This window comes from Actinomycetes bacterium, from assembly GCA_036000965.1.
Taxonomy (GTDB): Bacteria; Actinomycetota; CALGFH01; order CALGFH01; family CALGFH01; genus DASYUT01.
The window spans coordinates 1-53766 of the sequence record DASYUT010000197.1 but is presented as its reverse complement, the minus strand read 5'-3'; the positions used below and the strand labels follow the sequence as shown (position 1 = coordinate 53766).

Here is a 53766-nt window from a genome sequence, read left to right as displayed (position 1 = left end):
AGGGCCTACAGGCTGACCGGGGCCGAGGACTTGACAGGCTAACAGCGTTCGCCTACGGTCTGGCTAACATAGTTAGCCTCCCGAGGAGGGGCCCGATGGCCAAGCAGCTCCACGCCCAGGTCGACATCCAGGCCACCCCCGAACGGGTCTGGCACGTCCTCACCGACTTCGCCGCCTACCCCGAGTGGAACCCGTTCCTGGCCAAGGCCAGCGGCACCGCCCGCCGCGGTGAGCGCCTGACCATCCGGATGCAGCCCGTCGGCAGCCGCGGCATGACCATGCGGCCCACCGTGCTGGAGGCCGACCCCGGCCGGCAGCTGCGCTGGATCGGCCATCTGCTGGTGTCCGGGGTCTTCGACGGCGAGCACCGCTTCACCATCGAGCCGCTCGGCCAGGGCCGGGTCCGCCTGGTCCAGCAGGAGCAGTTCCGCGGGCTGCTCGTGCCCCTCATGGCCAGGTCCTTGGACCGCCATACTCTGCCCGCCTTCGAGCAGATGAACCAGGCTCTCAAGCGCCGCGCCGAGCAACCCCGGTCATGAGGCCCATACCCGCGACCCGCCAGCACGCACTCCGCAGGGGTTCAAGCGTGGCTGAGCCGCTCACCCCGCGCGCCCGCCAGGTCGTCGCGGCCGCCCGGGAGCTGCTCGAACAGGAGGGGGCGGCGGCCCTGACGATGCGCCGGCTCGCCGACCGGCTCGGCATCCGCGCCCCCTCCCTGTACAAGCACCTGCCCGACAAGGCCGCGCTCGAGGCCGCCATCATCGCGACCGGGCTTGAGGACGTGGCCGCCACCCTTGAGGCGGCCCTCGACGCGGCCCTGGGCGCCGAGGCCGAGCCGCTGGCCGCCCTGGCCGCCGCCTACCGCGCCTTCGCGCTCGCCCACCCCCACCTGTACCGGTTGATGACCGACCAGCCGCTCCCCCGCGACCGCCTGCCCGCGGGTGTCGAGGACCGCGCCGCCGCGCCGCTGCTCCGGGCCGCCGGGAGCTTGGCGCGCGCGCGGGCTGTCTGGGCGTTCGCCCACGGCATGGTCATGCTCGAGCTGACCGACCGCTTCCCGCCTGGTGCGGACCTCGACGCCGCCTGGCAGGAGGGGATCACCGCCTTCCAGGCCCGCGCGAGGGCGCACTCCCGCGAGCCGCTGGCCGCCACGCGGCCTCGCTGACGACTCCGCCACGGGCCAGGCCGACCACTCGCGACGAGGCCTCGCTGACCACTCGCGACGCACCTTCCCGACCACTCGCGACGCGGACCACTCGCGACGGGCCCGCTGACCATTCGCGCGACGCGGACCACCCGCGACGGGGCCTCGCTGACGACTCAGCCGACGATCAGGACCTCGAGGGTGCGGGGGCCGTGCACGCCCTCGACCCGGTTGAGCTCGATGTCGGAGGTTGCCGACGGGCCGGACACGAAGGTGATCGGGCGGTGCTCTGTGGCTGCGGACCCGCCCAGGGCGGCGACCGCCTCGGGCACCGAGCCCACGATCTGCCCCTCCTCGACCACGCACAGGTGGTAGTCGGGCAGCAGGGTGATCGCACGCCGGCCCTGCCGGGGGCCGCCGTCGAGCACGATCGTGCCGGTGTCGGCGATGCCGAGCACGCAGCCGGTCAGCACGCCGTCGGCGGCGTCCAGCACCTCGTTGGCGAGCTGCCCGTCCACCAGCAGCTCGGCGTCGGCCGGCCGCCATGCCTCGGGCAGGTCCTCGGGCACCACCAGCCGCCGCACCTGCCTGGCCTGGCAGGCGCGGGCGAGCGCCCCGGGCAGCTCGGCCGCGGCGACCCGGTGCACGGTGGCCTTGTAGTCGGCCACCCGCTCGGCGAAGCGGGCCACCCGCTCCCCCGGCTCCCCCGCGCCGCCGGTGCGGTAGCCGCGCTCCACCGGCACGTCCTCGGGACGCTCGTCGTCGGGGACGTCGGCCAGGGCCGACCGTACGCGCTGCAGGATCTCCTCCCGCGCAGTGGTCACCAGGAACGCCTTTCCGTGTGCAGGGGTGGGGTCATCGGCGGCTGCGCCACCAGTCCCGGAACGTCTGGGCGGGGATCGCGGGCGCGTCGCGCATCTCGGTCCAGCCCGACAGGGCCGCGGGCAGGCGCCGGATCCGGCCCGAGCGGGCCAGGGGGAGCTGCCCGACCCGGGCCAGCTTCTGGGCCAGCTCGTACCGGCGCCGGTCGGCGAAGACCCACGCCATCGCCTCCATCGCCGCCGCCTCCGGGCCAGGCAGCCGGCGGGCCGCACGCTTGTGCTCGACGACCGCGGCGCGCAGGTGGACCAGGACCTCGGGGATGTCGATCTTGACCGGGCAGACCTCGTAGCACGCGCCGCACAGGGTGGAGGCGTACGGCAGCGTGCCGGCCCGGTCCAGCCCCTCGAGCTGCGGGGTGAGGATCGCGCCGATCGGCCCCGGGTACACCGAGCCGTAGGCGTGGCCACCGGTGCGCTCGTACACCGGGCAGACGTTCAGGCAGGCCGAGCAGCGGATGCAGTTGAGCGTCTGGCGGCCGACCGGGTCGGCCAGCACCCGGGAGCGGCCGTTGTCGAGCAGCACGAGGTGGAACTCGCCCGGCCCGTCGCCGCGGTGGACGCCGGTCCAGAACGAGGTGTACGGGTTCATCCGCTCACCGGTCGAGGAGCGCGGCAGGAGCTGGAGGAACACCTCGAAGTCGCGCCAGGTGGGGATGAGCTTCTCGATGCCCATCACGCTGACCAGCACCTCGGGCAGGGTCAGGCACATGCGGCCGTTGCCCTCGGACTCTACCACGCACACGGTGCCGGTCTCGGCCACCGCGAAGTTGACCCCGCTGATCCCGACCTTGGCGCCCAGGAACCGCTTGCGCAGGTGGAGCCGGGCCGCCTCGGCCAGCGCGGCGGGCTCGTCGGTGAGCCCGCTGGTGTCGACGTCGAGGGTGCGCTGGAACAGCTCGCGGATCTCGGCCCGGTTCTTGTGGATGGCGGGCACCAGGATGTGGGAGGACGCGTCCTCGCCGAGCTGCACGATCAGCTCGGCCAGGTCGGTCTCCCAGGCGTCGATGCCCTCGGCCGCGAGCGCCTCGTTGAGCTTGGTCTCGTCGGTGGTGAGCGACTTGACCTTGACCACCTCGGTCTGGCCGTGCGCCTTGACCACGTCGGCCACGACACGGTTGCACTCCTCGGCGTCCCGCGCCCAGTGCACCACCCCGCCGGCGCGCCGCACGCTCGCCTCGAGCTCCTCGAGGTAGGTGTCGAGGTGGCGCAGCACCCGCTCCTTGATCGCGCGCCCTGCCTCGCGCAGCTCCTGCCAGTCGGGCAGCTCGCCGACGACCGCGGCGCGCTTGCGCCGGATGGTGGCGGTGGCGTGCCCGAGGTTGCGGCGGAGCTGGGTGTCGGCGAGCGCCAGCCGGGCCGCCTCCGGGAACTTCCAGGGCCGGCCCTGGTGGGCGTCCCCGGGGTGGGCGCGCCGGTCGGCCGGGGACGGGGACGCGCCCGGGGACGGGGACGCGGTCACGTGCGCGGGTCCTCCTCGGTGGCGGCCAGGATCTCGGCCAGGTGGACGGCGCGGACCCCGGTGCGCTGGCGGGACAGGGCCCCGCCGATGTGCATGAGGCAGGAGTTGTCGCCCGCGGTGCACACCTCGGCCCGGGTGTCGAGCACGTGGCGGAGCTTGTCGGAGAGCATCGCCATGGAGGTGTCGGCGTTCTTGACCGCGAACGTGCCACCGAAGCCGCAGCACTCCTGGCTCTCCGCAAGCTCGACGAGGTCGATGCCGCGGACCGCGCGCAGCAGCCGCAGGGGCGCGTCCCCCACCCGGAGCACGCGCAGGGAGTGGCAGGTTGGGTGGTAGGTGACCCGGTGGGGGTAGTAGGCGCCTACGTCGGTGATGCCGAGCCGGCGGACCAGGAACTCCGACAGCTCGAAGACCCGGGGGGCGAGGTCGGCCGCCCGCCCGGCCAGGACGCGGTCCCCGGTGTCCTCGGCGAGCTTGGGGTACAGCTCCCGGACCATGCCGGCGCAGGAGCCGGACGGGGTCACCACCGCCTCGTAGCCGGCGAACACGTCGACGAAGCGGCGCGCCAGCGGCGCGGCCTCACGCTGGTAGCCGGTGTTGTAGTGCATCTGGCCGCAGCAGGTCTGCTCGTCCGGGAACTCGACCTGGTGGCCGAGGCGCTCGAGCAGCCGGACGACCGCCTTCCCGGTCTCGGGAAACATCGTGTCGTTGAAGCATGTGACGAACAGGGCGACACGCACGCCGGGCGACTCCTCGCGGCCGGGGGCTGCGGGCAGGGTCCTGCGAGTCTTCGCCACCGGGCAGCCGCCGTCAACCCGGCCGGGCGCCGGCTGCGTGCGCTCCAGGCGGTGCGGTGCCCGGGGTCCACCTCGTCCAGCACGTGCATTGTTCCCGTGGCGCCGGCGTGGCAGCGCGGCGCCTGCCACTACGCCCGGGTCAGGCCACGCTGACCAGCAGCCACACCAGGGCGTAGTGGCAGGCGCCGGCGGCGATGGTGAAGGCGTGCCAGACCTCGTGGTAGCCGAAGACCTTGGGGTTGGGGTCCGGGCGCTGCCTGCCCAGCACCACCGCGCCCACGGTGTAGAAGATGCCGCCCGCGACCAGCAGCGTCAGCTTGGCGATGCCGAGCCTGCCGGCCAGCCACGGCAGGGTCACCAGCCCCAGCCAGCCGAGGGTCAGGTACAGCGTGATCCCGACGATGCGGATGCGGTGCCACAGGATCACCACGACGATCCCGCCGATGGCAGCTGCCCACACCCCGACGAGGACGGTCAGCCCCCACGGCCCGCCCAGCGCGAGCACCGCGAACGGCGTCCAGCTCCCGGCGATCAGCACGTAGATCATGGCGTGGTCGGCCTGGTCCATGCGCCGGTGCACCGCGTCCGACCAGCGCCCCAGGTGGAACGCGGCGCTGGTGCCGTACAGGCCGGCCAGGCTGAGCGCGTAGACCGCGGCAGCGAGCCGGGCCGGGCCGGTCCGGGCGGCCAGCACGAGCGCGAGCCCGGCCGGGACCGACGCGACGAACGCGACCTGGTGCAGCCGGCCGCGCAGCAACGGCTTGGCCGGCGCCCCCCGTGAGTCGGTCATGCCACCAGTATGGGGCGCCGCCCGCCGTCCGTCACCAGTCTTGGCGCCTGGGTCGCCGAGGCCTACCGCGTGGGCGAGCAGCGCCACCTCGGCAGCGGCTCGGGCCGACCGTAGACGCCACCCGGTCACCCCGGTCACCCTGGGAGCCCGGCGGTGAACCAGCGCCGGGCGGGGCGGGTGTGGATTCCGGATGCGGGAGCTGCCATGTTCGTCCGTGCCCAGCGGCGTGCGCGTTGGTCTGCGGCTGCCGGCCAGGCGCGATGGGTACCGGCTCGGCACTGGTCGAGGAGCGACATGGCTGCTGACCCATTGGCTGACCGTCAGGCCTTGGTCGACGTGATCAACGTGGGGCTGCTGTGGCATTGCGTCTGCGCGATCACTCGGCTCGAGGTTCCCGAGCGGCTGGCGGCCGGGCCACTGCCGGTGTCGGAGCTGGCCGCAGCCGTCGGCGCCCACGAGGAAGCGCTGCACCGGGTGCTGCGGCTGCTCGGCGACCATCAGATCGTGGCCGTCGAGCAAGACCGGGTCGGCCTCACCGGCCGAGGACGGCTGCTGTGCCGGGACCATCCGTTGTCGCTGCAGGCCGCCTTCGCCACGGTCGGGCCCCCAGACGTCGCCCATGCACTGACCGACACGCTGCGGACCGGCCAGCCGGCCGCGCCGACGGTGCTCGGCGCGCCGTACTGGGAGTACCTGGCCGCGCACCCAGAGCAGCAAGCGCTGTTCGACGAGGGGATGCAGCAGCGGGCACCGCTGCTGTCGCTTGCCTGCGTGCCGGTGCTGGACTGGCCCTCAACAGGCACGGTCGCCGACATCGCCGGCGGTGTCGGCACCCTGATGGCTGCCGTGCTCCAGGCCGCGCCGGGCGCCCAGGGGATCGTTGTGGACCAGCCGCATGTGCTCGAGCGCGCGCGGCTGTTCCTGGAGCGCCAGGGAGTCGGCGACCGCTGCGTGCTGCACCCCGGGGACCTGTTCGCACCCCCACCCCCGGCCGACCTGTACCTGCTGGCCAGCGTGCTGCACGACTGGGACGACGACAGCGCGGCACAGATCCTTGCCGCGCTCGGCCGCGGCGCCACCCGGTCCACTCGCCTGCGGGTGTTCGAGATGCTGCTGCCAGACGACGCCACACCGCACCGTGCCAAGATGAGCGACGTCTTGATGCTGCTGCTGTTCGACGGCGGCCGCGAGCGCACCGCCGGCGAGTTCCGGCGCCTGTTGGAGCGCACCGGCTGGCGGTTCGAGCGGGTGGTGCCCAGTCCCGGGCCGATGAGCGTCATCGAGGCGAGCCGTCCAGCTACCGGTCAGGGGTCCCCTTAGGGGTCTCCGTTTGGACCACATGACAGCCGGCACGCCTCCTGGCTGATGCGCGGCTGCGCCGGCGCACCGCCGACCCCGGTCTGGTCGACCATCCGGGGGATCCAGGTCAGCGCCAGGCGGCTACCAGAGGCGGGAAGGTCCCGGCGAGCTGGGCGCTACGATCGAGTCTGACGCTCCGCGACGGATGCCAGGCGTGCGATAGTCCGCACAGCGTCATTGGTCGCCACGGCAGCGCGGGGACCGGTCGTCGCGGTGGACCGTCTGCCCTCAGAGCGAGGAGGCCAGCGTGACCGAGGAGCAGCCGCGAGCCGGGCCAACGGCTCGCCGGATGCTGCTTGGCGCCCAGCTCCGCCGGCTCCGGACCGAGGCCGGCATCTCCCGCGAGGACGCCGGCGAGGCGATCCGGGCGTCGGAGTGGAAGATCCAACGGCTGGAGAACGGCCAGGTCGGCTACAAGGAACGCGATGTCACCGACCTGGTCACCCTCTACGGCGTGACCGACCCGGTCGAGATCGCCACGTTCATCACCATGGCCCGCGAGGCCAACATGCCCGGCTGGTGGAACGCCTACAGCGACGTGCTGCCGCAGTGGTTCCGGGCTTATGTGGACCTGGAGGCCGTCGCGGCGCAGATTCGTACCTACGAGGGCCAGTTCGTCCCCGGCCTGCTGCAGACCGAGGACTACATGCGCGCGGTGATGCGGGGCGCGCAGCTGGGCGACTCGCCAGAGGAGCTGGAACGGCGGGTCAGGCTGCGGCTGACCCGGCAGCGGCTGCTCGCCCAGGACGACGGCCCGCGGCTGTGGGCGGTGGTGGACGAGGCGGCGCTGCGCCGGCCGGTCGGCGGCCGGAAGGTGCTGTGCGCCCAGATCGAGCGGCTCGTCGACGCGAGCAGACTGCCGAGCGTCACCCTGCAGGTCCTGCCGTTCAGCGCCGGCGCCCACGCGGCCATGGTGGGCGCGTTCAGCATCCTGCGATTTGCTGACCAGGAGCTCCCAGATGTGGTGTACCTCGAGCATGCCACCAACGCCCTGTACCTGGACAAGCCCGAGGACGTCGCGCAGTACGCGCACATCATGTCGAGCATCGGTGTGTATGGCGCACCACCCGAGCAGACCGCGGAGATCCTCAGCGAGCTTCTGCACGACCAGGACTACTCTCGGTGAGCAGCCGCACGACGCAGTCCCCACGCCTGGGTCCGGATCGCGAGTGCAGGTCGACGGCTCAAGCCTGCGGGGCCGACCCGGGCCAGGACAGGGTGACGAGCGAGCGTGCACCCCGGTCGGCGCGCACGCCGAGCCCGGTCTCGGCCCGGAACGGCGCCAGCGCCTCGGCCACCTCCGGCTCGCGCTCGGCGGGCAGGCAGAGGCGGCGGCGGGTGAAGGCGACCAGGTCCTCCCAGCGCTCGAAGCCGGTCCGGGGGGCGCCCGGCCCGTCCTCGCGCTGGACCTCGAGCCCGAGGGCACGCAGGGCGGCCTCGGCGTCGCCGGCGGTCGGCCCGGCCGGGCGGTCCAGGCCGTGGAAGCGACGCCACAAGGGCCCGATCTCGACCAGCGGGTGCCGGTCGGTCAGCTCCACCACCACCCGGTGGCGCGCGTGGCCGGTCAGGGCGGCCACGAACGGCGCCAGGTCGGCCACGTTGTACAGGACGTGGTGGCAGACCACCACGTCGGCCGGAGTCACCTGGCCGGCCACGTCGGGCCAGCGTCCCTCCACGGTCGCGGCCGGCACCCCGGCGGCACTGGCCGCAGCCAGGAACGCCTCGAGCATCGGGGCCGACTCGTCCACGGCCACGATCCGGCCGGCGGCCCGGGCCAGGGGCAGGCTGGCCGCTCCCCCGCCCGCGCCCACGTCGAGCACGGTCCCGCCGGCCGGCAGCCAGCGGGCCGCCTCCCGGTCCGAGGTGGTCGGCTCCCGGGCGCCCGCCTGCTCGGCCCGTGCCCGGAACAGCCCGACCGGGAACCCCCAAGGCGACTCCGGAGCGCGGGCCAGGATCTCATCCGGGATCGCCCAGGCCTCGAGCTGGGCCCGCCAGGCTTGGACCGGGTCGGCCGGGCCGGATGCGGCCGCGCCGGAGGAGGCCGGGCCGGATGCGGCCGGGCCGGGGGGTTGAGGCTGCATGCCGGCATTCTCTGCCACGAGGCGGCCCGCTGTCGCGGGCCCGTAGGATGCTCGGGTCCGGCGCGCGCCGCCTTAGGTCGGCGCCCGCTCGTGGTCCGCGCCGGCCGTAGGTCAGCGTCCGGCCGTAGGTCAGCGTCCGGCCGGCTCGTCGAACAGGGCCAGGCGGTGGGCGACCGCGGCCGCCTCGACCCGGCTCGCCACGCCCAGCTTGGCCAGGATGTTGGACACGTGGACGCTGGCCGTCTTGGCGCTGATGAACAGCGCCTCGGCGATCTGGCTGTTGCTGCGGCCGTCGGCGACCAGCTGGAGCACCTCCAGCTCGCGCGGGGTCAGGCCGAGCTCGCCGGCCAGGCCCGTGGTGTCGGGCTCGGCGGCGGCGGCCTGGTCCGGTCGGGCGGGCCTGGGCGCCAGGTCGATCCGGCTGCGCCGGGCGAGCCGCTCGACCTCGGTGCGGAGCGGCGCGGCACCGAGCCGGGCAGCGGTGGCGTGGGCCTCCCGGACCGCCCGCTCGGCCTGCTCGCGGTCCAGCCGCGCGCCGAGGAACGCCTCGGCCAGCCGCCAGCGGGCGTACGCACCCGGGTAGGGCTGCATGGCCTTGTCCCAGGCGTCGGCAACGGCCTGCCAGCGGCCCGGGTCGGAGGTGCCCTCGACCCGGGTCCACTCCGCCTCGCAGGTGGCCAGCAGCGCGTCGGCCTCCGCGCTGGTCCCGCCGGGCAGCGTGCGGGCGCCCTCCAGCAGGCCGGCGGCGACCCGGCGGGCGTCCTCGGCCTCGGCGGCGGCCCGCCGGGCCCGGGCCCGGTCGGCCCGGTCCGCCTCGGCCGCCAGGCCGACCGGGTAGAGCGGGCGCGCGTGCCGCCACCCGTCCACGGCCAGGGTGAGCGACAGGCCCTCGGCCACCGCCGCCCGCGCGTCGTCGTGGCGCCCCTGCCAGACCGCGGTCTCGGCCAGCCCCTGGAAGATCGGGCCGGTGATCTGGGCGCCCGCGTGGGTGCGGCCGAACAGGCGCCGGGCGGTGCCGAGGTGCTCGAGGGCGGGCTCGAAGTGCCCCCGGCGCAGCTCCAGCGCGGCCCGGGTGAGGTGGAGCAGGCTCGCGTTGTGCCCGGAGACGTTGACGTCCAGGCTGGCCCGCAGGTGGCGGTCGGCCTCGTCCCAGCGGCCGAGCTTGGCCAGCGCGCTGGCGGCGTCGGCGACCAGGTGGGCGCAGATGGCGCGCTCGAGGCCGTGCTCGCGGGCGACCTCGACGCCTTCCAGGGCGGTCGCCGCCGCCTGCTCGAGGTCACCGACCAGGTCGAGGACGTCGGTGAGGTTGGCGTAGGCGCGCACGGCCTCGTCGACCGGGTGCTGCTCGTCGTCGTGGAGCGACATGGCGACCCGCCGCGCCTCCCGGAGGTGGGCGAGGCCGGTCTGGGTGTCGCCGAGGTGGGCGAGCACCACCCCGAGGGTGTCCATGGCATGGACCTCGACGGCCCGGTCGCCCACCGAGCGCGCGATCGCGATCGCCTCCTCGCAGACGGCCCGGGACTCCTCCCAGAGCGGCTTGAGCATGAGCGCCTGGCCCAGGGCTGCCAGCACCTGGGCCCGCTCGGGCGTGGGCGGGTCGGGCGGGACGAGCCGGACCGCCTCTTTGAGGGTCGCGAACGCGCCTTCCTTGCCGGCGTTGCGCAGGAAGTGGCCCAGGCGGGAGGTGATCACACCGGCCCGGAGCGGGTCGGCGGCCGGGTCGGCGGCGTCGATCGCGGCCCGCAGCAGCGCGATGGCCCGGTCCTGCTCGCCGGTCCGGTAGGCCGCCTCGCCGGCGTGCCAGAGCAGCTTGGCCCGGTCGAGCGCGAGCGTGCCGTGCACGGCGGGCACCCGCTCCCACAGCTCCAGGGCACGCTCGAACTGGCGCCTGGCCTCGGCGTTGGCGTGGACGCGCTCGGCGGCCAGGCCCGCGGTGACCGCGGCGGGCAGGGCCCGCTCCAGGTCGTGGGCGGCGTACCAGTGGTGGGCGAGCTCGGCCGCGATGGTGGCGTCGTGGCAGCTGTCGCCGCGGCTCGGCAGCGCGTCGAGCCGGGCCGCGAAGGCGGCGTGCAGCCGGCTCCGCTCGCCCGGCAGCAGGTCGCCGTAGACCGCCTCCTGCACCAGCGCGTGCCGGAAGGCGTAGGTCTCGTCGGCGTTGTCGACCACCAGCACGTGGGAGGAGACCGCCTCGCGGAGCGCCTCGAACAGCTCCGGCTCGGCCAGGCCGGCCACCGCGGCCAGCAGCCGGTGCTCGACCTCCCGGGCGGCGGCGGACGCGACCCGCAGCACGTGCTGGGTGCGGTCGGGCAGCAGCTCGATGCGGGCCATCAGGGTGTCGCGCAGCGTCGGCGGCAGCTCCCCGGCCACGCCGCAGGCGGCGGCGAGCAGCTCCTCGGTGAAGAAGGCGTTGCCCTGGCCGCGGGCGAACAGCTCGTCGACCAGCTCGGCCTCTGGCTGCCGGCCGAGGATCCCGGCCACCTGGGCGACCAGCTCGGACCGCTCGAACCGTTGCAGCTCCAGCCGCTCGACCCACCAGCTCCGGTCCAGCTCGGCCAGGAACGGCCGCAGCGGGTGGCGGCGGTGCAGCTCGTCGGTCCGGTAGGTGAGCACCAGCAGCAGCCGCCCCTGGCGCAGGTTGCGGATCAGGAACGCCAGCAGGGCTCGGGTGGAGTGGTCGGCCCAGTGCAGGTCCTCGACGACCAGCACGGCCGGCCGCTGGGCGGCGAGCCGCTCGAGCACGCCGAGCAGCAGCTCGAACAGGCGGCCCTGGCCGCTGGCGAGGTCGAGCTCGCGCGGGTCGTCGACCGGACGGGCGGGGCCCAGCTCAGGCAGCAGCCGGGCCAGCTCGACCCGGGCGTGGGCGAACCAGCGCTCGACCGCGTCGGGCTCGGTGGTCCGCAGCATGGTGCGCAGCGCCTCCACCACCGGGGCGAAGGGCACGCCTTCCTCCCCGAGACCGATGCAGCCGCCGGTGAGCACGGCCGCGCCGGCCCTCCTGGCCCGGCCGACCAGCTCGTCCACCAGGCGGGTCTTGCCGACGCCGGCCTCGCCGCCGACCGCCAGCACGACCGGGATCCCCGCGCCCGCCCGCTCGAGCGCCTCGTCGAGGTGGGCGAGCTCGCGCGTGCGCCCGATGAACGTCGGGCAGGAGAAGCGGCCGCTCATGCCGTCCAGTATGGCCTCCCCGGACATGGGTGGGCACGAGCCGGCGGGGGTGGGATCCGCCGGCTCGTGCCGGTTGGTCGCGCTGCCGGTGCCGGGCACGGTCAGGCCACGGCGCGTCCGGCTGGGTGTCGCGGCGCGACCTGAACGCGCCCGCTGGCCGAAGCGTAGCGCCGGGCCCTCCTGGCCCTGCGCCGCACGATCTTGGCAAGACCGGCCTGCTCGGCGTCCCGGCGGTACTCCGCCACCCGCTCCTGGCCCAGGAGCTCCAGCATCATGCTCTGCATCTTGGTCACCTCGTCCTGGCTCGGGTCTCGTCTGCTTCCGTGACCAGACTAGGTCTGAGGTGCCTGGGTCCGAATCGGGCGGTCGCCTTAGGTTGCCCACCCCGCCCACCTCATTGTCGGACCGGGCAGGTCCTAGCCACCTTAGGCTCGCCGTCGGCGGCCTTGGCTGTGGTCTTGGCGCGCGCTGGGCGGCCTTGGCTGTCGTCATGGGCGTTGCCGTCGACGGCGTTCGCTGTCGTTTCGGGGCGTTGCCGTCGGCGGCCTTGGCTATGTCTTGGGCGCCGTCGGCGGCCTCGCTGTCGATTCGCCCGGCGGGACGCTCCGTCGCCGTCAGCGCTGCCCGGTGAGCATCCCGACGGCGGCGGTGCCGATGGCGGCGAAGGCCAGGTCGGCCGGGAGGGGCCGGCCCACGTGGAAGCCCTGGACGGTGCCGCAACCGAGCCGGCGAAGGCCCCGGCGGCGGTCGATGCTGGCCGGCCCAGCTTGCACCGGTGACAGAACGGCGCGAGAATCTCGAAGCGTGCAGGACAGACAAGCGTGATTGGGACCACAGTGGTGCGCCGGCGAAAGGATCCGGGCATGTCCTTGGTGGATGCGGAGCTCTCCGCCGTCCGGCGGGGCTACGACCGTGGCGTCGTGACCTGGGAGGAGGTGTGCCAGCGGTTCGACGAGCTGGAGCGGCTGCTCTGGTGCACGGTGTTCCACCGGTTGCGCGGGGTGGAGCCGTGCGAGGGGCGTGTCCCCGCCAGCGGGCCAGCCGGGCGTGTCCCCGCCAGCGGGCCAGCCGTCCCGGCGACCTGAGCCGCGGTCCCGGGCGGCGAGGAGGCGGCCCGCGGTGCGCGCGGGCCGCCTCCTCCGCACTCCGCATCCCGTGCCGTGCCGGCACGGGCGCCTACGGGGCGATGAGCAGGCGGCGCAGCACCTTGCCGGAGGATGTCCTCGGCACCCGCTCGACCAGGACGAGCTGGCGGGGTGCCTTGGCCGCGGCCACGCGGTCCAGGGCGAACCCGCGCAGGTCGTCGAGGGTCGGCGGGCGGTCCGGGTCGGCCGGGACGACGAACGCGACCACGCGCTGGCCCCACTCGGGGTCGGGCAGGCCGCGCACGGCCGCGTCGGCCACCGCCGGATGGGCCGACAGGGCCCCCTCAACCTCCACCGGGTGCACGTTCACGCCGCCGCTGACGATCAGGTCGTCGCGCCGCCCCAGCACGACCAGGCGGCCGTCCGGCTCCAGCCGGCCCAGGTCGCCGGTGTGGAGCACGCCCCCGCGCAGGGCGGCCGCGGTCGCCTCAGGATCGTCCCGGTAGCGTCGCAGCACCATCTCCCCGCGCACGCCGATCTCGCCGTCGGCGGCGACCGACAGCTCCACCCCGGCCAGGGCGTGGCCGTCGTGGGCGACACCCCCGAACGTCTCGGTGAGCCCGTAGGTGCGCGTCAGCGGCACACCGGCCCCGGTCGCTGCGGCGAGCAGCCCGGCCGGGGCTGCGGCGCCGCCGAGCAGGACTCGGCGGAAGCGGCGCAGGTCGCAGCCGTCCTCGAGCAGTCGCCGGAGCATGGTCGGGACCAGCGACACCAGGGTGGCGTCAGCGGCGGCCCCGTCGACCAGGGCGACGTCGAAGCGGTCGTGGACCTCGACCGGGACCCCGGTGTGCCAGCCCCGGGCGACGATGGCGAGCCCGGCCACGCCGTGCATGGGCACGCAGGCGAGCCAGCGGTCCCCTGGGCCGGCGCCGACCGCCGCCGACACCGCCAGCGCCGACGCGCGGATCCCGGCGGCGGTCAGCTCGACCAGCTTCGGGGTCCCGGCCGTTCCCGAGGTGGCGACGACCGCGGCCACGTCGGCCTCGGCCGGGCGCCCGCCGGGCCGCCGGGCCCGGCCGTCGCCGTCGACCAGATGCGTGGGACGGGCCGCGTCGAGCAGGCGCCGGACCTCGGGGCCTGGCGCCCCGGGGTCGAGCGGCAGCACCGCCTCCCCCGCCTCCCAGGCGCTCATCACGGCCGTGGCAGCCGCCGCCCGGGGCAGGGCGACCGCCACCAGCGGGGTGTGGAGGGAGCCGGACACGAGGGCTACCCTAGCAGCCGCATCCCGACCGAGCCGACGAAGGAGCGCGAGCGCCCGTGGAGTGGCACCAGCATGGCGAGTGGAGCGACATCCGGTACGAGACCGCCGACGGCATCGCCAAGATCACCATCTGCCGTCCCGAGGTGCGCAACGCGTTCCGCCCCAGGACCCTGTTCGAGCTCTCGGCAGCGTTCGAGCTGGCCCGCAACGACCCCGGGGTCGGCGTGGTGGTGCTCACCGGCGAGGGCACCGAGGCGTTCTGCTCCGGCGGCGACCAGCGCATCCGCGGTGAGGACGGCTACGTCGGCGACGACGGCGTCGGCCGCCTCAACGTCCTGGACCTGCAGGTGCAGATCCGGCGCCTGCCCAAGCCGGTGATCGCGATGGTGGCCGGCTACGCGATCGGCGGTGGGCACGTGCTGCACCTGGTCTGCGACCTCACCGTCGCGGCCGACAACGCCCGCTTCGGCCAGACCGGCCCCAAGGTCGGGTCGTTCGACGGCGGCTACGGGGCCGGGCTGCTGGCCCGGACGGTCGGCCGCAAGAAGGCGGCCGAGATCTGGTTCCTCTGCGAGCAGTACGACGCCGAGGCGGCCCTGGCCATGGGCCTGGTCAACACCGTGGTGCCCGTGGACCGGCTCGAGGAGACCACCGTCGCCTGGTGCCGGAAGATCCTCGACAAGAGCCCGCTGTCGCTGCGGCTGCTCAAGGCGGGCCTGAACGCCGACTCCGACGGGCTCGCGGGCATCCAGCAGCTCGCCGGGGACGCCACCCTGCTCTACTACATGACCGAGGAGGCCCAGGAGGGCCGCAACGCCTTCCGCGAGAAGCGCCCGCCCGACTTCTCCAAGTTCCCCCGCCGGCCCTGACCGGCATGGACGTCTGGCTGCGGGGCGCCCGCCCGAGGACCCTGGTCGCCGCGGTGGTGCCGGTGCTGGTGGGCACGGCCGCGGCCGCCGCCGAGCGGCCGGCGGTCGCCTGGCGGGCGTTGGCCGCCCTGGTCGTCGCGCTCGGCATGCAGGTCGGGGCCAACTACGCCAACGACTACTCCGACGGCGTGCGGGGTGCCGACAGCCCGGCACGCCTGGGCCCGGCCCGGCTGGTCGCCACCGGCCTGGCAACCCCCGGCCAGGTGAAGCGGGCCGCCGGCCTGGCCTTCGCGGTGGCCATGGCGGCCGGGCTCGCCCTGGCCGTCGCGGTCGACCTGCGCCTGCTCGCGGTCGGGGTGGCCGCCGTCGCAGCCGCGGTGCTGTACACCGGCGGCCCGCGGCCCTACGGGTACGCCGGGTTCGGCGAGCTTTCGGTGCTGGTCTTCTTCGGTGTGGTGGCCACCTGCGGCTCGGCCTACGTCCAGCTCGGGCGGGTCCCGCCCGCTGCGCTGGCCGCCTCGGTGCCGGTCGGGCTGGCCGCGGTCGCCCTCCTGATCGCCAACAACATCCGCGACATCGAGGGCGACCGGCGCGCCGGCAAGCGCACCCTGGCCGTCCGCCTGGGCCGGTCCCGCTCGCGGGCGCTGTTCGTCCTGGTCGTGGCCGCGGTGTTCGTGGCCGTCGCGCTGCTCGGCCTGTCCCGCCCGCCGGTGCTGCTGGCGCTGGCCGCAGCGCCCCTGGCCCTCTCCCCTGTCCACCTGGTGCGGCGGCGCGAGGACGGCCCCGGCCTGATCGCCGCCCTGGCCGGCACCGCCCGGCTCCAGCTGGCCCTCGGCGTGCTGCTGGCCGCGGGCCTGTGGCTGTCGTGAGCCAAGGCTCCCGCCAGCCGGACTGCGGATCCCCGACCATGGCACAGGCGCTGTTGGGGGGCCGCGGCGGCGGGATCCACCCGGCCATGGCGCAGGCGCTCTTGGGGGGCCGCGGGGGGAGCGAGCTCCCCCCACATCGAACAAGGACTACGGTCAGGGGCACGCTACACCAGAGCGAGTTCCCCCACATCGAGCGAGACTACACGCCACGCCAGAGCGAGCTCCCCCACACTGACCGAGGACTACCGGTCGATGTGCTCGCCCATGAACCTCTCGACCAGCTCGCCGACCTTGTCGGGGCGCTCGAGGTGGGCGGCGTGACCGGCCCCGGGAACCAGGGCGGTGCGGGCGCGCGGGCCGATCGCGGCCGCTATCTGCCCGGCCAGGGCGGCGAACTTGGCGTCCAGGGCCCCGGCGAGAAGCAGGGCCGGCGGGCGGAGGGTGGCCAGCCGGTCCCAGAGCGGCTCCTGGCTGCCGGTGCCGAGCAGGCGCAGGGCGGCGGCCAGGCCCTCGGCGGTGTTGGCCAGCCGGGCGGCCCGCCCGGCCCGCTCCGCGGGCAGGGTGGCGAACAGCGGCCCAGCCAGCCAGCGGTCGAGGAACGCCTCGACCCCGTCGCGCTCGATCCGGGCGGCCAGGGTCTCGTCGGCGGCCCGGCGCTCGGCCCGGGCGGCAGGGTCCTGGATGCCGGGCGAGGCGCCCACCAGGACCAGCGCCCGGACCAGGTCGGGCCGGTCCAGGGCCAGGCGCAGGCAGACGCGCCCCCCGAGCGAGTAGCCGGCGTAGGCGGCCCGCCCTCCGGCCTGGCCGAGCAGGCGGGCGGCGCCGGTCAGGTCGGCCCGGGCCGCGCCCGAGCCGCCGTGGCCGGGCAGGTCGGCGCGGACCACCTGCCAGCGCGGGCGCAGGCGCGCGGCCAGCGGCTCCCAGGAGGCAAGGGTCTGGGTGAAGCCGTGGGCGAGGACGACCCGCGGGCCCGTCCCCTCGACGGTGCGGTGCAGCACCTGGGGATGGTAGCCCGCCCCGGGCCCGGGCCGTGAGCGACGCGGGGCGGACGTTCGCGCTCACCTTGGTGGACGAGCTGGTCCGGGGTGGGGTGGCCGACGCCTGCCTGGCCCCCGGGTCGCGGTCGGCCCCCCTCGCCCTCGCCCTCGCCGAGCACCCCGGGGTGCGCGTGCACGTGCACGTCGACGAGCGGTCGGCCGGGTTCTTCGCGCTGGGCGCGGCCAAGCGGTCAGGGCGGCCGGCGGCGGTGGTGTGCACCTCGGGGACGGCGGCGGCCAACTTCCACCCGGCCGTGCTCGAGGCGCATCACGCCAGGGTGCCGCTGCTGGTGCTGACCGCGGACCGGCCCCCGGAGCTCCGCGACACCGGCGCCAACCAGAGCGTCGACCAGCTGAGGCTGTACGGGGACGCGGTGCGCTGGTTCTGCGAGGTGAGCCTGCCGGTGGACGGTCCGGGTGCCGGCCGGTACTGGCGCTCGCTCGCCGCCCGGGCGGTGGCCGCCGCGGCCGGCCCGCCCGCCGGCCCCGTCCATCTCAATCTCGCCTTTGCCGAGCCGCTGGTCCCGGGCGAGCTGGGCGGTGAGCCCGCGCCCGGCCGTCCCGGCGGGGCGCCTTGGACGGTGTCGGCTGCGTTCCCCCGGCGGCCAGCTCCGGCCGAGGTGGACGCCCTGGCCGAGCGGGTCCGGGCCGCCTCGCGCGGCCTGCTCGTCGTGGGCTGGGGCTCGGGGCTGGGCTTGGAGGCTGCCGACGCGTTCGCCCGGGCGGCTGGCTGGCCGGTGCTGGCCGACCCGCTGTCGGGCCACCGCCGCGGACCGCACGCCGTGGCCGCTTACGACGCCCTGCTCCGGGTGCCTGGGTTCGCCGCCGCCCACCGGCCAGAGCTGGTGGTCCGGGTGGGTGCCGGCCCGACCAGCAAGGCGCTCGGCACCTGGCTGGACGCGAGCGTGCCCCAGGTGCTCGTCGACCCGGACGGGGCCTGGCCCGACCCGGGCCGGGCCGCCGCCACCCGCCTCGTGGCCGATGCGTCCGCGCTGCTCGGCGCGGTCGCGGCCGCGCTCGGCCCGGGGTGCCGCGGGCCAGGGGACTCGGCATCGGCCTGCCGGGGGGCGGGGGACTCGGTCCCGGCGCACTGCCTGGGAGCTGGCCGGTCCCCGGATCTGACCGGACCCGAGCGGGCCGCGGGAGCCGCGGCCTGGCTGCACGCCTGGACCTCCGCGGACGCGCTGGCCGGGTCGGCCATGGACGCCCTGCTCGACGGCTGGGAGGAGCCGTTCGAGGGCCGGGTCGCCCGCGACCTGGTGGCTGGCCTGCCCGGCGGGGCGACCCTGGTGGTCGGGTCGAGCATGCCAGTGCGCGACGTGGACACCTTCGCCCGCGCCCGCGACGGCCTGGCGTTCGTGGCCAACCGGGGCGCGAGCGGCATCGACGGGTTCGTCGCGACCGCCCTGGGCGTCGCCGCGGCCGGCGGCGGGCCGGTCGCCGCGCTCTGCGGCGACCTGACCTTCCTCCACGACGCGAGCAGCGTCCTCGGCGCCGGGCGCCGGGCCGAGCCGGTGGTATTCGTCGTCTGCGACAACGACGGTGGCGGGATCTTCTCGTTCCTGCCTCAGGCCGAGCTTCCCGAGCGGTACTTCGAGCCCCTGTTCGGCACCCCGCACGGCCTCGACCTGGGCGCCCTGGCCGCCGCCGCCGGCCTGGCCTGCCACCGGGTGACCCGCGCCGGCGACCTGGTCCCGGCTGTCGCCGAGGCGCTCGCCGCGCACCGCACGACCGTGCTGCTGGTCCCGGGCGACCGCGCGGTCAACCTGGCCAGGCACCGCGCGGCCGCCCGCGCCGTGGCCGAGGCCCTGGGCGAGCGCGACCGGTCAGGGCGACCGTAGGCGTTCGGCCCCGCCCTGCGGCTACGGGTCTCTGCCGCCGGGTCCGGAGGCCGCCGCCTGCGGAGCCGCTCGGCGGCGGGCCCGGCGCCGCACCGCCGCGACCAGGGGGTCGACCACCCGGGCCAGGAGCGGGCCGAGCACGGCGAGGATCAGCACGTAGGTGGCGGCCAGCGGGCCGAGGGCCGGCTCCGGGCCGGCGGACACGGCCAGCCCGGCGATCACGATCGAGAACTCGCCGCGGGCGACCAGCACGGCCCCGGCGCGCCAGCGTCCCCTGGTGCCGACGCCGGCCCGGCGGGCCGCCCACCAGCCGGTGGCCACCTTGGTCGCCGTGGTGGCCAGGGCGAGGCCGATTGCGGCCGGGGCGACGGCCGGGATGGAGCCGGGGTCGGTGCGCAGGCCGAAGAACACGAAGAACACCGCTGCGAACAGGTCGCGCAGCGGGGTGAGCAGGGGGCGGGCGGCGTCCGCGGCCGGGCCCGACAGCGCGATGCCGACCAGGAACGCCCCGACCGCGGCCGAGACCTGCAGCCGCTGGGCGAGTCCGGCCACGACCAGGGCGAGGCCGAGGATCAGCAGGAGCAGGACCTCGTCGTTGGGGCTGAACACCAGGCGGCTGAGGGCGGTGCCGTAGCGGACGGCGAGCACGATCACGGCCACGACGGTGGCCAGCGCCAGCCCCAGGGGTCCCGCGGCGGCCAGCAGGCTCCCGCCGACCAGCAGCCCGGAGACCAGCGGCAGGTAGACGGCCATGGCGAGGTCCTCGATGACCAGGATCGACAGCACCATCGGGGTCTCGCGGTTGCCCAGCCGCCCGAGGTCGCTGAGGACCTTGGCGACGATGCCCGAGGAGGTCACGTAGGTCACCCCGCCGAGCACGACCGCGGTCAGCGGGGACCAGCCCAGCAGCAGTCCGGCCAGCACGCCGGGAGTGAAGTTGAGGGCGAGGTCGACCAGGCCGGCCGGTGCGGCGGCGCGCAGGCTGCCGACCAGCTCGTCGGCGGAGTACTCGAGGCCGAGGAGCAGCAGCAGCAGGATGACGCCGATCTCGGCGCCCACCTCGATGAACTCCTGGGCGGTGACCAGCGGCAGCAGTCCGCCCTCTCCGAACGCCAGGCCGGCCAGGAGGTACAGGGGGATGGCCGACAGCCCGAGCCGGCCGGCCAGCCGGCCGAGGATCCCGAGCCCGAGGATGACCCCGCCAAGCTCCAGCAGCAGGGTCGCGCCGTGCATGGCGGTCAGCTCCCCAGGATGCCGGCCAGCGACCTGACGCCGGGGGCGGTCCCGACCACGACCAGGGTGTCGCCCGGCTGGAGCTGGAAGTCCGGGGCGGGCGCGGGCACGGCGCTGCCGTTCCGGAGGACCGCGACGATCGACACCCCGGTGCGGGTGCGGGCCTGGGTGTCGGCGATCGTCCGGCCGCCGTAGGGGGAGCCGGGCCGGATCGGCAGCCAGTCGATGGCCAGGCCCTCGACCTGCTGCTGCAGGTCGGCCAGGCGCTCGACGATCCGGGCGGCGCCCAGCAGCTCGGCCAGCGCGTCGGCCTCCTCGTCGGTGAGCTGGACGACCTCCTGGCAGGCGTCCGGGTCGGCCCGGTCGTAGAGCAGCAGGTCGCGCCGGCCGCTGCGGTGGGTGACCACGCCGAGCTGGCGCCCGGCGCGGGTGGTGAAGTCGTGGCGCAGCCCCACCCCGGGCAGGGCCGTCTCCTGGATGTCCATGTCGCGGTTTGCTCCCTTCGACAGGTGGCGGGCGTGCCGGGCTGGACCCGGTCAGGCGCTGGTGAGCACCCGCAGCATCGCCTCGAGCTTGTAGCCGGACTCGGCCCACTCGGCCTCGGGGTCGGAGCCGGCCACGATCCCGGCGCCAGCCACCAGCCGCGCGACCGGGCCGTCGAGCGTCGCGCAGCGCAGGGCGACCGCCCACTCGCCGTCGCCGCGGTGGTCGACCCAGCCCACCGGCCCGCCATAGGCGCCCCGGTGGAACGGCTCCAGCCAGGCGAGCACCTCGAGGGCCGCTTCCCGGGGCGCTCCGGCCACGGCCGGGGTCGGGTGCAGCAGGCCGGCAAGCTCGAGCGCGGACGGCAGCGGCTCGGTCAGCGCGGCCGACACCCGGGTGGCGAGGTGGGCGACGGTCGGCAGGCGCACCACCTCGACCGGCGCGACCGCGACGTCGTCGGCCACCTTGGCGAGCGTCTCGGCCACCATGTCGACCACCAGGCGGTGCTCGACGGCCTCCTTGCCGGAGGAGCGCAGCCAGGCCACCCGGCGGGCCTCCTCGTGGGCCGTGCCGCCGCGGGCGACCGTGCCGGCCATCGGCCGGGAGGTGGCCACCCTCCCCCTCCTCGCGACCAGCAGCTCCGGGCTCGCGCCGACGAACCCGTCGCTGGCGTACATGAACGAGCCGGCCGACCGGTCGCGGAGGCGGCGCAGCACCGCCGCGCTCCGGAACGGCGCGGCCGCCTCGACCAGCAGCTCGCGGGCGAGCACGACCTTGTCCAGCCGGCCCGCGGCGATCAGGTCCAGGGCAGCGGCCACAGCGGCCTGGAAGCCGGCGCGGTCCTGGCCGGCGGGGGAGCGGACCGCGAGCATGCCCGGCCAGGCGCCGTCGCTCGCACCGGCTGGCGGCCGGGCGCGCAGGTCGGGCGGGTCGGGCCAGCGGCCCGCGGCCGTCACCACCGCCCACACGGCGCGGCCCGGGCCGCGCCGGAGGGCCAGCTCGGGCACGGTGAGCCGGCCCGGGGTGGCGTCGCCGAACGGGATCGCGCCGACTGCCAACGGTCCCAGGCCGCTGCCCTGGGGGTCGTCGATGCGGGCGCCGCGCAGCAGCGCGCCGGCCTCGTCGGCCGCCCGCTGGATCCGGTCCCGCCCGGTCGCGACCTCGATCCGGGCCGCCACGCCGGCGGTCACCAGCTCGCCGGTTGGCGAGGCCCAGGCGAACCCCGGCTCCGCGGCGAGGTCCAGGAGGTCGAGGTCGGATGCCAGGCGCAGCACCCGGCTGTGCAGCCGGGTGCTCGAGGCCACCGGGTTCGGGTCGTCCCCGTCCTGGTCGCTCATTGCTGGCCGGTCCTGGGTTGGAGGTCGGTCCTGGGTTGGGCGTCGGTCGCGGGCTTGGTCATGGACCCATCGTAGAAGGGGCGGCCGGGGTGCGCGACCGCGCCCCGGCCGCGCTGCCGGCCGCCGCGGGTGACCTCGAGGACGAACCGGCCCGAGTCCTTGTCGATGGGCCGCCGGGAAGCGGTGGGCGTCCAGGCGGACGAGGTGGTGTCGGGCATGCACGGCGACTCGTAGGTGCCGCCGGGAAGCGGTGGGCGTCCAGGCGGGTCGCGGAGCAGTCGGGATCAGCTGAGGCCGAACCCGCCCGGCTCCTACCTGCGGAGTTGCGCCTGTGCTTGCAATTGTTTATCATGGGAGTACCGCAGTAAGCAGACCCACCATCGCACACGACTGAGGGAGCCACCACATGGCAACCACCACCACCACCAGGACCAGGGAGCGTGCCCGCAAGCAGGTCCACGCGGCTCGTGAGCAGGCCATGCAGGCCCAGCGCACCCTGCGGTCGCTGCTCGCCGACTCCGCCTACGCCACCGTGGGCGCTGGCGAGGCCGCCGTCGAGCTGATCCGGTCCATCGACCGGGTCCGCGTCGAGACCCCCAAGCAGGTCCGGACTCTCGGCAAGGAGGCCCCCGAGCGGCTCCGCACCCTCCGCGGCCAGGCCGGGCAGGAGTTCGACGGGCTGGCCAGGCGCGGCCGCGAGCTGGTCCACTCGATCCGCACCAGCTCCGCCACCGGGGACGCGGCCGACCAGGTCCGCACCGCCCGTAGCCGGGTGAAGGCCGCCGGCACCAGCGTGACCCGGGCCGCCGGCGAGACCGCCGAGGCCGTCGACACCGCCGGGGCCGTCGACAAGGCCGCCGACATCGCCGCCAGCAAGACCGAGCCGAAGGCCGACCGCGAGATCGTCGTCGGGAGCGCCCGCAGCGACCAGGCCGTGGAGGTCCGCACGACCGCCGCTCCCAGGCCCGAGGCCGCCAAGGCGACCACCGCCAGCGCCCCCCGCAAGGGCCGCGACACCCGTTCCTACGAGGAGCGGAGCGTCGAGGAGCTGCGCGAGCGGGCCAAGGAGCTCGGCATCGAGGGTCGCTCCTCGATGGGCAAGGACGAGCTGATCTCGGCGCTGCGCAACCGCTGAGCGGATACCCGTTCCATGGCCACGGCCCCGGCATCCCGCCGGGGCCGTGGCCTTCGGGCCCGCCGGCCAACAACTTGGTCGTCCCAGCGCCACCGTGCCGAGTTGCGCCGTGCCGAGGTGCGCGCACTCGGCCTGGCCAGGTCATCGGGCGGCGGGCCCGCTGCCGTGGGCCGCTGTGGGCCGTGGCCTTTGCCGTGTCGACGTCTGGTACGCGGGATACCCAGGCGCGGCTCTACACTTGCAAGCAGGCGGGAGGTCGCATGGGCCGGGTCGGGCTGGTTCTCGGGGCAGGGGGCGTCGTCGGGCACGCCTTCCACGCTGGCGTGCTGCGCGCGCTCGCCGAGACGACCGGCTGGGACCCGCGCTCGGCCGAGCTGGTCGTCGGCACCTCCGCCGGGGCGCACGTCGCCGCCCTGCTGCGCGGGGGCTTCAGCGCGGCCGACATCGCGGCGCGGACCGCGGGCGATCCGGTCTCCGCCGAGGGCGCTCGCATCCTGCGCCGGATCGGCCCGAACGAACCCGTTCCCGGCCCGCGGAGCCGCTCGGTCGGGATGGCCTCGCCCGGGCTGCTGCTGCGCAGCGTGGTCCGCCCGTGGCAGGCGCCGCGGCTGGGGTCGCTGACGGCGGCCGCCCTGCCCCGGGGCCGGGTCTCCCTCGACCCGTTCGCCGCCCGCCTGCGCTGGCTGTTCGAGTCGGGCTGGCCCGAGGCGGCGCTGTGGCTGTGCGCGGTCCGGCTGCGCGACGGGCGGCGCGTGGTGCTCGGCCAGCCTGGCGCGCCAGCCACCGACGTGGGCACGGCCGTGGCCGCCTCTTGCGCCATCCCCGGCTGGTTCGCGCCAGCCCAGATCGGCGGAAACTGGTACATCGACGGCGGCGTCCACTCCCCCACCAACCTCGACGCGGTGGCCGGCCTCGGGCTCGACCTGGTCGTGGTCAGCGCGCCGATGTCGGTGGCCAGGGGCGTCCGCCGCCGCTCGGTGGACCTGCCCGCGCGCCGGGCGTTGCGCCTGCGCCTGGCCGACGAGGCGTGGCGCGTGCGCCGCCAGGGCACCCTGGTGGTGGCGTTCCAGCCCACCGCGGCCGACCTGGAGGTGATGGGGCTGAACTCCATGAACCCCAGGCGCCGCTACCCGGTCGTGCGCCGCGCCTACGAGTCGGCTCTGGGCCGCCTCGGCCGGCCCGAGTGCCGCGACCGCCTCGCCGCCCTCGGCGACGACGGGTAGGCGAGACCGTCCTCGGGTGCCGCTAGGGTGACCCGGCCGGTCCGGCCAGGAGCGCTGGCAGCGGCTCGGCGTGGACCACCGTGAGGTGGGTCACCGCCCTGCTCAGCACGATGTACAACCGCCGGAGGCCGAGCGGCTCGGCCTGCACGATGGCGGCCGGCTCCACCACGACCACCTGGTCGTACTCCAGGCCCTTGGCCTGGGAGGCGGGGACGACGGTGACGCGAGCCGCCTGCCCGAGCCGGTCCAGCGCTGCCAGGTCGGTCCCGTGGCGGCGCAGCTCCCCGGCCACCCGGTCGACCTCGCCGTCGGCGGCGATCACGCCGACCGACCCCTCGGCCCGCAGGGCGTCGCGCACGGCCCGCACCCAGGCCGCGGCGAGCCCGGACGGCTCGACCTGGCGCAGCTCCAGCGCGCCGGAGACCTCGCGCACCGACCGGGCCGGCGTGAGCCCCGGCGCGATGTGGGGCAGCAGCCGGTTGGCGAGGTCGAGCACGGCGCGCGGCGCCCGGAACGCCCGCGGGAGCGAGCGGATCTCGCCCTCGGGCTTGCCGAGGTGGGCGAGCGCGGTCCCCCAGTCGTCCACCGCCCAGGGGGTCGTGCCCTGCGCGAGGTCTCCGAGGAGCGTGGCCGAGCCGTACCGGCAGCGCCGGCCGAGCGCCCGGAGCTGCATGGCCGACAGGTCCTGGGCCTCGTCGACCACCACGTGGCCGTAGGACCGGGGCGCGTCGAGCAGGGCGGCCAGCTCGTCGAGCAGGAACGCGTCGGCCGCCGTCCAGGGCGCGGCGGCGCGGCTCCGGGGCCGCCGCGCCCAGGCCAGCTCCTTCTGCTCGACGTCGCCGAGGACCCCGCCGGCCGCGGCGCGCAGCGCCTCCTCGTCGCCCAGCAGGTCGAACAGCAGCCTGGCGGGCTGGAGGGCCGGCCAGGCTGCGTCGACCAGCCTGCGGGCCGCCTTGGACCTGCGCGCCGCCTTCACGGCGTCGTCGATCGACTCGAACCCGGCGTGCCCGCCCCGCTCGGCCTGGGTCTGGCAGGCGCGGCCGAGCTGCTCCCACAACAGCTCCCGGGCCGCGGCGTAGGGTACGCCCCGGTCCCGCAGGGCCGCCACCATGGCCCGGAGGCGGCTCGCCGGGAGCCAGACGGCGCTCGACCCGAACGGCATCGCGAGCGGCTCAGCCGGCAGGCGGACCCGGCTGTACACCGCGCGCCGGAGGACCTCGGCCATGCGCGCGTCGGCCTTGACGGCGGCGGCGGCCGGGGTGTCGGTGCCCCGCACGGTGACGCCCCCGACCAGCTCCCCGATCGTCCGCTGGGTGACGTCGACCTCGCCCAGGCCGGGGAGCACCTGGCTGATGAACGCCATGAACGCCCGGCTCGGGCCGACCACCAGCACGTCGTCGGTGCGCAGGCGGTCGCGGTGCTCGTAGAGCAGGTACGCGGCCCGGTGCAGGCCGACGGCGGTCTTGCCGGTGCCCGGGCCGCCCTGGATGCAGATGGTCTCGCCGAGGGAGGCGCGCACGAGGTCGTCCTGCTCGGGCTGGATCGTGGCGACGATGTCGCGCATCGGGCCGACCCGGGGCCGCTCGATCTCGGCCCGCAGCGCCGCCTCGGCGATGGCCAGGTCGGCGTCGTCCTCGAAGTGCTCGTCCTGGAACGAGGTCAGCTCGCCCTGGGAGAACCCGAAGCGGCGCCGGCGCCACAGCCCCCAGGGGTCCTGCGGGCTCGCCCGGTAGAAGGGCCGGGCGACCGAGGCGCGCCAGTCCACCACCACCGGGTCCATCAGGTCGTCGTGGATGTGGCGGCGCCCGATGTGGAACCGTTCCCCCGCGAGCTCGGCCGCCTCGTCGGCGAGCTCGGCCGCCTCGTCGTAGTCGATGCGGCCGAAGAACAGCGGCACCGTCCCGTCGTCGGCCAGCGCGGCGACCCGGAGCCGGAGCCGGGCCCGCACCACCTCCTCGGCGATCTCGTCGCCACCGGTCGCGTCGAGGGACTCCGCCCGGCGCCGCATCTCCGCAAGGCACGCTCGTGCCCGCGCGAGCTGCGCGCGCTCGGCCCGCAGCTCGCACGCGAGCGCGCCGCCGTGTCCGCTCAACGATCCGACCCCCGAGGAGACGCCGGGTGGTCCGAATCCCGGCGCAAGCCCGCCATGCTACCGGGAATGTCGCCCGCGCTTCGAGTGGTTTCCGCTCGTGCCCACGAAGGGCGGCGCTACCTGATGAGCCTGCTGCCGGACGGGGTGATCGTGGCGTTCTGGCTCGGGTTGTAGACCAGGTTGGTCCCGCTGCCGGAGCTGATCTGCATGGTGCCTGCCACGACGAGGGAGTTGAGCTGCAGGATCCCCCCATCCGACGAGAGGTGCAGCCCGCCCGCTGCCGCGTAGATCGTGCCGGTGAAGCTGCCGGTGCTGCTGCTCGTCAGGGTGATGGGAGAGGTGTTGGTCTGGTCGGCGAAGATCGACAGGCCCTTGTACAGCCCGCTGGCGGGAGCGGTGACGAGGTACCGGGCGGTGGAGTTCTGGCTGAACGTCGCCCCGGGGCCGTTGCAGGGCTGTGGATACTGGGGGCAGGCGAGGTACACCGTGACCCCGGCGCCCAGCACCGTCGCGCTCGAGCTCAAGGTGAACTCACCGGTCACCACGTAGATGCCAGGGTTCATGCGCAGGGTGGTGCTGCCGCCGCCCACCACGATGCGGTCGTAGACGCCCTCGTTGACGGGCGGGGTGGAGGGGCTCGCCACCACCGTGCCGCGCGGGGGCAGGGCCCGGACCTGGTCGGGGGTGGGCAAGCCGGCCAGGGGGTCCTCGACCGGAGGGATGCCGAGGGTCGGGCTCGGCGTGAACTGCCCGCTCGAGCTGGCCTGCACCCCGCCGACCACGCCGATGGAGGGGGCGGTGACGCCGCCGCCGCCGCTCAGCACCGCGGCGTTCACGGCGTCGGAGTTGACCACGACCCCGGCGCCGCTCACGGTGATCCCCCCGCCGCCGGTGACCGCGAGGGCCTGGGCCGCGTCCCGGTCGAGCACACACAGCGCGCAGGGAGTGATGCCGCTGGTCGGACCGGCCGCGGCGAGCGCCTTCACCGCGCCGGAGCGCCGCCCCAGGATGCCCGCGAACGCGTAGGTGGGCTCGAGCGGCGGGGTGACCACCTGGATGGCCGTGTTGCCGGCATGGCAGCCAGCGCCGGGGGCCGGGACCGGAGCGGGCGGCGCCCAGCAGGTGATGTCGCCATCGGCGTCGGTGGCGTTGACGTCCCAGCCAGTGCCGTCGTCCAGGCCGGGGACGTTGCTGTTCAGGTACGCCTTGACCGCGGCGACCGCGCCGGCCGGGTCGCCGGGCAGCTCGGCCAGGCCGGCCAGCACGGCCGCGTCGGCGGCCGTCTGCGCCTCCGACCGGGCGGCCCAGCTGAGGCCGACGTCGACGACCAGGGCGCCGAACGCGAGCATGAGCGTGAGGACCAGGGCCACGATAACGGCGACCTGCCCGTGCTCATCGTCTCTTCGCGGGAAGCGGTCCCCCATCAGCGTCTCCGGAGGCGCGGGCGGACGCCCTGGCCGGCGACCTGCCGGCCCTGGCCGGACACCTGCCGGCTGGGGCGACCTCGTACGCGCTGACGACGTCAGGAGGCGCCATCGTCGCGCATCGCCACTGTGGAGACCAATTTCCGGTCTAACTGTACGAACGAGACTTCTACCCTGTTACTACCGCAAGCTTGACCAGCTCGGCGAGGCCGGCCTCGATGCCCTGGCAGACGACCTCGACGTCGGGGACGCTGTCGTAGTCGGCGGTGACGCCGAACGTGAGCCGGCCGTCGTAGGAGAAGACCGCCACGCCGACCCGCATGGGGCTGGCCAGCGGCACGTACGGGCACGCCTCGACCAGGCGCCGGCCGAGCGCGTACAGGGGGTGCTGGGGGCCGGGCACGTTGGTGGTGACGGTGTTGACGCTGCCCTGCCCGAAGCGGCCGAGGGCCCTGATGGCGACGCGGGCGCCGAGCGCCAGCAGCAGCGGCGGGGCGAACCCGGACAGCGACGTCAGCGTCTCGGCCGCCACCGCCTGCCTCGACTGCTTGAGCCCGTCCATCTGGCGCCGGACCGCGGCCAGCCGCTCGGCCGGGTCGGCGACCCCGACAGGCAGCTCGGCGACCATCGCCGAGACCCGGTTGTTGTAGCTGCCCCGCTCCCCCGGGCGGCGCACCGACACCGGGACCAGGGATCGGACCACCGCGCCCTCGGGGGTGTCGCCGTGGGCGAGCAAGAGGTCCCGCAACCCACGGGTGACGGCTGCCAGGACCACGTCGTTGACGGTTCCGCCCAGCCCGGTGCGGACCGTCCGCACGTCGTCGAGGGTCGCCGCCGCCCAGCCCCAGCGACGGTGCGGGCCGATCGGCCCGGCCAGCGAGGAGCCGGGCGCCACGCGCACCAGGCCGGGCACGGTGGCCAGGCCGCGGGCGGTGTCGGCCAGCAGCCGGGCCAGGCGCAGAGGCGCCCCGGTCACGGCCCGGGCCGCCCGCCACTGCTCGTAGGGGCTGGCCAGGTAGTCGATGACGGCCTCCCCGGCCAGGCGCAGGCTGGACGGCTCGGGCACGGGCCGCCACGTGTCGGGCACGGCCGGCGACGGCTCCGGGGTGTCGTCGAGCAGCACGGTGAGCAGGTCGGTGCCGGCGATGCCGTCGACCATGCAGTGGTGCGCCTTGGTGAACAGGGCCCAGTGGCCGTCCTCGAGGCCTTCGACGACCCACAGCTCCCAGAGCGGCTTGGTCCGGTCGAGCTGCTGGGACATGACGCGGCCGACCAGGTTGCGGAGCTGCTCGCGGCCGCCGGGCTGCGGCAGGGCGGTGTGCCTCAGGTGGTAGCCGAGCCGGAAGTGGACGTCGTCGGACCAGACCGGCCGCCCGACGGCGAACGGCACCGTCCGCACCCGCTGGCGGTAGCGCGGGGCGAGCGGCAGCTTGCCGGCCACCATCCGCTCCACGTCGGCATAGGCCGGGCTTGGACCCTCGAAGATCGCCACCGAGCCGATATGCATGTGGTTGACGTCGTCCTCGATGTGGAGGAACGAGGCGTCCTGCGGGCTCAGGCGGTCCATGGCAGCCTCCTCCGTCGCCCGGCTACGCCCCGGCCGCCTCACCGCGGGGTCTGGCGTGTCCAGCGGCCGTCGCGGCTGGGCGGCCGGGGCCGTCCAGCCAGGCGGTCACCACCTCGGCGAAGCGGCCCGGGTCCTCGATCTGCGGCACGTGCCCGATGCCGTCGAGCACCTCGAAGGCCCAGTCAGGCCGGAGCCGGGCGAGGTTGCGGCCGCTCCCGAGGGGGACCAGGCGGTCGCCGGTGCCGTGGACGAGCAGGGTCGGGACGGTGACCGAGCCGATCACCCGCAGGTAGCCCCCGGGGCGGGCCAGCACGGCGAGCAGCGAGCGGGCCGCCTGCAGGAAGGCCGCGTCAGCCCACGGCATCCCTTCCCGCTCGCGGGCGAGCGCCAGCCCGGCCGCCACCACCTCGGGCGGCACCCGGCCCGCGTCCACGCAGCACAGTTGCAGGGTCTCGCGCACGACCCCCTCGGTGCCGAGCTGGGCGCGGTGGCGGGCCAGGAACCGCTCCCCCACCCCGGGGATCGCATAGGCGGCGAAGGCCGCGCCGACCAGGCGGTCCAGGGGCACGCCGCGGGGGCGCGGAACGGACGGGGAGACCAGCACGAGCCCGGCCACCCGCTCGGGGTGCTGAGCCGCCTCGAGCACCGAGATCATGCCGCCCATCGAGTTGCCGACCAGGACCGTGGGCGCGCCGGCGACCTCCTCGACGAAGCGGCCGAGCAGCCGCTGGTTGGCCCGCACCCGGGTGGAGCGGCCGGCCGGCGGGGTGCGGCCGAACCCGGCCAGGTCCAGCGCGAGCACGCGGGCCCGGGCGGCCAGCAGCGGCCCGGCCGCGAGCCAGTTCACGTGCGAGCCGCCGAGCCCGTGCACCAGCACCATCGTGGGGCCGGCGCCCCCGAAGTCGAGGTAGTGGACGGGCCCGCCCAGATCGGCGAACCGCGACGCCGCGCCGACTGCTTCCATCCCCCGCCTCCCTTTTGCTGCCTCCACCGCCAGGGTACGCACCCGGAGCCCGTGGCGAACAGGCCCGCGACGGTGGACCGGTCGGCAGACCCGATGCGATGAGCAGGCATGGGCAGGCATGGGCAGGCATGAGCACCTCCCGCACCGCCAGACCCGCCGGCGGCGCCGCCAGACCCCGGCCGGCGGTACCGCGAGACCCCGGCCGGCGGCACTGCGAGACCCCGGCCGGCGGCGCCGCGAGGACCCGGCCGGCGGTACTGCGAAACCCCGGCCAACGAGGGGCTGCTGGCCGCCTGGCCAGCCTCGACCCGGTCCGCACCTGGCGGTCGCGTCAGTAGGCGGAGGTGCCGCCGTCGACGACCAGCACGTGCCCGGTCATGTAGTCGGACGCGGCCGAGGCGAGGTAGCCCACCGCGCCCTTGAGGTCGTGGGGGCCGCCGAAGCGGCGCAGCGGGATGAGCTGGCTGAGCGTGTCGCCGTGGTGCTCGAGCGTCCAGCCGCTCATGCGCGACGGGAACCAGCCGGGGGCGATCCCGTTGACGTTGATGCCGTGGCGTGCCCACTTGACGGCCAGGTCACGGGTGAGCGTGATGAGCCCGCCCTTGCTCGCGTTGTAGGCGACGGTGTCCATCAGCTCCGGGGGCGACCCACCGAACCCCGCGACCGAGGCGATGTTGACGATCTTGCCGCCGCCCTGCCCGATCATCACCCGGCCGGCCGCCTGGCAGCACAGGAATGCGCCGGTCAGGTTGACGTCGAGCACCTTGCGCCAGTCCTCGAGCCGCGTCGCCTCGGCCGGCGCCGCCCAGGTCGTGCCGGCGTTGTTGACCAGCACGTCGACCCGGTCGAAACGGTCCACGGCGGTGGCCACCATGGCCTCCACCTGCTCGGGGTCGGCCACGTCGCAGCCGACCCCGACCACCGCCACCCCGGCCGAGGCGGCCAGCTCGGCGGCGACCTCGGCGCAGCGCTCGGCCTTGCGCGCGCCGAGCACCAGGTCGGCGCCCAGCTCGGCCAGGCCCTCGGCCATCTGCCTGCCGATCCCGGCCGCGCCGCCGGTCACGATCGCCACCTTGCCGCGCAGGTCGAACAGGTCCAGCGTGCGCACGTCGCCTCCTCATTCCCCCGTCGCCAGATTGCCGGGCGCAGCCTACCCGCCTTCGGGTTATCGTCGGTGCCGGTGCCGATCGGTGCTGGTGCCGAGAGGAGGCGCGATGCGCGAGCTTGAGATGACCGCGGACCTGCGCGAGCTGCGTGGCCGTGTCCGGTCCTTCATGGACGAGCACGTCTACCCGGCCGAGCCGGTCTTCGAGCGGGAGGACGCCGAGGCCGAGGCGCTGGTCAAGGAGCTGCAGGGCCGGGTGAAGGCGGCCGGGATCTGGGCGCCCCACATCGGGCCCGACGCCGGCGGGACCGGCACCGGCTTCCTCCCCTACGCCTACCTCAACGAGCTCATCGGGCGGAGCCACTGGGCGCCGCTGGTGTTCGGCTGCCAGGCCCCCGACGCCGGCAACGCCGAGATCCTCAACCTGTTCGGCTCCCCCGAGCTCAAGCGGCGCTGGCTGCGCCCGCTGGTGGCCGGCGACGTCCGCTCGTTCTTCTCCATGACCGAGCCGGAGGTGTCCGGCTCCGACCCGACCGGCCTGCGCACCCGGGGGGTCCGGGACGGCGACGACTGGGTGGTCGACGGCCACAAGTGGTTCAGCTCCGGGGCCGAGGGCGCCGCCTTCGGGATCGTCATGGCGGTCACCGACCCGGACGCACCGCCGCACCGGCGCGCGTCCCAGATCGTCGTGCCCGCCGACACCCCCGGCGTGGAGGTGGTGCGCGCGATCCCGACCATGGGCCACCGGGGCCGGGGCTGGAGCACCCACTGCGAGGTCCGCTACAGCGGCGTGCGGGTGCCGGTGGCCAACACGGTCGGCGAGCCCGGCGACGGCTTCCGCATCGCCCAGAAGCGCCTCGGGCCAGGACGCATCCACCATGTGATGCGCTGGCTCGGCCAGATGCAGCGCGCCTTCGAGCTGCTCTGCTCCTACTCGCTCGAGCGCGAGGCGTTCGGCGGCCCGCTGGCCGGCAAGCAGACGGTGCAGAACTGGATCGCCGACTCGGCCGCCGGGATCCAGGCCTGCCGCCTGCTCACCCTGGACACCGCCCACAAGATCGACCAGGGCGACGAGGCGCGGGTCGAGGTCTCGCTCATCAAGTTCCACGCCGCGGCCGTGCTCCACGACGTGATCGACCGCGCCATCCAGGTCCACGGCGCGCTCGGCCTGACCGACGGCACCCCGCTGGCGAGCATGTACCGGGAGGCACGGGCCGCCCGCATCTACGACGGCCCCGACGAGGTCCACCGGATGGTGGTGAGCCGCCGCATCCTCAAGGCGTTCGAGGAGGGCGCCGGCTGGGACTTCGCCGAGGGCGGCCCCGCCCGGCCCAGCGGCGGGTAGCCCGGGACGGTGAGCCCCGCCGAGTGGCGCGCGACAGGTAAGCGGGCGGTCAGGCGGCCCTGGTCCCGCCCGGCCAGCACCGGCCTGGCGCCGGCGGCGGCCAGGGAACGGGCCACCAGCCGGCCGGTATACCCGGTGGCGTCGAACAGGACGATGGCCCGGCCACGGTCAGGGAGCCGGGTTGGGCGGCGGGACAGCCCGCGCCAGGCCGTGGGCGCCGGGAGTCCCGGGGTCTGATGGCGCGGCCGGCGGCTGGCCGTGGGCGTCAGGGGTCCCGGGGTCGGGTGGGAGGGGCGGGGGGCCGTGGCCGCCGGGCACCCGGGGGCCGGGCACGCCGCCGAAGCGGAAGGGCTCGGGCGGGCGGCCGGGCTGGCAGACCCACGCCTGGCCGCTGCCGCCGCCGGTGGCGGCGGCCAGCACGGCCGCGGCGACCTCGTCGGCCGACAGCAGCGGGAAGCCGGCGGCGCGGAAGCCGCCCGCGAAGCGGTCCAGCATCGGGGTGTCGGCGAACCCGGGGCAGACGCAGTTGATCGTGACCCGGTCGGCGGCCAGCGGCTCGGCCAGAGTGCGGGTGAGGCCGACCACGGCGTGCTTGGTCATCGAGTAGACCGGGTCGCCCGGGTAGGCGGTGAGGCCGGCCAGGGAGGCGGTGGCCACGATGGCGCCGCCGCCCCGGCGGCGGAGCGCGGGCAGCGCCGAGCGGATCCCGAACACCACGCCGTCGAGGTTGACCGCGACCACGCGCCGGTACCGCTCGAGGTCGAGGCGGTCGAGCGCGGGCGTGCCGGTGGTGATCCCCGCGTTCAGGTGGACCAGGTCGAGCCCGCCGTAGGCGGCCTCGGCCGCGTCGACCGCGGCCTGCATGGCGTCCGGGTCGCCCACGTCGGTGGCCACGAACCTGCCGCCGGCCTCGGCGGCGGCAGCCGCCCCGCCCGCCTCGTCGACGTCGGCGACCACCACGCGGGCCCCGGCGGCGGCCAGCCGGCGCACCACCGCCAGCCCGATGCCGCTGGCGCCGCCGGTCACCAGCGCGACGGCCCCGTCGAGGAGGCGGGGCCCGGTCAGGAGTGGCCGGCGCCGGTGGCCACCTTGATGACCTCCAGCTCTCGCCTGATGGCCTCGACGTCGTCCTTGATCGCGGCCAGGTTGACCTCCTGGGCCTGCAGGGCGGCGGCGGTGGCCTTGCCCTGCTGCCAGACGGTCTCCAGGTTCTGCGGGTGGGTCTCGCCCTGGGGCGGCTCCGGCTCGTCCCCCTTCCACATGAGGTGGAGCTGGCCCTCGATGCGGTCGAGGCGGCGCAGCACGTTCTCGAAGCTGAAGGGGTGGGTGTCGCCGGTCGTAGGGTCGGGGTTGTCCCCGACCCGCAGCAGCTCGAACTGCTTGTCGAAGTAGGCCTTGGTGGCGGCGTCCAAGATGAGTTCCTCCTTTGCCAGCAGCGCGGCGACGACCTCGCGCAGGGGCCCCCGGTAGCTCATGTCGACCTTGCGCCGGGTCCATTCCCGGTGCTGCACGCAGCGGTTGGCCGTCCAGCCCATCTCCTCGCACAGGGCCGCGCACGCCCGTTCCAGCGAGTCGATCTGCACCCGGGGGTAGGGGTCCCCGGCGGTGCCGAAGTTCTCGACCTCGATGCCGACGTAGACGCCGTTGCCGACGGTGGAGTCGCGGAGGCCGACGTCGGCCGCGTCGCCGAGCGGGGCGAGGTCCCTGAGGGTGCGCCGATACACCTCGACCGCACCCGCCCCGAAATGGTTGGCCCGGCCGGCCGCGACCACGAACACCCTGCCGTCCCTGGCCACGTAGAGGTTGGCGAGCGGACCGGGGATGCCCGGCCTGCCGTTCACCACGACGTTGAGGTCGTTGTGCCCGGCGGTGTGGTGCAGGCCGATGCCGGCGAACCTGGTGGCGGCGGGGTAGGCGGGGTCCCGCGGGTTGGTGCTGGGCGGGCGGCCGCGCCGCTGCCACCCGTTCACCTCACGGACCGGCAGGCCCGCTCTCTCGAGGATCCTCGCGAAGTCGATCATGTCCCAGTCCGCGTCGACTGCCCGCACAAGGGTAACGCAATTCCCAGCCCCGACGCGTGCTGGTACTGCCGCCGCCGGTGGGCGGGCGGAATTCAGGTTGGCAATGTTGACGAACCAGGGTTCGGCGTCGGTAACATATAGCTCCCCCCATAGCTCTGGCCACCCCCCGTCCATAGCTCCGCCCACCCCCCCGTCCCAGAGCTCCGGCCACCCCCGTCGGCTCGGCCCACAAGGCCCAACGCCCCTCCAAAGGCGGCTTCCCCACGTGAGCGTGCACTCGTTCAACGGCAGGGCCTTCGGCCAGGGCGGCGAGCGGTCCGGCGGGGGCGGCGCCCCGCGGGCCACCGCGGCCGACCGGACGGCGACGATCAAGCGGCTGACCGCCGACCTGTACCAGGTGGACACCGGGCAGCTCTACGACCAGGTGTTCGCCAACCTGGCCCGGATCGACCCGGCCATGCTGTTTGAGCGGGTGTTCGCGAACCTGTCCCGGCTGCGCAGCGCCCAGCTCGCCGACCAGGCCTTCGCTGCCCTGCGGATCTCCGACAGCTGGCCGATCATGGAGTGGACCATGGCCAACCTGTCGCGGCTGGAGACGGCGCGGCTGTACGGGCAGGTCTCGGTGACGTTGAGCAAGGTGGCCAACGGGTTCCAGGCCGCCGGGGCGTTCATGGTGCTGCTCGACGAGGGCCTGGCCGAGCTGGGCTGGTTCTTCGACGAGCGTGCCGGCGACCCGGCGGCCGAAGCGGTCGCCCGGGACCTGGCGCGGCTCGCCACTTCCCTGCCCTCCCAGCCGACGCCGGTCACCGACGTGCGCGCGACCTGGGACCCGTGGTTCCGCACCGGGCTGTTCGTCGGGGCCGCGCTGCTCGTCGCGGCGGAGGGGCCGGTCGGCCCGGGCGGCAGCGTGCGCGCCACCCGCATGGTGGACACCGGCGCCGGGCTGGTATGCCTGGTCCTCGCCTACGACGCGTTTCCGGACGTGACCGCCAGGCCCGACCGTCAGGCCGGCCTGTAGATCGACTCGATCTCAGCCGCGTACTTCTCCAGGATGACGCGCCGCTTGAGCTTGAGGGTGGGGGTCAGCTCCTCGCTGGCCGGGGTCCACTCGGCCGGCAGGATGACGAACTTCTTGACCTGCTCGACCTGCGAGACGTGCTCGTTGGCGTCGTCGACGGCGCGCTTGACCTCGGCCACGACGCGCTCGTCCTTGGCGAGGTACTCGACGCTGACCGAGGGCAGGTCGTGCTGCTTGGCCCAGGCGGGCGCGACCTCGGGGTCGAGCACGACGAGGGCGGACACGAACGGCCTGCGGTCGCCGATCGCGCAGGCCTGGCCGACCAGCGGGTGGCGCTTGAGCAGGGTCTCGAGGTTGGCGGGCGAGATGTTCTTGCCGCCGGCGGTGACGATCAGCTCCTTCTTGCGGTCCACGACCCGGATGAAGCCGTCGGGGTCGATGCTGCCGACGTCGCCGGTGTGCAGCCAGCCGTCGGCGTCGAAGGTCTCGGCGGTCTTGTCCTTTTCCTTGTAGTAGCCGGCGGTCACGTTGCCGCCGCGGATCAGGATCTCGCCGTCGTCGGCCAGGCGGATCTCGACGCCGGGCAGGGGCCTGCCGACCGTGCCGACCCTGGTCTGGCCGACTGGGTTGAGGGTGGCGCCGGCGGTGTTCTCGGTCAGCCCGTACCCCTCGGCGATGGGCAGGCCGAGGGCCAGGAAGAACTCGAGGACCTCGCCGGAGATGGGCGCGGCCCCGCTGACCGCCGCGCGGCAGTTGTCCAGGCCGAGCTTGGCGCGGATCTTGGCGAACACCAGACGGTCGAACAGGGCGCGCTGCAGCCGCAGGCCGGCGGGCACGGGCTTGCCTTCCTGCTCGAGGCGGACGGCCTTGCGGCCGACCTCGAGGGCGCGGGCGACGAGCTTGCGCCTGCGCTCGTCGGGCTCGGCGGCCAGCGCTGCGGCCACGCCGGCGTGGGCCTTCTCCCAGAGCCGGGGGACGGCCACGAACACGACCGGCCGGACCTCGGGGAGGTACTTCATGACCTCGAGGATCTCCGGGCAGAAGTGCACCTGCTGGGCGCTCCACAGGCAGACGTAGTGCCCCGTGAGCCGCTCGAAGCTGTGCGCGAGCGGCAGGTAGGAGAGGTATGGCGTGCCCGGGACGACCGGCTCGGCCAAGTTCCGCTCCACCGACGCGGCCGTCCACAGCGCGTTGCGGTGGGTGATGACGACGCCCTTGGGCGGGCCGGTCGTGCCCGACGTGTAGATCAGCGTGGCCGGGTCCTCCGGCTTGACCTGCTTCCAGCTCGCCTCGAACACATCCCGGTCGGCGGCCAGGGCGTCCCGGCCGATCGCCCGCAGGCGCTCCCAGGAGAGCACCCAGTCGTTGTCGGCGGCGCCGTCGGCCACGAGCACGACCCGCTCGAGGCTGGGGAGCTGGTCGCGCACCTTCTCGAAGCGCTCGAGGAAGCCCTTGTCCTCGACGACGGCCACCTTCGCCTCGCAGTGGGCCACGATGTAGGCGACCTGCTCGGGGGCGAGCGTGTTGTACAGCGACACCGGGGTGGCGCCGGCGTGGACGGCGCCGAGGTCGGCGATCAGGTGCTCGGGCCGGTTGCGGGCCATGATGGCGACGAAGTCCCCGCGACCGACGCCGAGGGCCGCCAGCCCCATGGCGACCTCGGCGACCTGCTGCCGGTAGTCGGCCCACGACAGCCGCCGCCAGGCATCCCCTTCCTTCCAGGCCAGCGCTGGCTCGCTGCCCCGCTCCTCGGCGTTGCGGAGCAGGATGTCGCAGAGCGTCCGACCGTCGATGGCGGCGTCGATCGAGGCGCGTACGGCAGAGACATCCGTTGTCGGCATGGCGACCTCTTCCGGGAGGGGGGCTGATCGCCCTAATCAGAGCATCCGTTCCTGGGCCGATCAAGGCCCGGCCACCGGCGCGTGCCGATCAGGGCCCGGCCCCTGGCCTGTCCCCTCCTGGCCGGTCAAGGACCTGGCTACCCGTGTGTTGCCCCGAGGCCCGGCCGCCGGCCAGGAACCAGCGCCGCCAAGTGGCAGCCGGCGCCCTGACCGAGGGCCCGGGCAGGCGCCCCCTGCAGGGCCGGGGACCGGGGCCGGGCAGGCGTTCGGAGCGGGAGGCCGGGGGCTCGAGCAGGCCTGGCGGTCGGGCCCCCGGCGGGCCCGGCTTGGCGAGCCCTTGGCCTCGTGCTCGCTAGCCCTTGGCCTCGTACTTGAAGGAGATCTTCACCCTGGCCCGGTAGGCGCGCACCTGGCCGTTCTCGAGCACCATGTCGAACTTGACGATCTCGGCCACGCGCAGGTCCCTGAGCGACTTGGCCGCGGTCTCCACGGCTGCGGTCGCGGCCCGCTCCCAGGACTCGGAGCTGGTTCCGACGAGCTCGGTGAAGGTATAGACGCTTTCCGCCATCGAAGGTCCCTTCCGTCGGGCGACTAGGTGCCGCGTACGCTCGCTGCCACCGGCGCGGCTGTCAAGCAGGAGGGCCGTCGAGCAGGGCGGCGGCCAGCTCTCCCCGGTGGACGGCGCCGTGGCCCTCGAACGCGTCGATCCACTGGGCTCGCTTGTAGAGGCGGTGCAGCGGGTGGTCCCAGGTGAAGCCGATGCCGCCCATGCACTGGATGGCGGTCTCGGCGGCCAGCACGGCGGCCTCCCCGGCGGCGGACTTGGCCGCGGCGCAGGCGACCGGCGCCTGCTCGTCGTCGCTGGCCACGCACCAGGCCGCCCAGTAGGCGAGGGAGCGGGCCAGCTCGGTGGCGACGTAGGCGTCGGCGATGCGGTGCGACACGGCCTGGTAGGACCCGATGGGGCGGCCGAACTGCTCGCGCTGGCCGGCGTGCTCGGTGGCAAAGCGGCGGGCCCGCTCGGCCACCCCGACCGCCTCGCAGGCGACCGCGGCCAGGGCGCGCAGGCGGGTCGCAGCGAGCACCGGGGCCGCCTCGCCGGGCGTGACGAGCAGGGCCGCGGGCGTGGCGTCGAGCACGAGGTCGCCGAGCCGGCGCGTGGTGTCCACGGTCGAGCGGGGCACCACCACGGCCCGCCCGTCGGTCAGGTCGACCAGCCACAGGCCAGCCCCCCCGTTCTGGTCGCGGTCGGCGTCGGCGGCGGCCCGCTCCTGCGGCTGGTCGCGGTCCGTGGCGCCGGCGGGCTCCCGCGGCTGGCCGCGGTCCCCGGCGTCGGCGGCCCCCCTGTGCTGGCCGCCGGCCGCGCCGGCCCGGGCGACCACCACCGCGACGCCGGCGATCGCCACGTCGGGCACCAGCCGCTTGGTCCCGGTCAGGTGCCACCCGTCGCCGTCCTGGGCGGCCGTGCAGGCCGCCGAGCCGCTCTCGGCGATGGTCCGCGGCCCGCCCGGCTCCGCCCAGGCCAGGGTGGCCGAGCGCTCTCCGGCGAGCACGGCCGCGAGCGCGTCAGGGACGGTCTTGGCGGCGGCCTCCAGCGCGGGCAGGGCGAGCCCGACCGTGGCCAGGAACGGCCCCGGGTACAGGGCGCGCCCGGTCTCCTCGAACAGCACCGCCTCGTCGACCAGGCTCGCGCCGGCGCCACCGTGGTCCTCGGCCACCGAAAGGCCGAGCCAGCCCAGGCTGGCGAGCCGCCCCCACGACGAGGGGTCCCAGCCCGGCTCGCCGTCGGCGAGCTCGGCCACCCGCTCGAGCGGGTGCCGCGTGGCGAGGAAGTCGCGCGCCGACTCCCTCAGCATCTCCTGCTCCTCGGAGAAGGCGAAGTCCATCCGGCGTCCCCCTAGCGGCTGCGGGGCAGGCCCACGACCCGCTCCGCGATGATGTTGCGCAGGACCTCGGAGGTCCCCGCCTCGATGGTGTTGCCCCGGCTGCGGAGCTGCTGGTACTGCCAGTAGCCGTTCCACACGGCGCCGTCCCCGTCGAGCTGGGCGTCGGGGCCGAGCAGCTCGAGGGCGAGCTTGGTGAGCCGCTGGTTCGACTCCGACCAGTGCAGCTTGGCCACCGACCCCTCGGGGCCAGGGACGCCGGTGCGGACCAGGCTGGTGAGGGCCCGGTAGTTGGTGAAGCGCAGGCCCTGCAGCTCCACCCACTGGCGGGCGATGCGGTCGCGCACCAGCGGGTCGTCGGCCGGCCGGCGCCCGGACCCGTCCGGGATGCGGGCGAGGGTGACGAGCCTGCGCAGCAGCACCTCCAGCCGCGTGGTGAGGGCGAAGCCGAGCGTGCCCCGCTCGTGGAGCAGTGTGGTCATGGCCACCGCCCAGCCGCCGTCGACCTCGCCGACGACCTGCTCGGCCGGGACCCGCACGCCGGTCAGGAAGATCTCGTTGAACTCAGGGTCCCCGGTGAGCTGGCGCAGGGGCCGCACCTCCACGCCGGGCGCGTGCATGTCGACGAGGAAGAAGGTGAGGCCGCGGTGCTTTGCCGCCTCGGGGTTGGTGCGGGCGAGCAGGATGCACCAGTCGGCGATGTGCGCGAACGACGACCACACCTTCTGGCCCTCGAGGACGAAGCCGTCGCCGTCGCGGACCGCCCGGGTGCGCAGCGCGGCCAGGTCGGACCCGGCCCCTGGCTCGGAGAACCCCTGGCAGAAGATCTGCTCGGTGGACAGGATCGGCTCGAGGTGGCGCGCCTTCTGCGCCTCGCTGCCGTGGGCCATGAGCGTCGGGCCGGCCATGCCCAGGCCGATCACGTTGACGTGGTCGGGCGCCTCGGTGCGGGCCAGCTCCTCGAGCAGGATGGCCTGGAAGGTGTAGGGAGCACCCCCGCCGCCGTACCGCTTCGGCCAGGTCAGCCCGGCGTAGCCGGCCTCGTAGAGCTTGCGGCTCCAGGCCCGGGCCTCGGCCTCGTCGCTGCGGCCGGCCTTGGGGTCACGCTCGGCCCAGCCGGCGGGCAGGTTCTCCCCCAGCCAGTCGCGCAGCGTCGCCCGGAAGCTCGCCTCCTCGGGCGTGTCGCGGAAGTCCATGCCTGCCTCCGGCTCGGCGGGCACCCACCGGGCCACGGGAGGCGGGGCCCGCGGGCGCCCGGACATCGTGAGGAACGGGTGCGATCACCATCATCCCGCCGATCGGCTCCAGCGGGAAGGCCCGGCGGGAGTGGTGGCGGGCCGCCGGGGGCCCGCCACCCGGTCAGCGGGTCGAGCCCTTGGGGGCCTGCACGAGCCCGATGGGCCGGCCGCCGTTGCCCTGGCCGCCGTTGCCCTCGGCCCGGTCGCGGCTGGCCTCCGCGGGCGCGGCCTTGCCGGTGCCCTTGCCGGGCTGGGCCGGCGCGGCATTGGCGGTACCGGCCGGATGGGTCGAGGCCGGGCTGCTCGCGCCGCTCGGGCTGACCCTGCTGGGCCGCTGCAGCGACTGCAGCGCGGTCACGGCCGGGCGGAGCTCCCGGAGCAGGCCGCGGGCGGTGCGCAGGTCGACGACGACGCCCTCGGCGGCCAGCGCCTCGACCAGGCCCTCCGGCGTGAGCGTGGCGGCATCCTCGCGCTCGTCGATGATGCGCGACGCCTCCAGGTACGGGGCCGGGACCCGGCTGGCGTTCCGCCTGGTCGCGCTCGGGCGCACCTCGCCCAGGGGCGAGCCGACCGAGGCCAGCGGTGCGGCCGTGCGCGGGGCCAGCTCGCTGCCCGCGTCGACCACCAGGGTCGCCCGCCGGCGGATCTCGCTCGGGCGCTCGAGCCGCCGCGGGCTGGCCGACCCGGCCGGGCTGGCGCCGGCGGGGGCGGTGTCGGGCGGGGCGGTGTGGGGCGCGGACGGCTGGACGTCCCGCTCGATGCTGGCCGCGATGTGCTCCTCAGGGGGGGCCGGCGCGGGACCGCCAGCCTCGAGGGCGGCCGGCGCCGGCGCAGGCGCCTGGGCGACCGCGAGCTGCCCGGCCAGCGCGGCCTGGAACTCCATGGCCTCCTCGTGCAGGCGCATGGCGCGCAGGGCGGTGGCGCGGCGCAAGACCATCATGAGCAGCTCCACGCCGAGCACCAGGGCGGCCGGGGGGATGGCCGCGACGCCCCGGGCGGCCCAGTTGTGGTCGGCGTGGGCGACGTTGAGGATGAAGCTGACCAGGGCGGCGCCGAACAGCAGCAGCTTCGGCCAGATGATCTCCCACCACTTGCGCTGCCTGGCGGTGGTGACGAACCACAGGTCGGCGCCGGTCGCCACGATGATGAACGAGTCGACCAGGAGCGGGATCGCCCAGCCGTGCTCGGGCGCGATCCCGGCCGAGCGCGTGGCATACGCCCGGATGGCCTCGAAGCTCGTGTAGAAGGCCAGGCACGCGATGCCGGCCACGATGGCCCCGAGGATGGCGACCAGGGTCGATCTGAACCGCAGCAGCCACTGGTCGGCGGCGTCGGCGGTCAAGGACGGCATGGGTCCAGCGGTCACGAAGCGACTCCCCCATCATGGCGATGCGCAGAGGTACGAGGATCGCTTCTTCTACAACATCAGCCGCCGATGTGACGAACCCGCTGGTTCCGGCCTATGCATCACGACCCGTTCCGGACCGTACCGGCAGCTGTCACCCGCCGACCCGCACCCTGTCACCCGCCGACCCGCACCACGGTGCGGCCGCGGCCCCTGCCGGCCAGCACCTCGTCGAGCACGGCGTCGACCTGGTCGAGGGGGACCTCGCGGGTGATCGACTCGTCGAGCCCGCGCGGCCGCAGGTCGCCGGCCAGGCGCTCCCAGACCCGGCGGCGCCCCTCGATCGGGGTGTGCACCGAGTCGATCCCGAGCAGCGCCACGCCGCGCAGGATGAAGGGCAGGACGGTGGTGCGCAGCTCGACGCCGCCGGTGTTGCCGCTCGTGGCCACCGCCGCGCCCTGGCGCAGGGTGCGCAGGGCGTAGGCCAGGCCGGCGCCGCCCACCGGGTCCACGCAGCCGGCCCAGCGGGCCGACTCGAGCGGCTTGCCGCTCTCGCCCGAGGTAGCCTCGCGCGGCAGGACCTCGTCGGCGCCCAGGTCGCGCAGGAACGCCTCCTGGTCGGCCTTGCCGGTGCTCGCCGCCACCTGGTAGCCGCGCTGGGCGAGGATGCCGACCGCGGTGGACCCCACCCCGCCGCTGGCGCCGAGCACCAGGACCGGCCCGTCGCCCGGATCCAGGCCGTGTTCCTCGAGGGTCTGCACCGACAGCGCGGCGGTGTACCCGGCGGTGCCCAGCGCCATCGCCTGGCGCAGGCTGAGGCCGTCCGGGAGGGGCACGACCCAGTCGGCCGGGACCCGGGCGTACTCGGCGAAGCCGCCGTGGTGGCTCACGCCGAGGTCGTAGCCGTGGGCGAGGACCCGGTCCCCCGGGCCCAGCTCGGGCGCGTCGCTGGCGACCACCTCCCCGGCCAGGTCGATGCCTGGCACGAGCGGCGAGATCCTGGCCACCCGCCCGTTGGGGCTGACCGCGAGCGCGTCCTTGTAGTTGACGCTCGACCAGGCCACCCGCACCGTGACCTGCCCGTCGGGCAGGTCGTCCAGGGTCAGCGAGTCGATCCGCCGGTCGACCCGGTCGTCGTGCCGCTCGGCGACGAGCGCCCTGAAGCTCTCCACGTGGCTCCTCCTGTCCGCTCCCGGCCCGCCGCGCCCACAGGCGCGCCCGTGCGTCGCGCCCAGCGGGCGCCTCGTGCCAAGGTGTCGTCCGCCGCCCGGTCCCACAAACCCCCGGGTGTGGGAGCTTCTCCAGCCGCCAGCCGGCCCGGCGCTGGAAGGTGCTCCTGGACACCTCGTCGGCCCGATCGGCATCCTACCCGCCATGCCGTCCGACGCCGCTCTGCGGGATCGCTGTCCCGCAGGGAGGGAAGCCGGTAGCCTCCCTGGCACGGCCACGGCCCGCCGCGCGCGGACCCTCGGCCCTGGCCAGCCGGCGGGCAGGCTGCGACGCTGCCAGCGCGAGCGAGGAGGGCAAGACCCGAGACCGCACCGGCATCCGCTATCGACGAGGAGTAAGCGATGAACGCGCAGGACCTCACCACCACCGCGAAGGCGATCGTCGCCCCGGGCAAGGGCATCCTCGCCGCCGACGAGAGCTCCGGAACGATCGAGAAGCGCTTCCGGTCCATCGGCGTCGCCTCGACCGAGGAGCACCGCCGGGCCTACCGAGAGCTGCTGTTCACCACCGACGGCGCGGGCGAGTTCATCAGCGGGGTCATCCTGTTCGACGAGACGATCCGGCAGCGGGCGGCCGAGGGGACCCCGCTCCCTGAGGTGCTCAGCCGCCAGGGCATCATCCCCGGCATCAAAGTGGACAAAGGCACCACTGACCTGGCCGGGTTCCCCGGCGAGAAGATCACCGGGGGCCTGGACGGCCTCCGCGGCCGGCTGGCCGAGTACTGCGACCTCGGCGCGAGGTTCACCAAGTGGCGGGCGGTCATCACCATCGGCGACGGGATCCCGACCCGTACCTGCATCGCCGCCAACGCCGACGCGCTGGCTCGCTTCGCCGCGCTGTCGCAGGAGGCGGGGCTCGTGCCGATCGTCGAGCCCGAGGTGCTGATGGACGGCGCCCACACGATCGAGCGCTGCCACGAGGTGACCGCCGACACGCTCGGCGCCGTGTTCGCTGTGCTGCGGGAGCACCGCGTCCAGCTCGACGGCATGCTCCTCAAGCCGAACATGGTCCTGTCGGGCGGCGACTGTCCCGAGCAGGCCGGCGTGCAGGAGGTCGCCGAGGCGACCGTCCGCTGCCTGCGCGACAGCGTGCCCGCGTCCGTGCCTGGCATCGTCTTCCTGTCCGGCGGCCAGACCGACGAGGCGGCCACCGCGCACCTGAACGCGATGAACCGGCTCGGCCCGCAGCCGTGGCAGCTCAGCTTCTCCTACGGGCGCGCGCTGCAGGCCCCGGCGCTCAAGGCCTGGAAGGGCGTGCCCGCCAACGGCCCGGCAGCCCAGCGGGCCTACTACCACCGGGCCCGGCTGAATGGCGCCGCCCGGTTCGGCCGCTACACCCAGGAGATGGAGGCGGTCGGGTAGGTCCCTGAACCGCGCTGCCCGCTTGCCGCCGCGGTCTCGATCCCCCACAGCCAGCGCTCGGCATAGTGGTGTGCGACCTGAGCGGCGCGGTCATCACCCTGGTGCGAACGGCGATAGGCGGCGTGGCGGGCGAGCAGCACCGCGGCGTACGTGCGGCCAAGGCGGAGCGCGAAATCGCGCATCTGTTCCTGGAGCGCGTCGCCGTCAGCGTCCGGCCAGGCACGCACGCGCTCCAGCAGGGCCGCACGCGAACGATCCACGAGGTCCACGCCGACGCCCGTCGCCGGCGCCGCGCGCACGGCGGTGATGTGCTCGGCCAGGTCCCCCAGGAGCGCGGTGACGGCTTGCTCCCTGGATTCCGCACGCAGCAGGTCGAGGCTCAGCACATTGGTCGTGCCCTCCCAGATCGGCAGCACCTGCGCGTTGCGCAGCAGCCGCGGGATGCCGGTGTCCTCGATGTACCCGGCGCCGCCGAAGGCCTCGACCACCTCGCTGGCATGGGCGACGGCGTCCTTGGCGGTGAGCAGCTTGATGGTGGGGATGAGCGCCCGCAGCGCACGCTGCTCCAGCTCGCTCGCTGCCCCGTGCTCGAGCCGGCCCAGCAGCTGCATCCCACGCGCCACCAGCGCGAATCCGGCCTCCGCCTCGACCGCCAGGTCGGCCAGGGTCGCCCTGTGCAGCGGCAGGTCGACGAGCGGCCGGCCGAACGCTTGGCGTGCGCGGGCGTACGCCAGCGCCAGCTCCAGCCCCCGCCGCATGCCCGCAGCGGAGCTGAGCGCGTTGTGCATCCGCGTGACGTTGAGCATCCCGGCGATCTTCTTCAGGCCCCCGTCGACGCTGCCCACCGGGGTCGCGTGGGCGCCCGCCAGCGTGAGCTCCGCGGTGGGCAGCGCCCGCGTCCCAAGCTTGTCCTTCAGCCGGTTCACCAGGATGGTCGAGCCAAGTTGCGTCTGGCCGCTGCGCGGGTCGATCCGCTCGACGAGGAACAGGCCGAGGCCCCGGCTGCCGTCCGGCGCACCTTCGGGCCGGGCGAGCGCGAGCGCGCAGTCGGCGTCCGTCGCCGAGGTGAACCACTTGACGCCGTGCAGGCGCCACCCTCCTGCCTCGTCGCAGCGCGCCACCGTCGCGGTGCCACCCACGTCGGAACCGCCCTCTCGCTCGGTCATCCACTGACCCGATGTCCAGGCGCGCTCGGGGTCGCGGCTCGTCAGGCGGGGCACGACTCGCGCGCGCAGCTCGGCGGGCGCGTGGTCGACCAGCACGCGGACGGCCGCGTCGGTCATGGCCACAGCGCAGGTGTAGACGGCGGAGGAGGGGGCGTAGAGATGGAGCAGCGCGTGCTGGACGATGCGGTCGTAGCGGCCGTGGTGGTCCTCGTAGGGAAGGGCGCACAGGCCTGCTCGCGCCTGGACGGCGTGCAGCTGCGACCAGGCCGGGCTCAGCTCGATCCGGTCGATGCGCCTGCCCCACGGGTCGTGCTGCACCAGCCTGGGCGGGGTCCCCTCGGCCTCCTCCGCCAGCCGTGCCAGGTCGCCGGCCGCGGCCTCGCCCATCTGGTCGAGCGCGGGCTCGACCTGCGTGCGGACCTCCTCGGGAAGCAGCCGCTCGAGGTACTCGTGAAGGACCGCGTCCGAGCGGTAGGTGTTCCGCAGCCGTGGCGGCTCCTGGAAGAACATGCGGCGGTCCCCCTTCGGCGCCGTGCCCGGGTTCGAGACCTCCTGGGTCGGTGCCATCTCCTCAGTACAGCCCCGGCCCGCCGGGTCGTCAACCAGGCGCGGCGGGCCGGCGTCCGCCAGCCGGCCGGAGGAGCGCCGCCCGACCCGCGACGGGTCACACGATGCCGCCGACCACCGCGCCGATGGCCAGGATGACCAGGTAGGAGGCGATGCCGCCGCCGATCACCACGGCCCGCAGCCAGGCCGGGAGCCGCGGGCGGCCGGCCACGTGGTAGGCGAGCACGCCGAGGAACGGCACCAGGAACACGACCAGGACCCAGGCGCTGGTGGCGCCCCGGCCGAGGTCGTCGCGCCGGGCCAGGTCCCACAGCGCGAGCGAGGTCCACGCCGTGTAGAGCACGAACGGCAGCAGGTAGGCGTACAGGCCGAACAGGGCCTGCCAGACCGAAGTGGCCAGGATGGGGACGCCGAGCACGGTGGGCTCCTTGCGGGTCGTGACGTCGAGGCCGGCCGGGGCGGCAGGCAGCGCGATCCGGTCCAGGTCGAGGTCGAGGCTCTGGTAGACGCCCACGGCCGGGCGCACGGGCGCGCCCGCGCCGCCGGGGAGCTGCCGCTGCGGCGGTGGCGGCGGCGCGTCCCTGGACTGGTTGCGCGGGTACGCTCCGGTGTTGCCCTCGGCGACCAGGCCGAGGCTCTGCACCGTGGTCGACAGGTCCATGCGGGCCGGCAGCCGCAGGCCGCGGCAGGGCTGCAGCCATTCGATCCCGACCGGGATGGAGGTGCGGATGCGGTTGCCGGTGAAGCAGTTGCCAGCCCCGGCCGGGCCCGACAGCGCGATGTCGGCGCGCCCCGAGCCCTCCACGAGGTTGCCGCGGACCTGGTTGCGGGAGGCGGTCCACAGGTGCTTGTCGAGGTTGGGGGTGACAAGGATGCCGTGGTTGGGGTGGTTCACCACCCGGTTGCGCTCGACCCGGTTGTCGTTGCCGCCGGCGAGGATGATCCCGTTGCCGAACGAGCTCCACTCGATCGCCTCGACCGGTGCGGTGCGGCTGCCGTTGCCCTCGACCAGGTTGCCGACCAGGTCGACCCGGGAGAAGGGCGGCAGCAGCTCGCTGTCCAGGGTGTTGGGCACGATCCCGGAGACGTTGCCGCGGAAGGTCGAGCGGATGATGTGGAGGTCGCCGCCGGCGTTGGTGCCCGAGTAGCCGAGGCCGTTGCCGAACGAGGTGACGCCGTCGATCACCGCGTCGCAGGGGTTGCACTGGCCGATGTAGAACCCGGCGTCGTAGGAGCCGGACGCCCACGACTGCTCGAACAGCCCGTCCGTGGAGTCGAACGCGTAAATCCCGTAGACCTCGTTGTTGTAGGCGGTGACGTAGGAGGACCGGAAGCCCTTGACCCCGGTCCAGAACAGCCCGTTGACCTTGCCGTTGCGCACGGTGAGGTTCTCGACCGCGACCCCGTCGGCGGTGACGCTGATGCCGTTGGCGCGCCGGTACTCGCCGTCGACAACGACCGTGTTGCGGTTGCGGCCGCGGATCGTGAGCGACGGGGTGCGGACCTTGACCTCCTCCCTGTACACCCCCGGCTCGACCAGGACGAGGTCGCCCGGCCCGGCCACGTCGACCGCTCCCTGGATGGTCCGGTACGCGCCGGGAACCCGCCTGGTCACGCCGCTCGGCCTGGGCGTGGCCGGGGCCGCCACCCCGCCCGCGGCGGTGCGCGGGTCGTAGGCGGCGTCGCCGACCACGAGGACCGCGGCCATCCCCTGGCTACCGTCCGAGGTGGCGTGGAAGGTGCAGTAGAACCGGTAGACGCCGGGCCGGTCGGCGACGATCTCGGCGGCCCGGTCGCGCTCGATGGTCTGCGGTGTCCGCCAGGCGCCGCCGACCGCGACCGCGTTGTGGACCGTGTAGCCCTGGTTCTCGAAGCGGACCGGCGTGCCGACCGGGACCCGGGTGACGTCGCGGGCGTAGAAGTTGTCGAACATGTCGACCGAGACCGACGGCCGGCCCTCCTCGCCGTCGCCCGTGCAGCCGGCGAGCGTGGCCGCGACGGGCAGGGCCAGCAGCGCGAGCGACCGCCAGGACGCGGCCAGGCGCCCGCGCATCGACCACCTCCCGTGGGTGCCGGCGGCCCGCGACCGCGCCCGTGCGGGCGGGTCTGCCCGGCGCTGCGCGCAGTCTGCCACGCGGGAGGCCGCCGCGATACCGGCGGGCGAGGCTCAGGGGCGGGGGACGGTGCCGACGTTGCCCACGGGACCAGGCCGGTGAGTACCGGCGCCGGCCGAGCGGCGCCGGCGACTCGAGCGCCTCGCGGGCCGCTCAGGCCGGGCTGGCCAGCGCGGCCGCCTCCTCATGGTGGACCACCTGGGCCAGGGCCTGGATGAACGCCGGGGAGGTGTTGGGCAGCTCGATGCGGTGGAACTCGAGGCCCGCCTGCTCGGCCTCCTCGCGGGCGGCCACGTCGATGTCGTAGAGGATCTCGAGGTGGTCGGCGAGGAACTGGATCGGCACGACCAGGACGCCGGCGTGCCCGGCCGCCCGGATCCCCGGGAGCAGGTCCTTCAGGTCGGGCTTGAGCCACTCCTCGGGGGTGTGGCCGGCGCTCTGGTAGGCGAACTGCCAGCGTCCGGCCTCGAGCCCGGTCCTGGCCACCACGGCGTCCACGGTGGCCCGGAGCTGGTCGAGGTAGCCGGGGTCGCGGTCCACGACCGCCTTGGGCAGGCTGTGGGCGGTGAACACGACCGGGATGCCGCCCTGGCCCGCGGCGCGGAGGCGGTCGAGCGCCTGGCCGACCCGCCCGGCCAGCGAGTCCAGGAACGCCGGGGTCTCGTGCCAGGATCCGGCCACCGTGACGGCCGTGTCGGGCCCGAGCGCCGGCGCGGCCGCGTCCACCGCCCGCCCGTACCCGCCCATGATGACCGGCGAGTACTGGGGGGCGAGCACGACGCCCACCAGCCGCCGCACGCCCGCGCCGGCGAGCCGCGCGACCGCGTCGGCGATCCAGGGCGCCGAGTGCAGCATGCCGACCTCGACCCGGTAGCGGCCCGGGCCGGGCTCGGCGTCGAGCAGCTCCTGCAGGGCCGCGCCCTGGGCCCGGGTGATGTCGACCAGCGGGGACCGGCCGACCAGCCGGTAGCGCCGCTGGAACTCGGCCACCAGCGCCGGGTCGGGGTCGCGGCCCCGGTAGACGCTCCGCAGGTAGGCGGGGACGTCGTCGGCGGTGACGGCCGAGCCGTAGGTCATGAGCAGCACGCCGACCGGGCGCCGGCTGACCGAGGCGGGATCGTGTCGCATGAGCACCTCCGGGGTCAGGCCTGGCCGGCCGGTGCCATGGCGGCCGCCGCGCGGCCGCCGCGGGCGGTGGCCGCGTGGACCAGCTCCGCCAGGGCGGCGAGGTTGTCGGAGGGCGTGTCGGGCAGGACGCCGTGGCCGAGGTTGAACACGTGGCCGGGCCGGCCGCCGGCCGCGTCAAGGATGCGGCCGGCCTCGCGCTCGACCACCTCCATCGGGGCCAGCATCACGGCCGGGTCGAGGTTGCCCTGGATCCCGAGGCCCGTGCCGATGCGGGACCAGGCCTCGTCCAGCGGCACCCGCCAGTCGACGCTGACCAGGTCGCAGCCTGCCGAGGCCATCTGCTCGAGCAGGCCGACGGTGCCGGTGCCGAAGTGGATGCGGGGCACGCCGGCGCCGGCCAGCCCCTCGAAGATGCGCCGGCTGTAGGGCAGGACGTGCTCGGCGTACTCGCGGCGGCCGAGGTCGCCCATCCAGGAGTCGAACAGCTGGACGACCTGGGCGCCCGCGTCGACCTGGGCCCGCAGGTAGCGGATGGTGACCTCGGTGAGGGTGGCCATCAGCCGGTGCCACAGGTCGGGCCGCCCGTACATGAGCGCCTTGGAATGGGCGTGGTCTCTGGACGCACGGCCCTCGACGAGGTAGGACGCGACCGTGTAGGGCGCGCCGGCGAAGCCGATGACCGCCGCCCGCCCGGCCAGCTCCTGACGGACCAGCCGGATCGCCTCGAACAGCCCGGGGGTGGCGTCCTCGGCGTCGACGACCCGAAGCCCGTCGATCGCCTGCTCGTCTCGCACCGGGGCGTGGACGATCGGCCCGACGCCCGGGTCGATGGAGAACGGCACGCCCATCCCGTAGAGCGGCAGCATGATGTCGGCGTACAGCACCGCGGCGTCGACCCCGAGCACGTCCACCGGCATCAGCGTGACCTGGGCGCACAGCTCCGGCGTCAGCGTCATCGTCAGGATGTCGTGGCGGTCGCGCAGCTCGCGGTAGCCGGCCAGGCACCGCCCGGCCTGGCGCATGAACCACACCGGCGTGGCGTCGACCTGCTCGCGGCGGCAGGCGGCGAGCATGCGCTGCTCGCCCGTCATGCTCGGCTCCTTCGTTCCTGGCGGCAACGGGCCTCCCTCTCGACGGCGTCACCCATGAGTCACCCATGAGAGTCACCCACTGAGAGTCACCCATGAAGGGTACGCGAGGCGGCCACGGGACGGTTGCGGCAGGCGCTCCACGGCCCCGCCGCCCAAGGTGGGCGACGCGCCGGTGCCCGAGTGCGACCAGGTGCTCGACGGCCAGGGTCGCCCCGGCCTCGTCGTCGACGGTGACGCTGGGGACCCCGGGGGGCCCGCGCCCGCCGACCAGCAGCGCCGGCAGGCCGCCGAGGTCGCCCGGCCGCACGCGCTCGCCGGGTGCGGCGACCCGGAGGAGCCCGTCGACCCACCCCGTCAGGGCCGGGACGCGCTCGGTCAGCGGACCGGTCGCCACCAGCAGCGCGTAGCCGGCGGCGGCCGCGCGTTCCCCGGCGCTCGTGGCCACCCGCGCCAAGACTGCGTCGCCCAGGTCGGGGACGACCATGCCGATGGCCATGGTCCGCTGGGTCTTGAGACTGCGGGCAGCCGTGTTGGGCTGGTAGTTCAGCCGCCTGGAGGCGTCCAGGACCCGCTGGCGGGTCTCCGGCCGGATGGAGAGCCGGCGGTCGCCGGAGAGCACGCGCGACACCACCGACGTGTCGACGCCAGCCAGCTTGGCGACGTCCTTGAGCCGCACCTGCGCCTCGGGGCGGACCTGCTCGGCTGCCATGAAGGAAGTCTCTCGACGCGGGAGTGATCGTGGTCATGCTAACTGGCTGCGGCAACAGGCCAACCGGCGTGCGTGGCGACATGGCAGGATGCGGCTCAGGGCCAGATCCGCTGCGCCAGCGGCCGGTCCGGCTGGCGAGCCAGGCGACGCCGTGGTGCTTGCGCCGGCTCCCTAGCCAGCGGGGTGGCCGTCGCCGGTGCCGGCTGGCTCAGCGATGCAGGCGGTGCCCACCCGGCGGAACCCGAGGCGGGCGTAGACGCGGGCGACCGCGACGTCGCCCGCGGACAGGAACACGGTGGTGATGCCGCGGGCGCCCGCGTCCTGGACGAGCAGGCTGGTCACGGCGGCGCCCAAGCCGCGGCGGCGCATCGCCGGCAGGGTGGCGACCCCGACGACCTCGGTGACGGCGCCGACGGGCTGGTGGCTGCCGACCGCGACCGGCTGGCCGCCGAGCCGCGCGACCACGGTCACGGTGCGCCCGGTGGCCAGCCGGTCGCGCATGAAGGCCAGCCGCTGGGGAGGGAGCTCGGCGGCCAGCCCGGCCAGGGCGTCCGGTCCGGCGGCGCCCACGGCCGTGCCCGGTGCGGAGAACGCGACCTGGGCCACGGCCGTCACGGGCGCGAGGTCGTCCTCGGGCGTGACCAGGCGGAGCTCGACTCCCTCGGGCGGCGGTACGGAGCGGGCGTCGTCGGCGGCCAGCACCATGAGCGGTAGCTCGGCGACGGCGAGGCCGGCCGCCTCGGCCGCTGGCTTGAGGTCCGGTGTGGTCTCGGCGACCCACTCGAACGCCTCGGGCACGCCGAGCGCGCGCTGCAGCCGGCGCATGGCGGCGACGTCCTCGGCTCCGACCGCGGCCGCACCGAGCCGCGGCCGGGCGTAGTACGGCCAGCCGGGCCCATCGGCGACGAACAGGGTGAGTGGCCCGACCGTCTCGGCCCGGGCCGCCGTCCGGGGGACGGCGTCGTAGTAGGCCTCGAGCCGGGCGAGCACCGACCCCGAGGGCTCCGAGTCCGAGTCGGTGCCAGACGCGGGATGGGTGGTCATGAGCGGTGGCGCCGCCCGGGTCGCGGCCCAGGGTCGGTCCGGCCGCCGTCGCGGAGCAGGGGGGACGGGTGGCCGCTCAAGCCGGGCCTGGCCCTCCTCACGCCGGGGCCGGTCCTCCCGGTCCCTTTCCCTTGCCCTTGAACCGGTCGCGCAGGTCGTCGCTGACCTCGGCGAAGGTAGTCGACAGGGCCTCGCCCAGCGAGTCCGCCGCCCGCTTGGTCTCCTCCCCGAACGCCGGGTCGCGCACGGCGTTCCCGACCGCGGTGAACGCCTGGTCCAGGGAGTCCGCGAGCCTGCGGAGCGCTGCCTCCATCTCCCTGCGGTCGGCCGGCGCGGCCCCTTCCTGCCCGCCCCGCTCCTCGTAGTGCTGCTTCACCCGGCGACCGAGGGCGGCGAAGCGCTCCCCCACGTCGTCCCATGCCTGCCTGCTCTCGGCCATCCCCGTCCCTCCGTCCGCGTCGCCTGAAGCGCGAGGCCTCGCGGCCCGCGAGCCGCCGCGCAACTGGATCATACGCAGGAGCGCACCGGCCCTGCCCAGGATCACCTTCACGTCGACGTTGATTTCCCGTCCACAGCAGGTGGCAGCCCTCGACACGATCACCATCGCACCGTCGCCGCGGGTGTGATCCGTGGCGCTGTGGCGGGATGCAGTTGATCTGGGCGGTGGGACTTCCGTCGCCTGCTCGTCACTCCTGGCCAAGGATCGCGCCGAGGATCGCCGCGGTCTTGTCAGGAGCCGCACCACGGGCGCAGATGCTCTCCATGACATGCAGGTACTGGTCGACGTCGTCACGTTTGTCCAGATAGACGGCGTTGGTCAGGTGCTCGAGGTAGACCACGTCCGGCAGCTCCTCGTCGGGGAACCGCAGGATGCTGAACGCCCCCACCATGGCCGGATGCGCGCCGGCACTGAACGGCAGGACCTGCAAGACCACGTTCGGCAGCCCGGCGGCCTCGACCAGCCGCTCGAGCTGGACACGCATCACCTTCCGGCCGCCGACCGGCCGGCGCAGCGCCGCCTCGTCCACCACCGCCCACAGCCGCGGGCCGTCGTCCTGGGCGAGCAGCCGCTGGCGGGTCAGCCGCAGCGTGATCTTTCGTTCCAGCTCCTCCGGCGAGTCGTCCAGCTGCGCGCCCCGGATCACCGCGCGCATGTAGTCCTCGGTCTGCAGCAGGCCGGGGACGAACTGGCCCTCGTAGGTCCGGATGAGCCCTGCGGCGGACTCCAGGTCCACGAAGGCCCGGAACCACTGGGGTAGGACGTCGCTGTACTCGACCCACCAGCTCTGGGCGTTGGCCTCGCGGGCCATCGCGAGGAGCAGCGCGACCTCGAGCGGGTCGGTGACGTCGTAGAGCTTGAGCAGGTCCACGATGTCGCGCTCCTTGTAGCCGACCTGGCCGTTCTCCAGCCGGTGGATCTTCCATTCGGATGCGCGGATCGCCTCGCCGGCCTGCTCGCGGGTG

48 protein-coding genes are annotated in these 53766 nt (G+C 75.0%); 14 read left to right on the top strand and 34 right to left on the bottom strand.

The features are described from left to right. Positions 1-95: 95 nt before the first annotated feature. On the top strand, positions 96-539 hold the full coding sequence (locus VG276_18600; GenBank protein ID HEV8651344.1) for an SRPBCC domain-containing protein: 444 nt from the start codon (positions 96-98) through the stop codon (positions 537-539). Between the two features lie 47 nt (positions 540-586). Next, a complete protein-coding gene (locus tag VG276_18595; protein HEV8651343.1) occupies positions 587-1165 on the top strand; it encodes a TetR/AcrR family transcriptional regulator in 579 nt (192 codons plus the stop codon). A gap of 155 nt (positions 1166-1320) precedes the next feature. Here VG276_18595 and VG276_18590 read toward each other — a convergent pair whose 3' ends face one another. The 4 genes from VG276_18590 to VG276_18575 form a co-directional block, all read right to left on the bottom strand. Continuing rightward, entirely contained in the window at positions 1321-1968 is a 648-nt protein-coding gene (locus VG276_18590) for a lactate utilization protein C (protein ID HEV8651342.1), read from the bottom strand. Positions 1969-1999: 31 nt separating this feature from the next. Then, positions 2000-3376 (bottom strand): LutB/LldF family L-lactate oxidation iron-sulfur protein, encoded by a 1377-nt coding sequence (locus VG276_18585; GenBank protein ID HEV8651341.1) that lies wholly within the window; start codon positions 3374-3376, stop codon positions 2000-2002. Positions 3377-3480: 104 nt separating this feature from the next. Next, complete coding sequence (locus VG276_18580; protein ID HEV8651340.1) at positions 3481-4224, bottom strand: (Fe-S)-binding protein; 744 nt, start codon at positions 4222-4224, stop codon at positions 3481-3483. Positions 4225-4420: 196 nt separating this feature from the next. Then, the gene (locus VG276_18575) at positions 4421-5200 is read right to left on the bottom strand and encodes a hemolysin III family protein (protein ID HEV8651339.1); all 780 of its coding nucleotides are present in this window, start codon (positions 5198-5200) and stop codon (positions 4421-4423) included. Between the two features lie 165 nt (positions 5201-5365). Between VG276_18575 and VG276_18570 the strand changes: the two genes are divergently transcribed. Beyond that, positions 5366-6391 (top strand): methyltransferase, encoded by a 1026-nt coding sequence (locus tag VG276_18570; protein HEV8651338.1) that lies wholly within the window; start codon positions 5366-5368, stop codon positions 6389-6391. Between the two features lie 328 nt (positions 6392-6719). After that, complete coding sequence (locus VG276_18565; protein ID HEV8651337.1) at positions 6720-7556, top strand: helix-turn-helix transcriptional regulator; 837 nt, start codon at positions 6720-6722, stop codon at positions 7554-7556. A gap of 58 nt (positions 7557-7614) precedes the next feature. Here the strand turns inward: VG276_18565 and VG276_18560 are convergent, their stop codons facing one another. The 4 genes from VG276_18560 to VG276_18545 form a co-directional block, all read right to left on the bottom strand. Beyond that, the gene (locus VG276_18560) at positions 7615-8511 is read right to left on the bottom strand and encodes a methyltransferase domain-containing protein (GenBank protein ID HEV8651336.1); all 897 of its coding nucleotides are present in this window, start codon (positions 8509-8511) and stop codon (positions 7615-7617) included. 129 nt (positions 8512-8640) lie between these two features. Then, positions 8641-11703 (bottom strand): AAA family ATPase, encoded by a 3063-nt coding sequence (locus VG276_18555; protein ID HEV8651335.1) that lies wholly within the window; start codon positions 11701-11703, stop codon positions 8641-8643. A gap of 74 nt (positions 11704-11777) precedes the next feature. Further along, positions 11778-11951: a hypothetical protein gene (locus tag VG276_18550; protein ID HEV8651334.1), complete on the bottom strand. Its 174-nt coding sequence runs from the start codon at positions 11949-11951 to the stop codon at positions 11778-11780. 339 nt (positions 11952-12290) lie between these two features. Next, the gene (locus VG276_18545) at positions 12291-12449 is read right to left on the bottom strand and encodes a hypothetical protein (GenBank protein HEV8651333.1); all 159 of its coding nucleotides are present in this window, start codon (positions 12447-12449) and stop codon (positions 12291-12293) included. Between the two features lie 90 nt (positions 12450-12539). Between VG276_18545 and VG276_18540 the strand changes: the two genes are divergently transcribed. After that, on the top strand, positions 12540-12761 hold the full coding sequence (locus VG276_18540) for a hypothetical protein (GenBank protein HEV8651332.1): 222 nt from the start codon (positions 12540-12542) through the stop codon (positions 12759-12761). A 91-nt stretch (positions 12762-12852) separates the two neighbouring features. Here the strand turns inward: VG276_18540 and VG276_18535 are convergent, their stop codons facing one another. Beyond that, positions 12853-14022 (bottom strand): AMP-binding protein, encoded by a 1170-nt coding sequence (locus tag VG276_18535; GenBank protein HEV8651331.1) that lies wholly within the window; start codon positions 14020-14022, stop codon positions 12853-12855. A gap of 56 nt (positions 14023-14078) precedes the next feature. Between VG276_18535 and menB the strand changes: the two genes are divergently transcribed. Together menB and VG276_18525 are read left to right on the top strand one after the other, a co-directional pair. Further along, complete coding sequence (gene menB / locus VG276_18530) at positions 14079-14891, top strand: 1,4-dihydroxy-2-naphthoyl-CoA synthase (protein HEV8651330.1); 813 nt, start codon at positions 14079-14081, stop codon at positions 14889-14891. Positions 14892-14896: 5 nt separating this feature from the next. Next, positions 14897-15760: a 1,4-dihydroxy-2-naphthoate polyprenyltransferase gene (locus tag VG276_18525; GenBank protein ID HEV8651329.1), complete on the top strand. Its 864-nt coding sequence runs from the start codon at positions 14897-14899 to the stop codon at positions 15758-15760. 242 nt (positions 15761-16002) lie between these two features. Here the strand turns inward: VG276_18525 and VG276_18520 are convergent, their stop codons facing one another. Further along, on the bottom strand, positions 16003-16758 hold the full coding sequence (locus VG276_18520; protein HEV8651328.1) for an alpha/beta fold hydrolase: 756 nt from the start codon (positions 16756-16758) through the stop codon (positions 16003-16005). 32 nt (positions 16759-16790) lie between these two features. Between VG276_18520 and menD the strand changes: the two genes are divergently transcribed. Continuing rightward, positions 16791-18638, top strand: a complete 1848-nt coding sequence (gene menD / locus VG276_18515) for a 2-succinyl-5-enolpyruvyl-6-hydroxy-3-cyclohexene-1-carboxylic-acid synthase (GenBank protein HEV8651327.1) — start codon at positions 16791-16793, stop codon at positions 18636-18638. A gap of 21 nt (positions 18639-18659) precedes the next feature. Here menD and VG276_18510 read toward each other — a convergent pair whose 3' ends face one another. The 4 genes from VG276_18510 to VG276_18495 are packed head-to-tail and all read right to left on the bottom strand — an operon-like array spanning position 18660 to position 21909. After that, positions 18660-19871 carry a cation:proton antiporter gene (locus VG276_18510; protein ID HEV8651326.1) on the bottom strand — a complete coding sequence of 404 codons (1212 nt, stop codon included), beginning with the start codon at positions 19869-19871 and terminating at the stop codon, positions 18660-18662. Positions 19872-19876: 5 nt separating this feature from the next. Further along, positions 19877-20356 carry a cation:proton antiporter regulatory subunit gene (locus VG276_18505; GenBank protein HEV8651325.1) on the bottom strand — a complete coding sequence of 160 codons (480 nt, stop codon included), beginning with the start codon at positions 20354-20356 and terminating at the stop codon, positions 19877-19879. 51 nt (positions 20357-20407) lie between these two features. Continuing rightward, the gene (locus VG276_18500) at positions 20408-21691 is read right to left on the bottom strand and encodes an isochorismate synthase (GenBank protein HEV8651324.1); all 1284 of its coding nucleotides are present in this window, start codon (positions 21689-21691) and stop codon (positions 20408-20410) included. Next, positions 21688-21909, bottom strand: coding sequence for a hypothetical protein (locus tag VG276_18495; GenBank protein ID HEV8651323.1), 222 nt, complete (start codon positions 21907-21909; stop codon positions 21688-21690). The genes VG276_18500 and VG276_18495 overlap by 4 nt, the downstream gene beginning before the upstream one ends. A gap of 188 nt (positions 21910-22097) precedes the next feature. Between VG276_18495 and VG276_18490 the strand changes: the two genes are divergently transcribed. Together VG276_18490 and VG276_18485 are read left to right on the top strand one after the other, a co-directional pair. After that, positions 22098-22826 carry a Rho termination factor N-terminal domain-containing protein gene (locus VG276_18490; protein HEV8651322.1) on the top strand — a complete coding sequence of 243 codons (729 nt, stop codon included), beginning with the start codon at positions 22098-22100 and terminating at the stop codon, positions 22824-22826. A 260-nt stretch (positions 22827-23086) separates the two neighbouring features. Then, complete coding sequence (locus VG276_18485; protein HEV8651321.1) at positions 23087-24049, top strand: patatin-like phospholipase family protein; 963 nt, start codon at positions 23087-23089, stop codon at positions 24047-24049. Between the two features lie 22 nt (positions 24050-24071). Here the strand turns inward: VG276_18485 and VG276_18480 are convergent, their stop codons facing one another. From VG276_18480 to VG276_18460, 5 genes are all read right to left on the bottom strand, one after another. Then, entirely contained in the window at positions 24072-26141 is a 2070-nt protein-coding gene (locus VG276_18480; protein HEV8651320.1) for an AAA family ATPase, read from the bottom strand. Between the two features lie 116 nt (positions 26142-26257). After that, the gene (locus VG276_18475) at positions 26258-27565 is read right to left on the bottom strand and encodes a Tad domain-containing protein (protein HEV8651319.1); all 1308 of its coding nucleotides are present in this window, start codon (positions 27563-27565) and stop codon (positions 26258-26260) included. Between the two features lie 169 nt (positions 27566-27734). Beyond that, positions 27735-29132, bottom strand: a complete 1398-nt coding sequence (locus VG276_18470) for a wax ester/triacylglycerol synthase family O-acyltransferase (protein ID HEV8651318.1) — start codon at positions 29130-29132, stop codon at positions 27735-27737. A 22-nt stretch (positions 29133-29154) separates the two neighbouring features. Continuing rightward, a complete protein-coding gene (locus VG276_18465) occupies positions 29155-30096 on the bottom strand; it encodes an alpha/beta hydrolase (GenBank protein HEV8651317.1) in 942 nt (313 codons plus the stop codon). 331 nt (positions 30097-30427) lie between these two features. Beyond that, complete coding sequence (locus VG276_18460; GenBank protein HEV8651316.1) at positions 30428-31204, bottom strand: SDR family oxidoreductase; 777 nt, start codon at positions 31202-31204, stop codon at positions 30428-30430. A 106-nt stretch (positions 31205-31310) separates the two neighbouring features. Here VG276_18460 and VG276_18455 point away from each other — a divergent pair, with 106 nt between their 5' ends. Continuing rightward, positions 31311-32546 (top strand): acyl-CoA dehydrogenase family protein, encoded by a 1236-nt coding sequence (locus VG276_18455; GenBank protein ID HEV8651315.1) that lies wholly within the window; start codon positions 31311-31313, stop codon positions 32544-32546. 168 nt (positions 32547-32714) lie between these two features. Here VG276_18455 and VG276_18450 read toward each other — a convergent pair whose 3' ends face one another. Both VG276_18450 and VG276_18445 read right to left on the bottom strand, forming a co-directional pair. Next, a complete protein-coding gene (locus tag VG276_18450) occupies positions 32715-33572 on the bottom strand; it encodes an SDR family NAD(P)-dependent oxidoreductase (protein ID HEV8651314.1) in 858 nt (285 codons plus the stop codon). A 35-nt stretch (positions 33573-33607) separates the two neighbouring features. Next, positions 33608-34567 (bottom strand): N-acetylmuramoyl-L-alanine amidase, encoded by a 960-nt coding sequence (locus tag VG276_18445; GenBank protein HEV8651313.1) that lies wholly within the window; start codon positions 34565-34567, stop codon positions 33608-33610. A 265-nt stretch (positions 34568-34832) separates the two neighbouring features. Here VG276_18445 and VG276_18440 point away from each other — a divergent pair, with 265 nt between their 5' ends. Continuing rightward, positions 34833-35585: a hypothetical protein gene (locus VG276_18440; protein HEV8651312.1), complete on the top strand. Its 753-nt coding sequence runs from the start codon at positions 34833-34835 to the stop codon at positions 35583-35585. Here VG276_18440 and VG276_18435 read toward each other — a convergent pair. From VG276_18435 to VG276_18410, 6 genes are all read right to left on the bottom strand, one after another. Then, on the bottom strand, positions 35570-37426 hold the full coding sequence (locus VG276_18435) for a long-chain fatty acid--CoA ligase (protein ID HEV8651311.1): 1857 nt from the start codon (positions 37424-37426) through the stop codon (positions 35570-35572). The genes VG276_18440 and VG276_18435 overlap by 16 nt on opposite strands. Before the next feature lie 352 nt (positions 37427-37778). Continuing rightward, positions 37779-37994, bottom strand: a complete 216-nt coding sequence (locus VG276_18430; GenBank protein ID HEV8651310.1) for a dodecin family protein — start codon at positions 37992-37994, stop codon at positions 37779-37781. A gap of 61 nt (positions 37995-38055) precedes the next feature. Continuing rightward, a complete protein-coding gene (locus VG276_18425; protein HEV8651309.1) occupies positions 38056-39312 on the bottom strand; it encodes an acyl-CoA dehydrogenase family protein in 1257 nt (418 codons plus the stop codon). 11 nt (positions 39313-39323) lie between these two features. Beyond that, positions 39324-40505 (bottom strand): acyl-CoA dehydrogenase family protein, encoded by a 1182-nt coding sequence (locus VG276_18420; GenBank protein ID HEV8651308.1) that lies wholly within the window; start codon positions 40503-40505, stop codon positions 39324-39326. Positions 40506-40668: 163 nt separating this feature from the next. After that, positions 40669-41913: a DUF2637 domain-containing protein gene (locus tag VG276_18415; protein HEV8651307.1), complete on the bottom strand. Its 1245-nt coding sequence runs from the start codon at positions 41911-41913 to the stop codon at positions 40669-40671. Between the two features lie 155 nt (positions 41914-42068). Continuing rightward, positions 42069-43064: an oxidoreductase gene (locus VG276_18410; GenBank protein HEV8651306.1), complete on the bottom strand. Its 996-nt coding sequence runs from the start codon at positions 43062-43064 to the stop codon at positions 42069-42071. Positions 43065-43463: 399 nt separating this feature from the next. Here VG276_18410 and VG276_18405 point away from each other — a divergent pair, with 399 nt between their 5' ends. After that, positions 43464-44483 (top strand): class I fructose-bisphosphate aldolase, encoded by a 1020-nt coding sequence (locus VG276_18405; GenBank protein HEV8651305.1) that lies wholly within the window; start codon positions 43464-43466, stop codon positions 44481-44483. Here the strand turns inward: VG276_18405 and VG276_18400 are convergent. The 4 genes from VG276_18400 to hemE all read right to left on the bottom strand — a co-directional run bounded on the left by VG276_18400 (position 44453) and on the right by hemE (position 50549). Further along, positions 44453-46216, bottom strand: a complete 1764-nt coding sequence (locus VG276_18400) for an acyl-CoA dehydrogenase family protein (GenBank protein HEV8651304.1) — start codon at positions 46214-46216, stop codon at positions 44453-44455. The two genes, VG276_18405 and VG276_18400, sit on opposite strands and share 31 nt — an antisense overlap. Positions 46217-46313: 97 nt before the next feature. Next, positions 46314-48269 (bottom strand): right-handed parallel beta-helix repeat-containing protein, encoded by a 1956-nt coding sequence (locus VG276_18395; protein ID HEV8651303.1) that lies wholly within the window; start codon positions 48267-48269, stop codon positions 46314-46316. Between the two features lie 214 nt (positions 48270-48483). Further along, the gene (gene hemH, locus VG276_18390) at positions 48484-49458 is read right to left on the bottom strand and encodes a ferrochelatase (protein ID HEV8651302.1); all 975 of its coding nucleotides are present in this window, start codon (positions 49456-49458) and stop codon (positions 48484-48486) included. Positions 49459-49472: 14 nt separating this feature from the next. After that, positions 49473-50549 carry a uroporphyrinogen decarboxylase gene (gene hemE, locus VG276_18385; GenBank protein ID HEV8651301.1) on the bottom strand — a complete coding sequence of 359 codons (1077 nt, stop codon included), beginning with the start codon at positions 50547-50549 and terminating at the stop codon, positions 49473-49475. A 172-nt stretch (positions 50550-50721) separates the two neighbouring features. Between hemE and VG276_18380 the strand changes: the two genes are divergently transcribed. After that, the gene (locus VG276_18380; protein HEV8651300.1) at positions 50722-51285 is read left to right on the top strand and encodes a hypothetical protein; all 564 of its coding nucleotides are present in this window, start codon (positions 50722-50724) and stop codon (positions 51283-51285) included. 144 nt (positions 51286-51429) lie between these two features. Here the strand turns inward: VG276_18380 and VG276_18375 are convergent, their stop codons facing one another. The 3 genes from VG276_18375 to VG276_18365 form a co-directional block, all read right to left on the bottom strand. After that, positions 51430-52302: a GNAT family N-acetyltransferase gene (locus tag VG276_18375; GenBank protein HEV8651299.1), complete on the bottom strand. Its 873-nt coding sequence runs from the start codon at positions 52300-52302 to the stop codon at positions 51430-51432. 97 nt (positions 52303-52399) lie between these two features. Next, positions 52400-52741, bottom strand: a complete 342-nt coding sequence (locus tag VG276_18370; protein HEV8651298.1) for a hypothetical protein — start codon at positions 52739-52741, stop codon at positions 52400-52402. Positions 52742-52988: 247 nt separating this feature from the next. Beyond that, on the bottom strand, positions 52989-53766 hold a 778-nt coding region (locus tag VG276_18365; protein ID HEV8651297.1), incomplete at its 5' end, for a DUF5753 domain-containing protein.

Excerpts from the sequence above, each read along its gene's own strand:
- VG276_18510 (HEV8651326.1), bottom strand. The coding sequence starts at position 19,871 with ATGCACGGCGCGACCCTGCTGCTGGAGCTTGGCGGGGTCATCCTCGGG.
- hemE (HEV8651301.1), bottom strand. The coding sequence starts at position 50,549 with ATGACGGGCGAGCAGCGCATGCTCGCCGCCTGCCGCCGCGAGCAGGTC.
- VG276_18370 (HEV8651298.1), bottom strand. The coding sequence starts at position 52,741 with ATGGCCGAGAGCAGGCAGGCATGGGACGACGTGGGGGAGCGCTTCGCC.
- VG276_18540 (HEV8651332.1), top strand. The coding sequence starts at position 12,540 with ATGTCCTTGGTGGATGCGGAGCTCTCCGCCGTCCGGCGGGGCTACGAC.
- VG276_18395 (HEV8651303.1), bottom strand. The coding sequence starts at position 48,269 with ATGCGCGGGCGCCTGGCCGCGTCCTGGCGGTCGCTCGCGCTGCTGGCC.
- hemH (HEV8651302.1), bottom strand. The coding sequence starts at position 49,458 with ATGCGACACGATCCCGCCTCGGTCAGCCGGCGCCCGGTCGGCGTGCTG.
- VG276_18470 (HEV8651318.1), bottom strand. The coding sequence starts at position 29,132 with ATGGACCGCCTGAGCCCGCAGGACGCCTCGTTCCTCCACATCGAGGAC.
- VG276_18420 (HEV8651308.1), bottom strand. The coding sequence starts at position 40,505 with ATGGACTTCCGCGACACGCCCGAGGAGGCGAGCTTCCGGGCGACGCTG.
- VG276_18490 (HEV8651322.1), top strand. The coding sequence starts at position 22,098 with ATGGCAACCACCACCACCACCAGGACCAGGGAGCGTGCCCGCAAGCAG.
- VG276_18505 (HEV8651325.1), bottom strand. The coding sequence starts at position 20,356 with ATGGACATCCAGGAGACGGCCCTGCCCGGGGTGGGGCTGCGCCACGAC.
- VG276_18500 (HEV8651324.1), bottom strand. The coding sequence starts at position 21,691 with ATGAGCGACCAGGACGGGGACGACCCGAACCCGGTGGCCTCGAGCACC.
- VG276_18455 (HEV8651315.1), top strand. The coding sequence starts at position 31,311 with ATGCGCGAGCTTGAGATGACCGCGGACCTGCGCGAGCTGCGTGGCCGT.
- VG276_18435 (HEV8651311.1), bottom strand. The coding sequence starts at position 37,426 with ATGCCGACAACGGATGTCTCTGCCGTACGCGCCTCGATCGACGCCGCC.
- VG276_18400 (HEV8651304.1), bottom strand. The coding sequence starts at position 46,216 with ATGGCACCGACCCAGGAGGTCTCGAACCCGGGCACGGCGCCGAAGGGG.
- VG276_18430 (HEV8651310.1), bottom strand. The coding sequence starts at position 37,994 with ATGGCGGAAAGCGTCTATACCTTCACCGAGCTCGTCGGAACCAGCTCC.
- VG276_18495 (HEV8651323.1), bottom strand. The coding sequence starts at position 21,909 with ATGCCCGACACCACCTCGTCCGCCTGGACGCCCACCGCTTCCCGGCGG.
- VG276_18600 (HEV8651344.1), top strand. The coding sequence starts at position 96 with ATGGCCAAGCAGCTCCACGCCCAGGTCGACATCCAGGCCACCCCCGAA.
- VG276_18525 (HEV8651329.1), top strand. The coding sequence starts at position 14,897 with ATGGACGTCTGGCTGCGGGGCGCCCGCCCGAGGACCCTGGTCGCCGCG.
- VG276_18560 (HEV8651336.1), bottom strand. The coding sequence starts at position 8,511 with ATGCAGCCTCAACCCCCCGGCCCGGCCGCATCCGGCCCGGCCTCCTCC.
- VG276_18570 (HEV8651338.1), top strand. The coding sequence starts at position 5,366 with ATGGCTGCTGACCCATTGGCTGACCGTCAGGCCTTGGTCGACGTGATC.
- VG276_18565 (HEV8651337.1), top strand. The coding sequence starts at position 6,720 with ATGCTGCTTGGCGCCCAGCTCCGCCGGCTCCGGACCGAGGCCGGCATC.
- VG276_18425 (HEV8651309.1), bottom strand. The coding sequence starts at position 39,312 with ATGGACTTCGCCTTCTCCGAGGAGCAGGAGATGCTGAGGGAGTCGGCG.
- VG276_18475 (HEV8651319.1), bottom strand. The coding sequence starts at position 27,565 with ATGGGGGACCGCTTCCCGCGAAGAGACGATGAGCACGGGCAGGTCGCC.
- VG276_18485 (HEV8651321.1), top strand. The coding sequence starts at position 23,087 with ATGGGCCGGGTCGGGCTGGTTCTCGGGGCAGGGGGCGTCGTCGGGCAC.
- VG276_18445 (HEV8651313.1), bottom strand. The coding sequence starts at position 34,567 with ATGATCGACTTCGCGAGGATCCTCGAGAGAGCGGGCCTGCCGGTCCGT.
- VG276_18405 (HEV8651305.1), top strand. The coding sequence starts at position 43,464 with ATGAACGCGCAGGACCTCACCACCACCGCGAAGGCGATCGTCGCCCCG.
- VG276_18465 (HEV8651317.1), bottom strand. The coding sequence starts at position 30,096 with ATGGAAGCAGTCGGCGCGGCGTCGCGGTTCGCCGATCTGGGCGGGCCC.
- VG276_18555 (HEV8651335.1), bottom strand. The coding sequence starts at position 11,703 with ATGTCCGGGGAGGCCATACTGGACGGCATGAGCGGCCGCTTCTCCTGC.
- VG276_18375 (HEV8651299.1), bottom strand. The coding sequence starts at position 52,302 with ATGACCACCCATCCCGCGTCTGGCACCGACTCGGACTCGGAGCCCTCG.
- VG276_18550 (HEV8651334.1), bottom strand. The coding sequence starts at position 11,951 with ATGATGCTGGAGCTCCTGGGCCAGGAGCGGGTGGCGGAGTACCGCCGG.